Raw genomic sequence first — 55,290 nt, forward strand, 5'->3', positions numbered from 1 at the left:
GCGCGAGGACGACATGGCCGCCGGTCTGTACCGCCCGATGTACGTGCACGCCGTCAGGGCCGGCCTCGATGCGCAGGGCCAGATCGCCGGCTGGCAGCACACCGTCGTCGGCCAGTCGATCATGGCCGGCACCGCGATGGAGATGATGGTCAAGGACGGCATCGACCCCACGTCGGTCGAGGGCGTCTCGCCGTCGATCTATGCGTTGCCGATGCTGAGTGCGGACCTGCACACCACCACCGCGGCGCCGAAGCCGTTGTGGTGGCGCTCGGTCGGCAACACCCACACCGCGTACGTGATGGAAACGATGATGGACGAGCTGGCGCGCGCCGCGGGCCGGGACCCGCTCGCGTTCCGCCTCGCGCTGCTCGGCAAGAGCGACCGCGCCGCCGGTGTCCTCAAGCTCGCGGCAGACAAGGCCGGCTGGGGCAAGCCGACGCGCGCCGGCATGGCGCAAGGCCTGGCGGTGCACGAGTCGTTCGGTTCGTTCGTCGCGCAGGTGGCCGATGTGTCGATGAAGGACGGCAAGGTGAAGGTCGAGCGCGTGGTCTGCGCGGTCGACTGCGGCATCGCCGTCAACCCGGACGTGATCAAGGCCCAGATGGAAGGCTGCATCGGCTTCGCGCTCGGCGCGCTCTACTACGGCGAGGTCGAGGTCAAGAACGGCCGCGCCGCGCAACGCAACTTCGACACCTACAAATCGCTTCGCATCCACGAGATGCCGAAGGTCGAGGTCTACATCGTGCCGAGCACGGTGGCGCCCAGCGGCGTCGGCGAGCCGGGCGTTCCGCCGCTCGCGCCAGCGGTGGCGAACGCGGTCGCGCGCCTGGGCGGGCCGATGGTTCGGCGGTTGCCGTTTGCTCGGGCGGGGTTGGTGGAGGCTTGATCTCTCCGATCACGGCTGCAACCGTGGAAGCTTTTCCGCCGACGTGCTCAGGTGCCGCCTGCCGCGACGCGCTCGACCGAGACCCGCGACCTGCGCGACCAGCGCAGGCCTCCCCACCTACACACGCGCGGCAGTTCGGCCGATTCGGCCGGCTGATCGACGCGGGCATTCTCCGGATCACCGAGGCGCAGCCACCGAGCCACGCGCCCGCCACTTCAGGAGAACGCCATGCTCTACACCATCGTCGTCGTGCTTCTCGCCCTCTGGGTGCTCGGCCTGGTGACCTCGTTCACCGCGGGCGGCCTGCTGCACATCCTGCTGGTCGTCGCGGTCATCGTGCTGGTCTACCAGCTCGTGACCGGCCGGCGCGGCGTCTAGCTACTCCAGCTTGCCGATGCGGCGCACCGCCTGCGTCATCGCGGCGGCGTCGCTGTCCCAGTAGCGCTGGAACTCGGGCGCATCGAGGTATTCGATCGGGCTGCCCGCCTTGGCGACAACCTGACGCACAGCCGGGTCCGCCGCCACCTTGGCGGCCGCCGCGCGCAGGCGCTGCACGATCGCGTCGGGCGTCTTCGCCGGCACGAACAGCGCCGACCACTGCGCGAAGCGCACGGCGTGACCGGTCTGCGTCAGGCTCGGCACGCCGGGCAGCGCAGCCAGCGGTTGCTCGCCCCAGTGCGCGAGCGCGCGCAGCTTGCCGCCCTGGATCTGCTGCACCACGGTCGACGGGCCGCTGGCGATCGCGTCCACCTGGCCGCCCAGCAACGCAACGATCGCCGGCCCGGCACCGGTGTACGGGATGTGCGTCATCTTCAGGCCGGCATCGGCGCTGAGCATTTCCATCGGCACGTGCATCGTGCCGTAGTTGCCCGAGCTGCCGTAGTTGATCGCCCCGGGCCGCGCCTTCGCATCGGCGATGAAATCGGCCAGCGTTCGCCACGGCGCATCGGCGCGCACCACCAGCACGGTCGGGTCCGCGGTGAAGCGCGCGATCGGCTTGAAGTCGTCGAGCCTGAATGCCGGCTTGCGTTCGAGCACGCGGTCCGCTTCGGGCAGGATCGAGATCGACGACAGGCTCAGCAGCACGGTGTAGCCATCGGGTGCCGCGCGCGCCGCCTGGCCGATGCCGAGCGCACCGCCGGCGCCCGCGCGGTTCTCGACGACCACGGTCTGCCTGAGCTCGCGCGCCAGCGCCTCGGCGACCGGGCGTGCCACCGTGTCGGCCACGCCGCCGGGCGGGAACGGAACGATCATCGTGATCGGCTTGTCGGGCCAGGCCGGGGCTTGCGCGGCGGCCGGCGCCAGCACACTGCACAGCACGGCGCCGAGGAGGTACGTGCGACGCATGTTTCGCTGGGTCATCGGTTCGTCTCCAGAAGGGGTGGGGCGGCGGTCAGACACAGCGGTTCTCGATCCGGCCGATGCCGTCGATCTCGATCCGCACCACGTCGCCGCGGCGCAGGAAGCTCGGCGGTGTCAGCCCCATGCCGACGCCAGCCGGCGTGCCGGTGGCGATCACGTCGCCGGGGTAGAGCGTGATGCCGCGCGAGCAGGTCTCGATCAGCGTCGGGATGTCGAAGATCAGGTCGGTCGTCAGCCCGTCCTGCCGCAGCGTGCCGTTGACCCAGCAGCGCACGCGGGTCGCGGTGCCGTCGAGTTCGTCGGCGGTGACGATCCACGGGCCCATCGGGCAGAAGGTGTCGAAGCTCTTGCCGAGGTCCCACTGCTGGTGGCGCATCTGCACGTCGCGCGCGGTCACGTCGATCGTGTAGCCGAAAACGTGGCCGAGCGCATCGGCACGCGAGATGTTGCGTCCCTCGCGCCCGATCACGACGGCGAGTTCCGCCTCGTAGTCGATCTGTGCGGAGACCGCGTCGCCCGGCAGCCGCACCTCGTCGTGCGGGCCGATCACGCATTCGGGCACCTTCGTGAACACGATCGGCCAGCCGTCCGCGTCGGGCGTGCTGGCCTTGAACACCGAGCCCTGCAGCTCCTTCGCATGCGCGCGGTAGTTGCGGCCGACGCAGAACAGGTTGCGGCGCGGGCGCGGCAGCGGGGCTTCGAGGGCGACGTTGGCCAGCGGCACGGCCGCGCCGGTCGCGGGCAGCGCTTCGCCGCGCGCGAGCGCCTCGATCAGCGGCAGCGCGCCGCGCTCCGCCTGCGCGGCATCGAGCGCGAACGGCAGCAGCGCAACACCGTCCTCGGTCACGCGGCCGACTTCGCGGCGGCCGTCTCGGCGGTAAGTGGCGATGCGCAAGGGGGTCTCCAGCAGTTCGGCCCAAATGCTACCAATTGGCCACCAATCGACCATGCGCGTCAACCCGAACGGCACGACGCGCTCACCGCTTGATACGATGCGGGCACGATGGACAGCGCCGTGGCCCTGCGGGAAGCGATTCTCGAGAACCTGCGATCCCGCCAGTGGCGGGCCGGCCACCGCATCCCCACCGAACGCGAGCTGAGCGGCCAGTTCGGCCTGAGCCGATCGGCGGTGCGGCGCGTGCTCGCCGACATGAAGGACAAGCGCCTGATCGTCCAGACAGTGGGCAGCGGCACCTATGTGAGCGACGAGGTCAACGAGGCGCTGGCCGCTGCCGCGAGCAGCGTCGGCCAGCTGCCCACCAGCCCGGCCGAACTGATGAGCGCGCGCGCCGTGCTCGAGCCGGCGATCGTCGCGATGGTCGTCGGCAATGCGACGTCGCTCGACTTCGCCCGCATGAACGAGTGCTGCGACAAGGGTGAGGCCGCGAAGACGCTCGAGCAGTTCGAGCACTGGGACGCGCAGCTGCACGAGGCGATCGCCGATGCCGCGCACAACAGCTTCATCTCGAAGGTGTTCCGGCTGATGAACCAGGTGCGCGAGCAGGGCGAGTGGGGCGCGCTGAAGCGCCGCAGCGCCACGCCGGAGCGGCGCCGCGAGTACCAGTCGGAGCACCGCGCGCTGGTCGCCGCACTGCAGGACCGCGATGGCGCGCGCGCGACGGCGCTGTGCCTCGCGCACCTCGACCACGTGCGGCGCAACCTGCTCGGGTTCTGAGCGCGCGTGATCGCGGCAGGGCAAACCCGCTGTCGCATTGACCGCACCCGGGGCGCTCGCTATATTGGGCCGGCTGCGGCGACCTCCGCAACCAATTCATACCAATCGACGGTGCGAACGCGCCGGCTCCCGGAGACAACGAATGACCGCAGCCCGTGTCCACGGCGTCCCGCGTCGCGCCTTCCTGGCCGCTGTCGGCGCAGCAGCGCTCGCGCTCGGCGCACCGTTCGCGGCGTCGGCGCAGGAGTACCCGGCGCACCCGGTGCGCGTGATCGTGCCGTTCGCGCCCGGCGGGCCGGCCGACGTCTATGCGCGCTTCATCGCGAATCGGCTGCAGGAGTCGCTCGGCCAGACCTTCGTCGTCGACAACCGGCCCGGCGCCGGCTCGATCATCGGCACCGACGCGGTCGCGAAGAGCGCGCCCGACGGCTACACGCTGCTGCTGATGTCGAACACGCACACGGTGAACGAATCGCTGATCCCGACCAAGCCGTTCCAGCTCATGCGGGACTTCGTGCCGGTCGCGCCGATCAATTACTCCGACCTGGTGCTGGTGGCGCGCAGCGGCCTGCCGGTGGCCAACCTGGGCGAGCTGCTGAAGCTCGCGAAAGCCAAGCCAGGTGGCCTGTCGTACGCCTCTTCGGGGCCCGGCACGCCGTACCACATGGCCGGCGAGTTGTTCAAGGCGATGGCCGGGGTCTCGATCCTGCACATCCCGTACAAGGGCAGTTCCGGCGCCCGCACCGACGTGCTCGGCGGCCAGGTCGACCTGATGTTCGACGCGGTGCCGACAATGAGCGAGCACGTGCGCGCCGGCAAGGTCAAGGCGCTCGGCACGACCGGGCTGACCCGCTCGGCCGTGATGCCCGAGGTGCCGACCGTCGACGAAGCCGGTGTGCCGAAGTACGAGGCGACGATCTGGCTCGGGCTGATGGCACCGAAGGGCACGCCGCCCGCGGTCGTCGCGCGGCTGAATGCCGAGGTCGGCAAGATCGTCGGTGCGCCCGACACCGCGAAGGCGTGGAAGGCGCAGGGCGCGACGCCGATGGTGATGACGACCGCGGAGTTCGGCCGCTATCTGAACGAGGACATCGCGAAGTGGGCCCACATCGTGAAGGTCTCCGGCGCGAAGCCGGAGTGAGTGCCGGATGACGAATGCCACGTTGAACATCCTCTGCGCCGGTGCGGTGCAGGGCGTCGTCAAGGCGCTGCAGGCGCGCTTCGAGCAGGACGCCGGCGCGACGCTGCAGGCGCGCTTCGGCGCCGTCGGTGCGATGAAGGAGGCACTGCTGGCCGGCGAGCCGTGTGACGTGATGATCGTCACCGACGCGATGGTGGTGGCGCTGCAGGCCGATGGCCAGCTGTCGAGCGCGGCACGCGCGCCGCTCGGCCGCGTGCGCACGGGGGTTGCGGTGCGCGCCGGATCGAACGTGCCGGACGTCACCACGCCCGACGCGTTGAAGGCGGCGCTGCTGGCGGCGAGCGCGGTGTACTTTCCCGATCCGCAGCGCGCGACGGCAGGCATCCACTTCGCATCCGTCCTCTCACAACTCGGCATCGACGACGAACTCGCCGGGCGCGTGCGCAACTTTCCGAACGGCGCGACCTCGATGCGCGAGCTCGCCGCCGACACGGGCGCCGCGCCGATCGGCTGCACGCAGATCACCGAGATCCTCTACACGCCCGGCATCGCGCTGGCCGGCCCGTTGCCGGCCGCGTTCGAGCTCGCGACCGTCTACACCGCCGCGGTCGCCGCAGGCGCCGCGCAGCCCGCGCTCGCGCAACGCTTCGTCGATCTGCTGGCCGGGCCGCAGAGCCGCGAACTGCGCCGCGCCGGCGGCTTCGAGTTCGACTGACCGACACCCGCCATCGCCACCAGGAGTTCCGATGACCCTCACCCATTCGTTCGCCCGCGGCCTCGCCGCCGCCGCGCTGGCGCTGATCGCGGCCGGCACTGCCCACGCGCAAGCGTCGGCACCCGCGGCCGCCGCCGTCGCGCCAGCCCCCGCCGCCGGCAAGGTCGGCGTGCTGTGGCTCGGCCAGTCGGCGTTCAAGATCACCACGCCGACCGGCAAGGTGATCGTGATCGACCCGTACCTGACCGCGAACCCGAAGACTCCCGAGGCCTACAAGAAGCTCGAGGCGCTCGGCAAGGTCGACCTGATCCTCGTGACCCACGGCCACCTCGACCACTACCTCGACGCGCCCGCGCTTGCCAAGCTGAACAACGCGCCACTGTGGGCGCCGGCCGGGCTGTCGCAATCGATGCAGACGCTGGGCGTGCTGCCGGTCGCGCAGGCCAACCGCATGAACAAGGGCGGCAGCATCCGCCCGTTCGGCCCGGCCGGCGTGCGCATCACGATGACCCGTGCCGAGCACAGCTCGGAGCTGGTCTGGCGCAACCCGGCGACCGACAAGGACGAGACCCATGTCGGCGGCGAGCCGTGCGGTTTCGTCATCGAGTTCGAGAACGGCTTCAAGCTCTGGCACCTGGGCGACACCGGCGTGTTCGGCGACATGAAGCTGCTCGGCGAGATGCTCAAGCCCGACCTGCTGCTGATCCCGATCGGCGGCGGCCAGTTCGTGATGAACCCGGCCGACGCCGCCTACGCGACCCGCGAACTGATCAAGCCGAAGATGGCGCTGCCGATGCATTACGGCACCAACGCCGCGCTGGTCGGCACGCCGGAGGAATACAGCAAGGCACTGGGCAATGCGTCGGTGAAGGTGCTGGCGATCAAGCCGGGCGACGCGCTCGAATTCTGACCAGGAGACATGACGATGGACCGCCGTTCGATTCTCAGGACCAGCACCGCCGCACTCGGCGGCGCCCTCGCCGCCGGTTGCGCCTCGGTGGCTGCCGATGGCGGCAGCCCGCGCAGCCCGTTCAAGGTGGCGGCCGTCACGCTGCCGATCGTCGGCTCGGCCGAGGTGTTCCCGGTGCGCCGCATCTATTGCATCGGCCGCAACTACGCGGCCCATGCGCGCGAGATGGGCTCGGACCCGACGCGCGAGCCGCCGTTCTTCTTCCAGAAGCCGACAGACGCGGTGCAATACGTCGCGATCGGCACGACTGCCGACCACCCGTACCCGTCGCTGACCAAGAACTACCACTACGAGCTCGAACTCGTCGCGGCGCTGAAGAGCGGCGGCAAGAACATCCCGATCGAGCAGGCGCTGCAGCACGTCTACGGCTACGCGATCGGGCTGGACATGACGCGCCGCGACCTGCAGCGCGGCATGGGCGACCAGAAGAAGCCGTGGGAGATCGGCAAGAGCTTCGACATGTCGGCGCCGATCGGGCCGATCCACCCGGTCGCTGTTCTTGGCAATGGCGCGCAGCACATCACCAAGGGCAAGATCGAGCTGAAGGTCAACGGCCAGACCAAGCAGCTCGCCGACCTGAGCTACATGATCTGGAGCGTGGCCGAGCAGATCGCGCAGCTGAGCCAGGCCTTCGAGCTGAAGGCCGGCGACATCATCTACTCCGGCACGCCGGAAAACGTCGGCCCGGTCGTCAAGGGCGACGTGTTGGTCGGCCACATCGACGGGCTGCCCGAGCTGTCGGTGAGGATCGTCTGACGCTAGACTGCGGCTGATGGACCGCACGCTTCACACCGCTTTCGCCGCCACGGCGGCGGGCGCGTGCGCGTCCTGCAAATCCAAGAAACAGCGGCTCGTCTGACCGGAGCTCGCCGTTCCGTCAGATGTGTGACGGAACCGCAGCAGAGCTTCTTCTCCCCCTCGATTCGATCGACCTCCTGCCCGCGCACCGCTGACGGTTTCCACCGTTCGGTCGTTCAGGAGTGGAAGCGATGACGATGAATTTCTCTGGCATCTGGGTGCCGCTGGTGACGCCGTTCGCGCGCGACGGCGCGGTTGATCACGCGGCCTTGCGCGGACTGGCGAAGCGCTGTGCCGACGCGGGTGTCGGCGGCTTCGTCGCGCTGGGCACGACCGGCGAGCCGTCGTCGTTGACCGAGGCCGAGCAGGACGCGGTGCTCGCGACGATCCTCGATACAGCGGGCGGACACCTGCCCGTCATCGTCGGCCTCGCCGGCAACCATGCGCCGGCCTTGCTGGCCCGCGCGAAGCACCTCGGCACGCTGCCGATCGCCGGGCTGCTGGTGCCGGCGCCGTACTACGTGCGGCCGGCGCAGGACGGCATCCGCGATCACTTCAGGCGCCTGGCCGACGCGAGCGCGGTGCCGCTGGTGCTCTACGACATCCCCTACCGCACCGGCGTGACGATCGCGCTCGACACGCTGCTCGCGCTCGCGGCGCACCCGAACATCGTCGCGATCAAGGACTGCGCCGGTTCGGTCGACACGACCCTGGCGTTGATCCGCGATGGCCGGCTGCAGGTGCTCGCCGGCAACGACATCGAGATCTTCGGCACCCTGTGCGCCGGCGGCGCCGGCGCGATCGCCGCATCGGCCCACCTGCGGCCGCGCGCGTTCGTCGACGTGGCGCGCGCACTCGCGCAGGGCCGGCTCGCCGACGCCCGCGCCGCCTGGCACGCCCTGGCGCCGCTGATCGCGACGCTGACCAGCGAGCCGAACCCCGCGCCGGTCAAGGCCGCCCTGGCGCAACTCGGTCTGCTGCACGACGCCTTGCGCCCGCCCATGACGACGGCCAGCGCCGCGTTGCGCGAGCGGCTCGCGGCGCTGCCGCTGGCCTGAGGCCTATGCTGTGGGTGTCGGCCGACAGGGCGTCGCGTCCCTGTCCGGGGCCGGCGGCCCGCTCGACCGTCGACGATGTCGAAGCCCAGAACTCCGAAGGACCAGCCCATGGCCACGCACACCCCGCACAAGCCGCACCGCACGAACGCCGAAAAGGCCGAGGACGATCCCGAACCCGGCATGTTGCCGGTCGAGCCCGACCAGGGCCCCGTGCCGCCGGCCATCCCGGAGGATCCGGAGCACGACCGCACGGTCGATCCGGAGGCGTGAATTCCTGGCTGGGGCCGCGCTCCGCCGAACTCGATGCGTTGCTCACCGACTCGCATCGGTCTTCCGAGCAGGACTTGACCCGTTAACCGAGGGCCGCCGCCCGCGCGAGCAGCAACTCGCGTTCGCGCGCATTGCGCGTCATCGCCGCGGCGCGTTCGAACTCGGCGCGTGCATCGGCAGCGCGGCCGAGCTTGGCGAGCAGGTCGGCGTGCACGCTGGGCAGCCAGTGGTAGCTCGCCAGCCGCGGCTCGCCGATCAACGCCTCGACCAGCGGCAAGGCCTCGGCCGGACCGTACGCCATGCCGATCGCGACCGCGCGGTTCAGCTCGACCACCGGCGACGGCGCGACCTGCGCGAGCGCGTCGTACAGCGCGACGATCTGCGCCCAGTCGGTCGCCTCGGCGGTGCGTGCCCGCGCGTGGCAGGCCGCGAGCGCGCCCTGCAGCGCATACGGCCCGCGCGCGCCGCCCAGCGCTTCCGAGCGGCCCAGCGCGGCGAGGCCGCGGCGGATCAGCAGCGGATCCCAGCGGCTGCGGTCCTGCTCCATCAGCAGCACCGGGCGGCCCTCGGCGTCGGTGCGCGCGGCGGTGCGCGAGGCCTGGATCTCCATCAGCGCGACCAGGCCGTGCACCTCCGGTTCGTCGGGCACCAGGCCGGCGAGGATCCGCCCGAGGCGCAGCGCCTCTTCGCACAGCGCCGGGCGCATCCAGTCGTCGCCGGCGGTCGCGGAATAGCCTTCGTTGAAAATGAGGTAGATGACTTCGAGGACCGAGCCGAGCCGCTCCGGCAGCGCCGCGGCGCGCGGCACCTCGAACGGCACCTTGGCCGCGGCGAGCGTCCGCTTGGCGCGCACGATGCGCTGCGCGATCGTCGGTTCGGGCACCAGGAACGCGCGGGCGATCTCCTCGGTCGCGAGGCCGCCGAGCAGGCGCAGCGTCAACGCGACCCGCGCGTCGGTGGACAGCACCGGGTGGCAGGCGGTGAACACCAGTCGCAGCAGGTCGTCGCCGATGTCGTCCTGGCGCGCGGCGTCGAGCGCGTCGACGAAGTCGGGTGTGACGTGGGCCTGCAGCGCGTCCAGGTCGGCGCCGAGCTCGTCGTGCTTGCGGGCGTGCAGTGCCTCGGCGCGCAGCCGGTCGAGCGCGCGGTTCTTCGCGGCGGTCATCAGCCAGGCGCCGGGGTTGTCGGGCAGGCCGTCGGCGGGCCAGCGTTCGAGCGCGGTGACGAGCGCGTCCTGCGCCAGCTCCTCGGCCACGCCCACGTCACGCACCAGCCGCGCGACGTGCGCGATGACCTTGGCCGATTCGATCCGCCAGACGGCCTCGATCGCACGGTGCGTGGCGGTGCTCACTGGCTGATGCGATCGAGCTCCCGCAACCGCGCGATCGACTCGGTCTGCGGGAAGTCGTCGATCTCGTACAGCGGCCGGACCTCGATCGTCGCCTCGACACCGCGTCCCATCGGCGCCGGGAAGCGCCGCGCCCACTCCATCGCCTCCTCAATCGAGCGCACCTGGATCACGGTGTAGCCGGCGACCAGCTCCTTGGTCTCGGTGAACGGGCCGTCGACGACGCGGCGGCTGCCGTCGCGGCCGTAATGGATGCGCCAGCCCAGCGCGCTGGGCTTCAGGCCGCTGCCGTCGAGCAGCACGCCGGCCTTCTGCAGTTCCTCGTGGTAGCCGGTCATCTCGGCCATCAACGTGTCGTCTTCGGGAAAGATGCCGGCCTCGCTCTCGGCGGTGGCCTTGACGATGATGATGAAGCGCATGGGGAATCTCCGTGTCGATGCGGTTGCCGTCTCCCGTACGACGCGCCGGCCGCGGGCGGATCGACACGCAGGCGCCGCCGTTACATGCGCGCGGTCACGCCCAGCACGGTCCCAGGCCGCGGACCTCGACCGTGCACCACGCCGCCGCCGGGCACTCGGCCGCGATCGCGACGGCCTCGTCGCGCGTCTTGCAGTTCAGCAGGAAGAAGCCGCCGACCATCTCCTTGGCCTCGGCGAAGGGCCCGTCGACCAGGCTGGTGCGGCCGCCGCGCACCTGCACCCGGGTGGCGTTCCTGTCGTGGGCCAGCGACTCGACCCCGAGCAGCACGCCGCGCTGCTTGAGCGCCTCGGCGAACGCAAGCATCTGCGCATAGACCTGCTGGCCCGCTTCGAGCCCGCGCTCCTCGCGCTGGCCGCGCGGCTCCACGATCAACAGCATGTAGGACATCGGTGTCTCCGGAGTTCAAGGCGGCATTCTGCCGCGCGCCGGCCGGCTCGTTACAGCGGTTCGCATCTGATAGGGGTACGCCGCGCAGACGCAACTGATCACAATTCGCCGCATGCGCGCGATCTTCATCAGCTACCGCCGCGACGACACCGAGGGCCACGCCGGACGACTGTTCGAAGACCTGTGCGATCGCTTCGGCAAGGGCTCGGTGTTCATGGACGTGGCCGGGATCGAGCCGGGGCGCGACTTCCGGCGCGTGATCGAGCAGCAGGTCTCGTCCTGCGGCGTGCTGCTGGCGGTGATCGGCAAGAACTGGCTGACCGTCGCCGACAAGCACGGCCAGCGCCGCCTCGACGACCCATACGACTTCGTGCGCCTGGAAACCGCGAGCGCGTTGAAGCGCGACATCCCGGTCATCCCGGTGCTGGTGCACGACGCCGAGATGCCGCGCGCCGAGCAGCTGCCCGACGACCTCAGGGAACTGGCGTTCCGCAACAGCGTCGAGCTGAACCATGCGCGCTGGTCGTCCGACGTGCAACTGCTGATCCAGGCGCTGCTGCCTCATGTCGACGCGGAGCGAGCCGATCCGGCGGTGCGCTTCCCGGGTTGGGCGGCCGCCTCGATCGCGGTGCTGGTGGCCGGCGGTGTGGGCTACGCGGCGTGGGACCACTTTGCGCCGGCGCCGCCGGCGGGCGGCGAGCCGCCGGTCGCGTCGCCGGCCTCGTCCCCGAACTTGTCCGTAAGCGCGTCGGCCGTGGCGGCGGCGTCGGCCACGCGGGGGGTCGCGCAGCCCGCGTCCGCGTCGTCGCTGGCGCGCGCCGCGTCGACGCCACCGCTTGTCGCGAGCGCCCCGGCGGTCATGGCGCCGGTCGGGGCAGCCTCCGCCTCCCGGCCCGCGCCGGCGCCCGCGCCGCCGCCGGCCGCGAGCCGCTCGCCGGCGCCGAAGCCGCCGCCGCCGCGCCCGCCGGCACCGGCCCCGGCTGCGGCTCCGGCTCCGGCTCCGACACCGGCTCCCACGGCTGCGCCGGCAGCGCAGCCGTACCCCCGACCGGCGGACGCCGGGTCGGGCTACGCGCCGGCGCCGGCGCTTGCGGCAGCGCCGTCACCGTTACCGTCACCGTCACCGATCTCCGCCGCGCCGCGGCCGGCACCGGCGCCGCCGGCGGCCGCCGCACCACCTTCGGGCCCGCAGGTGCTCGCGGCGCGCAGCGATCCGTCGCTGGAATTGTTCGGCAGCCCGGCGCCGGTCTCGCTGGTGACGCGGACGATCGCAATCGGGCCGGGCACGAGCTACGTCAACGTCACCGGCGGCGAGGTGATCCGCTTCGATGTCGGCGACAAGAGCTTCGTCTGGAACTTCAATGGCCAGCGCAGCAGCTTCGACCTCGCCAAGGTGGCGCCGCCGGGGGTGCTCGCCCGCAAGGTCACGGCCTACGTGGCGCCGAACCCGATGCAGCCGCGGCGCAGCTGAGTCACTCGTACGGGCGTTCCTGCCACCACGGGAAGAACGCCGGCATGTCGGTCGAGACCTTGCTGCTGAACTGCGCGGGGCGCTTCTCGAGGAACGACATCACGCCTTCCTTCGCGTCGGGCGACGCGCCGCGCGCGTAGATCGAACGGCTGTCGATCTTGTGCGCCTCCATCGGGTGGTCGGCGCCGAGCATGCGCCACATCATCTGGCGCGTCAGCGCGACCGAGACCGGCGCCGCGTGGTCGACGATCTCGCGCGCCAGCGCACGCGCCGCCGGCAGCAGCGCGTCCGGCGCGTGCACCGCGCTGACGAAGCCGCCTGCGAGCGCCTCGGCGGCCGGGAAGATGCGGCCCGAGTACGTCCACTCCAGCGCCCGGCTGATGCCCACCAGACGCGGCAGGAACCAGCTCGAACACGCCTCCGGCGTGATGCCGCGGCGCGCGAACACGAAGCCGATGCGCGCCGTCTCGGAGGCGAGCCGGATGTCCATCGGCAGCAGCATCGTCGCGCCGATGCCGACCGCCGGGCCGTTGATCGCCGCGATCACCGGCTTCAGGCATTCGTAGATCCGCAGCGTGACCCGACCGCCGCCGTCGCGCACCGACTCGTGGCCCCAGACCGGCTGCCCGGCCGCGTCGAGCGGCGTGCCGGCCTTGTCGGGCTTGTCCTCGCGCTTCGCGTAGTCGAAGGTCTTGGCGCCCTGCGACAGGTCGGCCCCGGCGCAGAACGCGCGGCCGGCGCCGGTGACGATGATCGCGCGCACGTCGTCGTCGGCATCGGCGGCGTCGAACGCCTTGATCAGCTCGTTCATCATCGGGCCGTTGAACGCGTTGAGCTGCTCGGGGCGGTTCAGCGTCAGGGTCAGGATCTGGTCCTCGACCTCGTAGCGCAGGGTCTCGAAATTCATCGTCGGTGTCTCCGTTAGGGCGCGCCGACGGCGCGGCGCAGTGCCCGCATCGTGCACCGATTCAGCCGGCGTCGCTGTCGCCTGGTTGACCGGCCGGCAGGCGCTGCACGAACGCGTCGACCTCGGGCGCATCGGTGCGCGGCGCCAGGTCGCCGTCGAGCGCGCGCTGCACCAGGCGCGCGAGCGTGGCCGGCTGCGGCGTGATCGTGCCGAAGAACAGCGTGTGGGCACCGCGCGCGATCAGCAGCGTCGGGAAGTTCTCGACATCCACGTCGTCGAGCAGCGCCGCGTCGTCCTCGATGTCGAACCACGCGAACGCGGTTCCCGCGTCGAACGAGGTCGCCGCGGCGTCGAAGGTCGCGCGGTAGTCGCGGCACACGCCGCACCAGCCGGCGCACAGGCAGATCACGCGCAGGGCGGTGTCGTCGTTCATCCGCGCAGTGTGCCGCGGCCGCGGGCGCCTTGCAGCCGCGGGCTTTAGCTGAAAAGCTGCAATCGAATCCTTGAAGAACACCGCGGACAGCGGGATCAGCGCGGGTTCGGGGCGCGGTCTGACGCGCATCGCCGTCCGGCGCGGCCATTGCCTGCGCGGCTACGCCTACCGCTTCCTCGAGGAATGCGCGCCGACCCTGACCCAGGCGGTCGTGAAAGGCGCGCTCGACGCGGAGTAAGCTCGCGGCCGATGGCGACCGCGCTGCTCGACAACATCTTCTGGCATGCCTTGAACGGCCCGCAAGCACGCTGGGCGGCGGGCGGCGGCGGTGTGCGGCGCTACGCCACCGGCTTCTCGCCGATCGTCGCGTTCGAGGACGCATCGAACGCCGACTTCGATGCGCTCGCGGCGTGCACCACCGACGGCGAGTCGCTCTATGTCTCCGGCTGGTCCGGCGCGGTGCCGCCGGGCTGGCGGCTCGATGCCGACGCGACGCTGCTGCAGATGGTCTGGGACGCGCCGGCGCCCGAGGTCGGGCCCTTGCCCGGCCTGCGCCCGCTCGGTGCCGCCGACGTGGTCGAGGTCCTGGCACTGACGGCGCTGACCCACCCGGGCCCGTTCGGCCCGCGCACGATCGAGCTCGGCGAGTACCTCGGCTGCTTCGACGGCGAGCGCTTGATCGCGATGGCCGGTGAGCGTTCGCAGGCCGGCCGCTGGCACGAGATCAGCGGCGTCTGCACCCACCCCGATGCGCAGGGCCGCGGCCTGGCGGCCGGGCTGATGAACCGGTTGATCCGGCGCCAGCTGGCCGAGGGCGAGGTGCCGTTCCTGCACGTGATGCGCAGCAACGCCAACGCCGTGCGGCTCTATGGGCGCATGGGATTCCGCGAGCGCATGGAGACCCCGGTGCGGGTCGTCACGCGGGGGCCGGCGTAGCCGCCTCCGCGGCGCGCGGCTTCATCAGCGGCAGCACCGCCAGCACGATCATGCCGACCGCGGCGTCGACCGCCAGCGTCACCGGGTAGCCCCAGCGCGTGATCGCCCAGCCTTGCCACCAGGCGGTGTAGCTGATCACCAGATTGGACATCGCCATGTACGCGGTGAACTGGGTGGCCGCCACGGCCTTGGTCGTCACGTCCATGAACAGCGCGGTGCGCACGCCGTAGTACAGGCCCTGGAAGATCGCGAACGACAGGCTCGCGATCCAGAACGCCGCAAGCAACGCGGCCGACGGCTGCGGCCGGTTCGCGGCCTTCAGCTCGACCGGCATGATCCAGTGCGCCTGCGCCATCGTCCATGCCAGGTACAGCGTCGGCAGCGCGGTCAGGAAGATGAACAGCGCCAGCATGCGGCGCCGGCCGTAGCGGTCGGACAGCCAGCCGCCGGCGATGCACGCGAACGCGAAGATCACCGTCGAGGCCAGGTTCAGCTGCGCGATCTGGTTGTCCGACAGGCCGAGCTCGACCGCGAGATTCGACTGCAGCGCCAGGCTCAGCGCGTACGCGCCGGCCGGCAGCAAGGCCACGACGACGCCGACCAGCGCCGCGCGCGAGCCGGTGAACGCACGCCACGAGTCGCGCACGAACGCGGCCAGCTCGCGGCCGATCGCGGCGGCCGCGCTGCCCGGCTGCGGTGGCTGCGGCCCGCGCTTCGGCTCGTTCAGCGGCAGCACGACGAACACCGTGACCGCGAGGATTGCCGCCATCACGAACACGTAGGTCGAGCTGAACGGCAGCACGTCGGACAGGAACAGCACGCCGGCGCCGCCGATCGCCTGGCCGATCGAGGCGCCGGCGAACATGAAGCCGTTGGCGGTGCCGCGCTCGGGCTCGGGCAGCACGCCGACCGCGAGCGCGTCGATGGCCACGTCCATCGTCGCGGCGAACGCGTTGTGCAGGAAGATGATCGCGGTGAACAGGCCGAGCTGGGTCACGAAGTTCACCGGCATCGCGAGCACCAGCGTGCCGACCATGCCGAGCTGCATCATCAGGATCCACAGGCGGCGCCGGCCGAAGCGGTCGGTGCTCAGCGTGTCGACGAACGGGCCCATCACCCACTTGAACGCCCACGGCAGATACAGCGAGCCGACGAAGGCGCCGATCTCGGCCGGGCCGAGCTCCTGGCGTCGCATCTGCGTGGCGATCGCAACGGCCGTGAAGCCGAGCGGAATGCCCTCGGTCACGTAAAGCAGGAAGAACGCCGCGAGGCGGCCGATGCGGGTCGAGAGGAGGTCGGGCAGGGGCAGGCGCATCGGCCGGATCCTACCGAACCCGACCCGCTCAGGACAGCAGCTGCTTGCGCGCGCGGTGGATGCGCACGAACAGGTTCTCCTCGCTGATGCCGAGTGCGCGGCACACCTCCTCGGTGCTCTGCTCCTCCAGCACGCGCAGGCGCATCGCGTCGCGCAGGCCGGGCGGGAGCGCCTCGATCCGTTGGAGCGCGAGCATCAGCAACTGGTGCTGCTCGGCGACCTGGTCGGGGCGCGGTTGCGGGCACTCGATGTCGCAGACGCCGGATTCGTCGTCGTCGTGGCCGAACGCGTCGTCCAGCGAGTCGGTGCCGGCATTGCGACGCACCGCGTCGACGATCTTGTGCTTGAGCACCGCCGTCAGCCACGAGCGCAGCGCAGCCCGGCCGGCGAACACGGCGCGGCCCGAGAGCACGGCCTCGAACACGTCGTGCACCGCGTCCTCGGCCAGCAGCGGGTCGCGCAGCTTGCGCTGGGCGAAGCGCACCAGGTAGCCGCGGTGCGCGACCATCTCGGTCCACGAGACGCTGGGGACGAAGGCGGCGGGGTGGGCGGCAGCGGCGGTGTTCATGGGGCGGTGTCCATCGGGTGGCGATGGAATGAACTGTCGGCGGCGCACCTCGCGCCCACCTCACCGAACCTCACGGGAAGATCACAATCTCGTCAAGGCGCCGGCGTAAGAGCCGGCGGTTCCGTCCGACCTACGTTGCCCATGCCGCCTGCCCACATCCTCGTTGCCGAAGACCAGACCGACATCCGCGACCTGCTGGTGATGAACCTGCGCAACGCCGGCTACGAGGTCTCGGCGGTGGGCGATGGCGAGGCGGCGCTGGCGCAGCAGCTGGCCGCGCCGGCCGACCTGCTGGTGCTCGACCTGATGATGCCGCGAATGGATGGCCTGGAGGTCTGCAAGGCACTGCGCGCCAAGGGCAGCGCGGCACCGATCCTGATGCTGACCGCCAAGTCGACCGAGCTCGACCGCGTGCTCGGCCTCGAACTCGGCGCCGACGACTACCTGACCAAGCCGTTCTCGCTGGCCGAGCTGCTGGCGCGGGTGAAGGCGCTGCTGCGGCGCGCGCAGCTGCTCGCGGCCGCGCAGGCCGCTGGCGCGGCGGGCGCCAAGGCGGCCGCGAGCATCCGCAACGGCGAACTCGAGATCCTGCCGGCCAAGCGCCAGGTGCGCTGCCGCGGCGAGTCGATCGAGTTCACCGCGCTCGAATTCGACCTGCTGCTGCACTTCGCGACACACCCCGGCCACGTGTTCTCGCGCTCGCAGCTGCTGAACGCGGTCTGGGGCTACACCCACGACGGCTACGAGCACACGGTCACGACCCACATCAACCGCCTGCGGGCCAAGCTCGAGGCCGACCCGATGCGGCCGCAGATCATCCTGACCGCGCGCGGCGCCGGCTACAAGATGCGCGATCTCGCGCCATGACCGTCCGGCTCAAGCTGGCGCTGGCGATCTTCGCGACCGGCCTGGTCACCGTGCTGCTGGTGGTCGCCACCGTGATCCACGCGTTCCAGCGCTTCGAGCACGAGACCACCTACCGCCGCGGCACCGCGTTCCTCGGCCGCGTGGTCGCGAACAACGACTACCTGTTCGAGACCTACGAAGGCGAGCCGGACAAGTTCCGCGGCTGGCTGCGCAACATGGTGCTGTTCGAGCCGGACACGCAGCTCTACCTCTTGGCGCTCGACGGCGCGGTGCTCGCGAGCAGCGGCAACGCGAAGATCCCGCCCGGCTTCAAGGTGGCGCTCATGCCGGTGCTGCAGGCGGTCGGCCACCCCGACGCGGCCTACGTGATGGGCGACGACCCGGAGCGCATGGACGCCAACGCCGTCGTCGCGGTCCAACCGGTGCGTCGCGCGACGATGAGCGCCGGCGACGCGGTGGTCGGCTACCTGTACCTCGTGCTGCACACCGGTCCGCCGCCCGGCGCCGACGCGCCCGGGCGCTGGAGCGACCTGCGCATGAGCTTCGGCCGGCCGGCGCTCGGGCTGATCGTCGCGGTGGTCGCGTTCACGACGCTGCTGTCGGTCCTGATCATCGTCTCGGTCACGCGGCCGCTGCGGCGCCTGACCGACGCCGTCTCGACGATCTCCCAGCGCGGCCTCGACGCCGGCCTGGCCGGCGCGCCGACCGCGCTGCCCGCCGTCACGCGCGACGAATTCGGCCAGCTGACGCGCGCGTTCGAGATGATGCTGGCGACGCTGCGCCGGCAGTGGACCGAATTGCGCCGGCTCGATCACTTCCGCCGGGAGGGCGTCAGCAACCTGTCGCACGACCTGCGCTCGCCGCTGACCGCGACGGTTGCGTGCCTGGAGACGCTCGACGAGCGCTGGGCCGGCGATGCCGCGCGCGGCGAGGACCGCCGCCTGGTCGAGGTCGCGCTGCGCAACACCCGCAACGCCGCGCGGCTGGTGCAGTCGCTGGGCGACCTGGCCAAGCTCGACGAGCCGCAGTTCGCGCTGCACGCCGAGGTCGTCGACCTGGGCGAGTTGCTCGACGACATCGCGCTGCGCTTCGCCGAGCGCGCCGCGCAGCAGGGCATCACGCTGGAAGCCGCGCGCCCCGCCGACGAGATGCGCGCGCTGCCGATCGCCCGCGTCGACATCGAACTCTTCGAGCGCGCGATCGCCAACCTGGTCGACAACGCGCTGAAGTTCTGCCCGCCCGGCGCGCGGATCACGCTGGGCGCCATGGCGGTCGACGGCCGCGTCGAGGTCAGCGTCTCGGACACCGGCCCCGGCATCGCCGCGGCCGACCTGCCGCACCTGTTCGACCGCTTCTACCAGAGCCGCCACAGCGTCGCCCCCGCCACCGGCGAGGGCGGCAAAGGCCTGGGCCTGGCGATCGTCAAACGGATCGCTGAGCTCCATGATGGTGCGGTGGCGGTGACCAGCGCGCCCGGTGCCGGCACCACCGTGCGCCTGACCCTGCCAGCCGCCGCGACGCCCGGTTGACGATTCCTCAGAATCCCGGCCGGGAAACCCCTAGTGCACCGGTTCCGGGACACGCCTACAGTCCGGGTTCTCGCGGCAGGCACCTTCGTGGTGCCGCGCAGGGCGGGGCTGAGGAGACAGAGACAACGCACCCAGGCGACACGCCCGCGGTCGCGAACGATACGCAGGCCGCCATGCGCGCCGATGCAAAATGCGAAGGGCGTCAGTTGATCCTGACGCCCTTTTCCATTTCTCCGGACCGTTTCCTTTGCTTGAGACCGCCATCGTCACGCTGGCTGCCCTGTTCGCCGGCTGTGTCGATGCGATCGTCGGGGGCGGCGGGCTGATCCTCGTTCCCGCGCTGTTCAGCGTCTTTCCGAACGCGCCCCCCGCCACGCTGCTGGGCACCAACAAGGCGACCGGCGTCTGGGGCACGGCCTGGGCGACGCGGCAGTTCGCGCGCCGGGTGCAGATCCCGTGGAGCGCGATGGTGCCGGCCGCGCTGGTCGCCGCGCTCGGCAGCCTGGCCGGCGCCTGGACCCTGACGCTGGTCAGCGCCGACGGCCTGCGCAAGGCGCTGCCGATCGTGCTCGTCGCGGTGCTGGCGTACACGCTGGTCCGCAAGGACCTGGGCATCACGCACGCGCCGGCGCTGCGCGGTCGGCACCAGGCGGCGGCCGCGGCGGCGATCGGCGGCGTGATCGGCTTCTACGACGGCTTCTTCGGCCCGGGGGCCGGCAGCTTTTTCGTGTTCGCGCTGGTGCGGTTGCTCGGCTTCGACTTCCTGAACGCCAGCGCCAGCGCGAAGCTGATGAACACCGCGACCAACCTCGCGGCGCTCGCGCTGCTGGCCCTGAAAGGCCATGTGTGGTGGCACGTGGCCGCGGTGATGGCCGTCGCCAACGTCACCGGCAGCCTGATCGGCACGAGGCTCGCGCTGAAACACGGCGCCGGCTTCGTGCGCGTGGTGTTCATCGGCGTGGTCGCGGCGCTGATCCTGAAGACCGGCTGGGACGCCTTCGGCCGCTGAACTGCGGGGCGAGCACCCCGCTTTTCGGGCGACGGGGCGCGGCGCGAGTGCCTAGGATGCAAGCTGTCCTCGCTTCGCTGCCGAAAGCCGCCCATGCCCGTCGACCCCGCCCTGCGCTCGCTGAACATCGACATCCCGTCGCAGCCGGAGTCGCTCGTCACGCTGTCGACGATGCTGGCGGACGAGAACATCAACCTGCAGGCCGTCAGCGCGCTGATCTCGGGCGACATGGCGCTGGCCTCGGCCGTGCTGAAGGCGGTCAACTCGTCGCTGTACGGGTTGCGCGGGCGCGTGCAGTCGGTTCAGCAGGCCATCACCCACCTCGGCACGCGCGAAGTCGCGTCGGTCACCTTCGCGATGGGGCTCAAGGCCGTGTTCCCGGCCGGCCCGGAACTCACGCCGATCTGGGAGCGCGCCAGCGTGCGCGGGCTGCTGATGGGCCGCATCGGGCAGGCGATCGGTGTCGACCCGTGGGCCGCGCACTCGGCCGGCCTGTTCGAGGAATGCGGCAAGGCCGTGCTGCTGCGGCATGCGACGACGCGCTACCGCGAGCTGCTGGCGCAGGCCGCCGACGACGAGGAGCTGCTGATGCTCGAGCACCAGGAGTTCGGCGTCAGCCACGACGCGCTCGGCGCCGCGCTGTGCGAGAGCTGGGGCCTCGCGCCCGCGGCGGTCGCGAGCGTGCGCTTCCACGTGCTGGTGATCTCGACGCGCGAACTGCCGATGCAGCTGCCGCGGCGCGGCATCTGTGCGTTGTCGGCGCTGGCCCATGCGCTGATGACCGACCCGGATTCGCTCGACGAGGTCGCGCAGGCGGTCGCGCCTCAGGCCGGCCTGGACCCGACCCTGGTGCTGCGCGGCGCGCGCAAGATCCAGGAGCAGATCGAGGCGGCGGTCGCTCGCGAAGCTGCGGACTGACGCGCCGCGCGGGCCTCGGGAATATCCCTGACTCGGCGCGGTTCTCGCGCCGCGCAACCTGCGGGGGCGCGCATTCGGCCCTACAGTTCCGGCTCGGCGCGATGGCCGCGCAAGGAATCCACTTCATGCAAACCCGACGAGAGATGATGAGCCGCAGCGCCGCGGTGGCCATGCTGCTGGCCGGCGCCGGCGTGCTGCCCGCGCACGCCCAGAGCGCGTGGAACAAGGCGGCGTTCGAAGGCAAGTCCATCGACGACGTGATCAAGGGCCTCGGCATCGCCAAGCCGGTCGAGAGCAAGGACATCGTCTTCACCGCGCCCGACATCGCCGAGAACGGCGCGGTCGTGCCGATCGGCGCCGCCACCTCGCTGCCCGGCGTCAAGCGCATCGCCTTCCTGGTCGAGAAGAACCCGACCACGCTGGCCGGCGTGTTCGAGTTCACCGACGCGGTCGAGGCCAGCGTCAAGACGCGCATCAAGATGGGCCAGACCTCCAACGTGCTCGCGGTCGCGATCACCGGCGACGGCAAGGTCCTGTACGCGCAAAAAGAGGTCAAGGTCACTTTGGGCGGCTGCGGCGGCTAACAGGAGTACAGAACATGTCCGACCCGATGCGCATCCGCGCGCAAGTGCAAGGCAGCGGCGCCGTCGTGCGCGTGCTGATGAGCCACGAGATGGAGACCGGCCAGCGCAAGGACGCCGCCGGCAAGACGATCCCCGCCTGGCACATCACGGAGGTCACCGCCGCGCTGAACGGCAAGACCGTGATGACCGCGCAGTGGGGCACCGCGATCGCGAAGAACCCGTTCACCGAGTTCGTCGTCAAGGGGGCGAAGGCCGGCGACAAGATCACCGTGACCTGGGTCGACAACCGCGGCGACAAACGCAGCGACGAGGCCGTCGTCGCATGAAGGCGCTGCGCATGGCGGCGCTGGCCGCGGTCGCGCTCGCCAGCGCCGGCGCACAGGCGCAGACGAGCGCCGCGGACGGCATCGCGCAGTACCGCGCGCTGCTGGCCGACGGCAACCCCGCCGAACTGTGGGAGGCCAAGGGCGAGGCGCTGTGGAAGAGCCGGCGCGGCCCGAAGAACGCCTCGCTCGAAGCGTGCGACCTGGGCAAGGGCCCCGGCGTCGTGAAGGGCGCGTTCGTCGAGCTGCCGCGCTACTTCGTCGACACCCAGCGGGTGCAGGACCTGGAGTCGCGCCTGCTCAGCTGCATGGAGACGCAGCAGGGCTTCAAGGCCAGCGAGATCGCGGCGACACCGTTCGGCCGCGGCGAACAGGCCAACATCGAGGCGCTGGTGGCCTACATCTCGGCCGAGTCGCGCGGGCTGAAGTTCAACCTGCCGCAGGCGCATGCCGCCGAGCGCCAGATGTACGAGGTCGGCAAGCGGGTGTTCTTCTTCCGCGGCGGGCCGTACGACTTCGCGTGCGCGTCCTGCCACGGCGAGGCCGGCAAGCGCATCCGCCTGCAGGACCTGCCGAACCTGACGGTGAACCCCGGCGACGGCGTCGGTTTCGCGGCCTGGCCGGCGTACCGCGTGTCGAGCGGCGAGCTGTGGGGCATGCAGCGGCGGCTGAACGACTGCTACCGCCAGCAGCGCTTCCCGTACCCGGGCTATGCGTCGGACGCGACCATCGCGCTCGGCGTCTACATGGGCGTGCAGGCCAAGGGCGCGGCGTCGACCGCGCCGGCGATCAAGCGGTGAACGACATGAGCATCCCCACCCGAACCTTCGCACTCGCGGCCGTGGCGCTCGTCGCCGGCTGCAGCAGCGCGCCGAATCCGCAGGAGACCCAGCGCGTCACGCAAGGCGTCATCCAGTCGTCGTTCCGCGAGCAGGGCATCGCCAAGCTCGACCGGTTGACGCAGGACGAGGTCCAGCAGGCCTGCTCGGCCGAGCAGCCGCCGCCGCCCGACGTGATCAAGCGCCTCGAAGCCGCCCAGCTGGCGACCGTGAAGTGGCCGACCGACGGGGTCTACCTCGGCGACTGGAAGGTCGGCGAGGCACTGGCGCAGAACGGCCGCGGCATGACCTGGACCGACCCGGCCGGCGTGCCCGCCGGCGGCAACTGCTACAACTGCCACCAGATCAGCAAGGCCGAGATCTCGTACGGCACGATCGGCCCGAGCCTGTACCACTACGGCAAGCTGCGCGGCGTGACCGACCCGGCCGATCCGAGATCGGCCGCGATCGTCCAGTACACCTGGGGCAAGCTGTGGAACGCCAAGGCCTACAACGCCTGCTCCGGCATGCCGCGCTTCGGCCACGCCGGCGTGCTGACGCAGGCGCAGATCAAGGATCTGATGGCGCTGCTGCTGGACCCGAAATCGCCGGTGAACGCGCAGTAGCGGCCACGGGCGGCGCGCCTTCGCCGCGCCGCCGCCAGAACGGCGCGATGAAACGGCCGCGGCGCCCGGCGATCACCAGCAGCACGACGCCGGCGGCGCTGGCGAGCCCGAATGCGACTGCCGAGGCCTCGACGCCGAACGCGCCGCCGGTCAGCCACTCCGGCCCGGCCACGCTGCTGACGAAGATGCCGTTCATCGGGATGCCCGAGGTCGGCAGGCCGTAGATGCCGCTCTGCGTGAAGTTCCACGCCGCGTGGATGCCGATCGCGAACCAGAGCCGCCGCGTCAGCAGGTAGGCCGCGGCCAGCAGCACGCCGGCCTCGATCGCGATCGCCACCGCCGCGAGCGCGCTCGCGTTCGGGTTGGCCAGGTGGCCGGCGCCGAAGATCGCGGCCGAGATCGCCATCGCGATCCAGGTGCCGAGCGACGCTTCGAGCAGGCGGAACACCACGCCACGCATCAGGATCTCCTCGATCGCCGCGGCCGCGAGCGAGACGCAGAGCGGGATCACCATCACGGAGAGGTCGCTGCGCAGCCCGGTGATCCGGTACACGCCGAGCAGCGCCAGCACCGCGATCACGCTGCTGAACAGCACCGCGCCGAAGGCGAGCCCGGCGCCCAGTTCCTTCAGCGCGCCCGGGCCGCGCAGTTCGTCGGCCGGGCGCTTCTCGACCCAGCGCGTGTACAGCGCGTAGGCGGCCCAGCCGAGCAGGCAGGCGATCGCGACCGACAGCAGCGCGACCGGCACCTTGCCGAAACGCTTCGCGAGCCCCCAGACCGCGGCCTGGCCGATGAACACCGGCACGATGAACAGCAGGGCGAGGGGCAGACGCAGCAGCGGAAATCTCATCGCGCGATCATCGCCGCAAACCCGCGGGCGCGTCCGGGGCGGCGGCGCACGCGGACTCGGTAGTCCCTCTCTTGGCGCCGCGTGCGCCTTGCCCTATGTTCGGCGGCGCGCACCGGGCCTGTTGCCCGCCGCGGCCGAGGAACGCCCCGATGCCGACCCCCTCCACCGTCTCGCCCGATGCCCTGGCGCTGCAGCGCCTGCACCACTGGGAGCGCACCGCCCCGGACCGCGTCATCCTGACCCAGCCGCTCGGCGGCGGCGCAGTGCGCGACTACACCTGGGCGCAGGTGATGGACGAGTCGCGCCGGATGGCCGCGCACCTGCAGGCGCTCGGGTTCGCGCCGGGCAGCCGGATCGCGATCCTGTCGAAGAACTGCGCGCACTGGCTGATGTGCGACTTCGCGATCTGGCTCGCCGGGCACGTGTCGGTGCCGCTGTATCCGACGCTCGCGGCCGGCACGATCCGCCAGATCCTCGCGCACAGCGAGGCGAGGCTGCTGTTCGTCGGCAAGCTCGACGGCTGGGACGCGATGCAGCCCGGCGTGCCCGACGGCCTGCCGTGCATCGCCACGCCGCTCGCCCCGCGCACGCACTATCCGCAGTGGGAAGCGATCGTCGCGGAAACGCCGCCATTGAGAGGCGAACCGCTGCGGGACGGGGGCGAACTCGCGACCATCATGTACACCTCGGGCACGACCGGCATGCCCAAGGGCGTGATGCACAGCTTCGAGACCTTCGCGTGGTCGCTGTCGACGGCGCTGAAGCGCGTGCCGCTGCAGGGCGACGCGCGCATGCTCTCGTACCTGCCGCTCGCGCACGTGGCCGAGCGCACGCTGGTCGAACACGGGCTGCTGGCCACCTCGATGCACGTGTACTTCGCCGAGAGCCTCGAGACCTTCGGCGCCGACATGCAACGCGCCCGCCCGACCTGCTTCTTCTCGGTGCCGCGGCTGTGGGTCAAGTTCCAGCAGGGCGTGCACGCGAAGATGCCGCCCGACAAGCTGGCGCGGCTGCTGAAGCTGCCGATCGTGCGCCGCATCGTCGCGAAGAAGGTGCTGACCGCGCTCGGCCTCGACCAGTGCACCATCGCCGCCGGCGGCGCTGCGCCGATGCCGCCGGAACTTCTGCGCTGGTACGAGCGCCTGGGGCTGCCGATCATCGAGGTCTACGGCATGACCGAGAACTGCGGCGTCTCGCACGCCACGCTGCCCGGCGTTCAGCGGCCCGGCACAGTCGGCCTCGCGTACGACGGCGTGCAGAGCCGGCTCGATCCGCAGACCGGCGAGATCCAGGTCAAGAGCCCCGGCCTGATGCTCGGCTACTACAAGGAGTCCGAGCTGACCCGCGACGCGTTCACCGCCGACGGCTGGCTGCACACCGGCGACAAGGGCCAGCTCGACGCCGAGGGCAACCTGCGCATCACCGGCCGCGTGAAGGACCTGTTCAAGACCAGCAAGGGCAAGTACGTGGCGCCCGCGCCGATCGAGGACAAGCTCGTGATGAACGGCGTGGTCGAGGCCTGCGTCGTCACCGGCGCCAACCTCGGCCAGCCGCTCGGCATCGTGATGCTCAACGCCGAGTCGGCCAAGCGCGCCGAAGACTCGACGCAGCGCCAGGCGATGGCGGTGTCGCTGTCGGCCCACCTCGACGCCGTCAACGCCCAGCTCGATCCGCACGAGCAGCTCGACTGCCTGGTCGTGGTCAGCGAACCGTGGACGGTCGACAACGGCTTCATCACGCCGACCTTCAAGGTCAAGCGCAATCGGATCGAGGAGGTCTATGCGCCGCTGTACGAGCGCTGGACCGGCACGCATCAGCGTGTGGTGTGGCACCACGGCTGACGCGTCGGGCCGATCTACCCGGTCACGACGCCCTTGATCGCGTTGGCGCGGGCTTCGCAGGTGATGCGGCCGCGCGCGTCCGGCGCCAATCGTTCGCGCAGGCGTGCCCGGAGCGTCGCCACGTCGGCCGTCGGCATCGCGGCAAGCCGGGGCGCCAGGCGCGGGCCGGATTGCGCGATGCGCCAGAAGGTCTCGAGGTCGTCGAACTCGCGGTGCACGGTGATCACGCGCGTCTCGACCTCCACCAGCCCGGCGTCGCGCCACAGCGCGCGCAGCGCGTCGAGCCGCGACGCCTCGACGCTCGGCGGCCACAGTGGCGGCACGCCGAGCGCGGCCATCTCTTCCTGCAACACCGCGAACGGGAAGCCGCCGCCGAGGATGTCCCACGCGTAGGCCGAGACGCTGCCGCCCGGCCGCACGACGCGGGCCATCTCGGCCACGCCGCGCGCCGGGTCGGGCACGAAGAAGATCACCAGCGCCATCACCGCGGCGTCGAACGCGCCATCGGCATACGGCAGCGCCTGGGCATCGCCGACGCCGAAGCGGGCGACCGCGCCGTCCAGCCGCGCACGTGCATACGCGATCTGCTCGGGCGAGGGATCGATGCCCTGCAGCGAAAGGGGCGCGCAGCGCGTCGCCAGCATCTCGGTGAACGCGCCGTTGCCGCAGCCCACGTCGACCCAGCGCCGCCCCGTCGGCGGCGCGAGCCAGGGCAGGAAGACCTCGCCCGCGAGGCGGCTCCACGTGCCCATGAATTCCTCGTACGCGGCGCCGTCGTCGAAGCGGATCTGCGGGTCGTTCATTCGGACTCTCCGGTTACTTTCCCTGCTCCATCAGCAGGTAGGTGTTGTACGCGTTCATGCGGTTCGCCGCCTTGAACAGCGGCAGCGTCTCGGGCGGGCGGAAAGTCGGCGGATTGCAACGATGGCATGTTGCCACCGACACGCGTCGCGCGCGGCGGGCCGGCGGCCAGCTTACAGTCGCATCCGCGCTCCGACGATCCATGACCCCCACCACACCCCGCCCCGCCCGCCCCGCCATCAGCTGCGTCGTGCCCGCGTACAACGAGGCCGAGAACCTCGGTCCGTTGCTGGCCGGCCTGACGGTGCAGCTGGCCGACCTGACCGATCGCTGGGAGGTGCTGGTCATCGACGACGGCAGCCGCGACGCCACGCCGGCCGCAGTCGCCCCGTGGCTGCTGGCGCCGGGCGTGCGCTACCTGCGCCTGTCGCGCAACTTCGGCAAGGAGGCGGCGCTGACCGCGGGCATCGACCACGCCGCCGGTGACGTGGTGCTGCTGATGGACGCCGACCTCCAGCACCCCGCCTCGCTCGTGCCCGAGATGGTCCAGGCCTGGCAGGCCGGGGCCGACATGGTCTGCGCCGCGCGCGCGTCGCGCGCCGACGAGAGCTGGCCCAAGCGGATCGGCACCGCGCTGTTCTACCGGCTGGTCAACCACAACGCCGCGGTGCCGATCCCGGTCGATGCCGGCGACTTCCGGCTGATGGACCGCCGCGTCGTCGACGCGCTCAAGGCGCTGCCCGAGCGCAACCGCTTCATGAAGGGGCTGTATGCCTGGGTCGGCTTCCACAACGTGATCATCCCGTACGTGCCGGCCGAGCGCCTGTCGGGCACCAGCAGTTTCTCGCTGCGCAGCCTGTCGAAGCTCGCGTTCACCGGCGTCACCGCGTTCACCAACGCGCCGCTGCGGTTGTGGAGCGCGCTCGGCGTCGTGGTCGCGCTGTTCGCGCTCGCGTTCGGCATGTGGATCGTCATCGAGCACTTCATCTACGGCAGCGACGTGCCCGGCTGGGCCACGCTGGTGTGCGGGATGATGTTCTTCAGCGGCATCCAGCTGCTGTCGATCGGCATCCTCGGCGAATACGTCGGGCGGATCTTCGACGAGGTCAAGCAGCGGCCGGTCTACCTGATCGGCAGCCAGGCCGGGCGCGGCGCGATCGCCGCCGCCTCGGACGACGCCGGCGCATGAGCGCCGCGACGGGCCGCGGCGGGCAGCGATTGCTCGCCCTGTGTGCGGACGATTTCGGGCTGGCGCCCGGCATCTCCGCCGGCATCGCCCGGCTGGCGCACGCGCAGCGCCTGACCGCGATCTCGTGCATCACCAACAGCCCGCATTGGCCGAAGACGGCCGGGCTGCTGAACGGCCTGCCGGACACGGTCGACGTCGGCCTGCACCTGAACTTCACCGAAGGCCGGCCGCTGAGCACGCGCCTCGCACGGCACTGGCCGACACTCCCGCCGCTGCCGCGCCTGATCGCACAGGCGCACCTGCGGCTGCTGCCGATCTCGCAGGTGCGCAACGAGGTGCATGCACAGCTCGCCGCCTTCAACCATGTGCTCGGCCGTCCGCCGGCGTTCATCGACGGCCACCAGCACGTTCACCATCTGCCGGGCGTGCGCCGCGTGATCCTCGACATGGTCGAGCACGTGCAGCCGCTGCCCGCGCTGCGCAATACCGGCCGGCTGCTCGGGCCCGGCGCCGGCTTCAAGCGCTGGGTGATCGAGCGCACCGGCGGGCGCACGCTGGAGCGGGAACTGACCCAGCGCGTGATCCCGCACAACGCGGTGCTGCTCGGCGCCTACGACTTCGTCGATCCCGACTATCAGGGGTGCATGCGGCGCTGGCTCGCCGAGCTCCCCGCCGAGGGCGGCCTGCTGTTCTGCCACCCCGGTGAGCACCTGCCCGGCGATCCGCCCGATGCGATCCAGGCGGCGCGCAAGCGCGAGCTCGCCTACCTGGGCAGCGTGGCGTTCGACGACGACCTGGCGGCGGCCGGCGTGCGCCTCGGGCGCGTCTGGCGGACCGTCACCGAAACGTCCAGGCCCGGTTGATCGCGAACGTCAGCAGCAGGCTGGTCAGCGTCGCGATGACCTGCGCGATCAGGTAGTGCAACCCGAGCCGCACGCCGAGCGCGACGATCGCCATCCCGAGTACCGCGCCGAACAGCGCCGTCAGCATGAAGCGCGGCCACGACGCACCGATGCCGCCGCGGTGCGCGAACGTGAACCAGCGGTTGCCCGCATACGCCAGCTGCGCGCCGACCACCGCCCCCGTGCCGGACGCCAGCCAGGCCGCCCAGCCCGCGCCCTCGACAAGGGCCGCAAGCACCCCGTAGTGAAGCGCGGTCGCCACCGCGCCGACCAGCGTGTAGCGCGAGAAATGGCGGGCCGTGCTCAAGGGCACACCCGCCCCGGCACGCGCCAGAGCTCGGTGCGCTTGTCGGCGAACGCACGCGAGGCGCCGGGCAGGCCCGAGACGCGGTCGGCGTGTCCGGCCGACACGATGAACCAGGTCGCGCTCGTGCCGCAGGCCATGCGGTCCAGCTCGGTCAGCGGCCGCAGCAGCTGGCGCGCGAGCGGCGGGTCGAAGCGCGCCGCATCGAACACCTCCTTGCGCCAGTTGTCGCGGCGCGGAATCTCCGGATCGGCCCAGTCCGCGGCGATCACCACCGGCCGCGCCAGCCGGGCATAGAACGGCACGTCGTAGAAGTATTCGTCGACCATCACGACCCGGTCGGCGGGCTGCATCGCCGTGCGCAGCACCTGCGCCAGCGCCTGGTTCGACTGCGGCGCCTTCCAGGCCGCGAAGCCGACGATCGCCACGCACGCGAGCGCCGCCACGCCCATCACCACCCGCCAGGCGCGCCCCGTGCCCGCCGCGACGGCCAGCGCCAGCAGCGCACACCACGGCGCGAGCGCCGGCAGCGCGTAGCCGACCAGCTTGGAGCTCGGGATCGAGAAGAAGCCCACGATCGCGACGACCCACCACGCGTACAGCAACGTGGTCGGGCTGCGATCCGCCCACGCGCGCTTGAGCGCCACCGGCGTCCACGCGCTCCACGGCAGCGTCGCGAGCGGCAGCACGGCGAGGAAGAACCACGGACCGTGCACGTTGTTGAAGGTCGACTGCGCGAAGCGGCGGAAGTGCTGCTCCATCACGAAGTAGTCGAAGAAGCCGGGATAGCGCTGCTGCATCACGATGAACCAAGGCAGCCCGACGACGGCGAACACGAGCAGGCCGAGCGGGTGCAGCAGCCCCAGCACCTGCCGCCAGCGCCCCTGCGCGAGCAGCCACGGGCCGATCACCAGCGCCGGCAGCACGATGCCGATCAGGCCCTTGGCCAGCACCGCGAACGCGCACAACAGCCAGCCGGCCACGAGCCAGCGCAGATCGACCCGGGGCGGTTCGTCGACCGCCCGCGCCATCGCCAGCACGGCGGCGGTGATCAGCCCGCCGACCAGCATGTCGTGGTTCGCGTACTGGCTGCCGACGAAGAAGAACGGCGTCGTCGCCAGCACCCCGAGCGCGAGCGCGGCGGTGCGCGCGCCGTGCCAGCGGCGCATCGCGAGGAACAGCGCCGCGCCCATCAGCCAGGCCCCCACGGCCGAGCCGAAGCGACCGGCGAACTCGTGCACGCCGAGCAGCTGCAGCGCGGCGATGTCGAGCCAGTAGAACAGCGGCGGCTTGTGGAAGAACGGCAGTCCGTTGAGCGTCGGCACCAGCCAGTCGCCGTGCCACATCGCGCGCGCCACCTCGGCATAGCGGCCCTCGTCCGGCAGCAGCAGCGGACGCAGACCGAGGGTGGCGAGCAGCCAGAGCGCCAGCGCGCCGAGCAGCACCGGCGCCGAAGCCGGGGCGGCGGCGGCACGGGAGTCAGGGGCGGGAGCGGGCATTGGCGCGGCGGGGTCGGCGTGGCGCGCCATTAGACCATCGGCTCACCCCTGCCCAGCACGTCGCGCAGGCGATCGGGACGCGGCGGGCCGCGGGCCGGTGCGACTCAATCCACCTTCGCGCCGGAGACCTTCACGACTTGCGCCCACTTCTTCGTCTCGGCCGCGATGAAGGCCGCGAACTCGGCCGGCGGCTGGCCACCGGGGATCGCGCCCTGCGACTGCAGCCGCTCCTTGAACGCGGGCGACTGGAACGACTTGGCGGTTTCCTGGTTGATGCGGTTGACGATGTCCATCGGCGTGCCGGCCGGCGCGAACAGGCCGAACCAGGAGCTCGCGTCGAAGCCCTTCATCACGCCGCCGGTTTCGGCGATGGTGGGCAGGTCGGGCAGCGCGGCGCTGCGCTGGATCGACGTCACCGCGAGCGCCTTCAGCTTGCCCGACTTGATGTGCGGCAGCGCCGACGGCAGGTTGTCGAACATCAGGTCCATCGTGCCGCCGATCAGGTCGAGCAGCGCCGGGCCGGAGCCACGGTAAGGGAAATGGACCATGTAGGTGCCGGTGACGCTCTTGAACAGCTCGCCGGTCAGGTGGATCGAGGTGCCGTTGCCGCTCGACGCCATGTTCAGCTTGCCGGTGTTCGCCTTCGCGAACCGCACCAGGTCGGCGACGTTGTGAATCCCGGCCGATTCGGCCTTCGCCGGGTTCATCACCAGCACGTTCGGCACGCCCGCGACCAGCACGACGGGGACGAAATCCTTGACCGGGTCGAACGGCATCTTCGGGTACAGCGCCGCATTGATCGCGTGCGTGCCGACCGTGCCCATCAGCAGGTTGTAGCCGTCCGGTGCCGACTTGGCGATCGCGTCGGCACCGAGGTTGCCGCCGGCGCCGGGCTTGTTGTCGATGATGAAGGTCTGGCCGAAGGCCCTCGTCAGCTCGGGGGTCAGCGCACGGGCGAGGATGTCGGTGGTGCCGGCGGGCGCGAACGGCACGACGATGCGCACCGGCTTGTTCGGCCACGCGGACTGGGCGCGCACCGCGGCGGGTGCGAGCAGGGAGCCGGCGCTGGCAAGCAGCAGGCGGCGGCGATCGATCGTCGGCATGGGGAACCCCTTCGTGGACTGCATGGTGCGCGAGAGTGTCGCGCGCCGCAGGCTCGGGGGTCAGAGGGCTTGCCCGCAGAAAAAAGAAGGGAAGCGGGACAGTGATCGCGGGGGCTCGCTCTCGACTCCGCCCCAGCCTGCCCGCTTCCCTCAGGACGTCAGGACCGTCCGCAAAAAGGGTAGATGCCGCGTGGTCAGCGCAAGTTCAGTTCGGCGCGCAGCCACAACGACAGCTGGGCCGGCGCGCGGCTGGTCTGCAGCACGCGGAACGGCTGGCGCGGTGCGCTGGGTTGCAGCACCGGGTCGCGGCGCTGCGGCAATACGCGGCTGGCGGCGGCGACAGGTCGCTTGACGATGGGCGACGTGGCGTTCTGTTTCATCTCAGGCCCCCGTCCCGCGGGCGGGCACGTCGAAGTGCGGGCCGGTGACCGGCAGCAGCACGCTGGCGGCGCGGCTCATCCAGTCGGACAGGTCCAGCGTGTTCGGCAGGCGCTGGGCGCCGGGCTGGGTCAGCCGCAGCACCGAGGAGGCGCCGCCGCGGCAGCGGGGGGTCGCCGGCCGCAGGCGGCGCGGCGTGGAGGAGGCGGTCCGGGCAGAGCGGTTCAGCGGCATGGCAACGACGTCCTTGGAGTCCTTGACCCGTCGCGGCCGGCGGCTGCGCGGGTGCTGTGAGCCCACAGGCGCAACCTCCATGCCAGCGCCCGCGGACCCCGCCAACGGGGGCGCCGACGGGCCGGGTGACGCCAATTCGAACAAGCGCGAACGAAAACCGGCGTACCCGTAAGCGGAGCGTTACAGGTTCGACCGGATTCGTCGCGAGTTTGCCGGCTTGCGTGCGGTCACGCGGCCGCGCGGTACCCGCGCGGGATGGCCCCCAGCAGCCGCCGCGTGTACTCCTGCTGCGGCGCGTCCAGGATCTGCGCCACGCTGGCCTGCTCGACGACCTCGCCGTCCTTCATCACCAGCACCTCGTCGGCCATGAAGCGCACCACCGCCAGGTCGTGGCTGATGAAGATGTAGGCCAGGCCGAATTCGTCCTGCAGGTCCTTCAGCAGGTTCAGCACCTGGGCCTGCACCGACACGTCGAGCGCGCTGACCGCTTCGTCCAGCACCAGCACCTCGGGGTCCAGCGTCAGGCAGCGTGCGATCGCGACGCGCTGGCGCTGCCCGCCGGAGAACTCGTGCGGGTACTTGTCCATCGCCGCGTCGTCGAGGCCGACCTTGCGCAGCAGCGCACGGGCGCGCTCCTCGCGATCGTCCTGATCGCGGCCGATGCCGTGGATCGTCATCGGCTCGACCAGCGTCTGGCCGACCGTGAAGCGCGGGTTCAGGCTCGCGTACGGGTTCTGGAACACCACCTGGATGCGCTTGCGCATCGGCAGCATCTCCCCCTTGCTCAGCGCCAGCAGGTCGATGCCGTCGAACGTCACCTTCCCGCTGACCGGCCCGCCGCTCGGCTCGTGCAGGCGCAGCAGCGCCAGCCCCATCGTCGTCTTGCCCGAGCCCGATTCGCCCACGACGCCCAGCGTGTGGCCCTGGCGCAGCTTGAAGGTCGCACCCTTGACGGCCTTGAACTCCTTGCGCCCGAACACGCCGCTGCGCAGCCAGAAGCTCTTGGTCAGCGCGCTGGCCTCGATGATCACGCGCGCGTTCGGGTCCTTGGCCTTGCCCACGGCCTCGCGGGCGTGGCCCGCGATGTGGTCGTCGATCACCATCAGCCGCGGGGCGCGCTGCTCCAGCGTCGGCCGGCAGGCCAGCAGCGCGCGGGTGTACGCGTCCTGCGGGTCGGCGAAGATCCGTGCCACCGGTCCCTGCTCACGGACCGTGCCGTGGCGCATCACGACCACGTGGTCGGCGATCTCGCCGACGACACCCAGGTCGTGGCTGATGAACAGCATGCTCATCCGGTACTTGGCCTTCAGGCCGGCCAGCAGCTCCATGATCTGGCGCTGGATCGTCACGTCGAGCGCGGTGGTCGGCTCGTCGGCGATCAGCAGCTTCGGTTCGCAGGCCAGCGCCATCGCGATCATCACGCGCTGCTGCTGGCCGCCCGACAGCTGGTGCGGGTAGACGCCCAGCCGGCGCTTCGGCTCCGGCATGCCGACTTCCGTCAGCAACGCCTCGGCGCGGCGCATGCTGTCGCGCGCGTTCAGGCCCAGGTGTTTCATCAGCGGCTCGCAGATCTGCTGGCCGACCGTGAACACCGGGTTCAGCGAGGTCATCGGGTCTTGGAAGACGCAGGCGATCTCCTTGCCGCGCAGCTTCTGCAGCTCGCTCATCGGCGTGGCCAGCATGTCGCGGCCCTGGAACGTGATAGCCCCGCTGCGCTCGACGTTGTCGGGCAGCAGGTTCAGGATCGACATCGCGGTCACGCTCTTGCCCGAGCCCGATTCGCCGACCAGCGCGACCGTGGTGTTCTCGGGCACGTCGAAACTGACGCCCTTGACCGCCTCGAAGCGCTTGACGACGCCGTTCTCCTTGCCGAGCCGAAAGGCGACCCGCAGGTTGTCGATGCTCAGTAGCGTGCTCATTCCAGACCCCGCAGCTTCGGATCGAGCGCATCGCGCAGCGCATCGGTCATCAGCGAGAACGCGGTGACGAACACCGCCATGAAGATCGTCGCGGCAGCGAGCTGCCACCAGTGGCCGAGGATCAGCTCGCTCTGCGCCTCGCTGAGCATCGTGCCCCACGAGACCTGGTCGACGCCGACGCCGAGGCCGAGGTACGACAGGATCACCTCGCTCTTGATGAAGCCGACGACGTGGATCGACAGCTGCACCAGCACCACGTGGCTGACGTTCGGCAGGATGTGGCGGAACATGCGCGACGCATTGCTCGCGCCGATCGCCTCGGCCGAACGCACGTAGTCGCGGTTGGCGTGCTTGATGAACTCGGCCCGCACCAGCCGGTAGATGCCGGTCCACCCCGCCAGGCCCAGGATCAGCACGACCGAGCCGATGCCGCGCCCGAACACCGCCGCGAACGCGAAGATCAGCAGGATGCCGGGGATCGCGGTGAAGACGTTGTAGACCCACTCGAGCAGGTCGCCGACCTTGCCGCCGAAGAAGCCGGCGACGGCGCCGAGCAGCGTGCCGATCACGGTGGCCAGCACCGCGGACGAGACGCCGACCAGGATCGACACCTGCGCGCCCTTGATCGCCTTGGCCAGCACGTCGCGGCCGAGCCGGTCGCCGCCGAACGGCAGCGTGTCGGCGCGCACGGCGTCCTTGGTCTGGTACTTCTTCGCGGCCTCCGCCCACTCGGCATAACGCGGCGCGAGCGGGTCGACCGCCGAGATGTCGACGTTCGGGCCGCTCGGCGCGGCGATCGCGACGCTCTCGGTCTTGGCCGCCGGGCCGATGAAGGTAGGCGGCGCATCCGGCACGCCGCGCTCCGTCTGCCAGTCCTTCGCGACCAGGCCGAGCCCGGAGGCGAGCACCAGCAGCAGGAACAGCACCACGATCACCAGCGAGGTCAGGCCGACGTGGTCGGTCTTGAAGCGCGTGGCCGCCGCGGCCCACACGCCCTTGCCGCGCGTCATGCTCGGCGTCAGTTGGGGACTCACCAAGGTACTCATTTGAGGACCACCCGCGGGTCGACCAGCTTGTAGAGGATGTCGGTCAGCAGGTTCACGACCATCGTGATCACCGCGATGTAGATCGCGAACGCCTGGATCACCGGGTAGTCGCTGCGGTTCACCGCCAGCAGGATCTCGCGGCCGAGACCCGGGATCGAGAAGAACACCTCGATCAGGAACGAGCCGACGAAGATGCCCGGCAGGCTCACCGCCACGTTCGTCAGGATCGGGATCATCGCGTTGCGCAGCACGTGCTTCATCAGGATGACCGGCTCGGTCAGGCCCTTGGCGCGCGCGGTGCGCACGTAGTCGTGGCCGATCTCGTCGAGGAAGAAGGTGCGGTACAGCCGCGTCGTCGGCGCCAGCGAGACCGCCACGGCCAGCAGCACCGGCAGCGGCGCGTAGGTGGTCAGGTTGGTCCAGACGCTGTCGCTCCAGCCCTGCACGGGGAAGAGCCCGAGCTGGAACGCGAACACGTACTGGCCGACGATCACGTAGACCAGGAACGAGATCGACAGCGCCACCGTCGTGAGCACCATGATCGTCCGGTCGGTCAGCGAGCCGCGCACGTAGGCCACGCCCATCGCGAACGGGATCGCCAGCAGCGTGTCGAGGATCAGGATCGGCACCATCACCGTCAACGTCGCCGGCAGGCGGGTGGCGAACAGGTTGGAGACCGCCTCGTTGGTCGCCCAGCTCTTGCCCCAGTCGAACGTGACGATCTGCTTGAGGAAGATGCCGAACTGCGTCCACAGCGGCTCGTTCAGCCCGAGCTGCTGGCGGATCGCGTCGACCTGCTGTTGGGTGGCGTTCAGGCCGCCGAGGATTTCAGCGGGATCGCCGCCAAAGGCTTTGAATAGCAGGAACACCAGCAGAACGACGCCGAACAATGTCGGGATCATTTGCCACAGGCGTCGGATCAGATAGGCCGCCATGGCTCAACACACTCCTCATCCAGTCAAATCGGGGCACCCCGCGCGCCGCCCGTGCTCGTGGCGGGGCGGGCGGCGCAGGGTGCGAGCGGACGGGAGTCTAGGGCCTGCGCGGGGCGGCCCTCCCCCGCGTTTGCCCTCTTTCCCCGCCGCGCGGCTGGCGCGCCGGCACGCAATTCGCGTGCCCCGGGTCGGCCGCGCCGGAACCTTGGTGCTTGCACCGTGTCCGACCGCGCAGCGCTGCCCCTAGACTCCCGCCTTCGATTCACCGGCCCCACCCGGGCCCCTGTCGTGATCCCACAAGGAACGCCGTCCATGCCCTCTCGCGCCGCCGCGCCGCGCCGCGCTTTCGTCCTTCGCGGCCTCGCGGCGCTCGTCGGCGGCTGGTTCGCGCCGCGGGCCGGGGCGCAACCCGCGCCGGCCACGGCGCCCGGCGGCAAGAAGGTCCTGCGCTACGCGATGCGCGTCGCGGAGACCGGCTTCGACCCGGCGCAGATCTCGGACCTCTATTCGAGCCTGATCGCCTCGAACATCTTCGATTCGCTGTTTGCCTACGAATTCCTCGCGCGCCCGGTGCGGTTGCGGCCGAGCACCGCCGCGGCGTTCCCCGAGGCGTCGGCCGACTTCAAGCGCTTCACGGTCCGCATCAAGCCCGGCATCTTCTTCGCCGACGATCCGGCGTTCAAGGGCGTGAAGCGCGAACTCGTCGCGGCCGACTACGTCTACAGCATCAAGCGCCACTTCGACCCGCGCTGGAAGAGCCCGACGTACCAGACCCTCGCGAACAACGCGATCGTCGGCCTGGACGACCTGCGCCAGGCCGCGATCAGGAACAAGACGCCGTTCGACTACGACACCCCGGTCGAAGGCCTGCGCGCGACCGACCGCTACACGATCCATTTCATCCTCGGCACGCCGAACCCGCGCTTCACCGATGCGCTGAGCGATCCCTCCAAGCTCGGGGCGGTCGCACGCGAGGTGGTCGAGTTCTACGGCGACAAGATCATGGATCACCCGGTCGGCACCGGCCCGTTCCGGCTCGCCGAGTGGCGACGCAGCTCGCTGGTCGCGCTCGAGAAGAACCCGAGCTACCGCGACGAGTTCTACGACGAGGAGGCCCCCGCCGGCGACCCGCTCGCGCAGGCCGCCGCCGCCAAGCTGAAGGGCCGCAAGCTGCCGATGGTCGACCGGGTCGAGCTCAGCGTGATCGAGCAGCCGCAGCCGCGCTGGCTGGCCTTCATCAACCGCGAAATGGACGTCGTCTGGCAGGTGCCCGAGGACTTCACCAACATCGCGATCCCGAACAACCAGGTCGCGCCCAACCTGGCCAAGCAGGGCGTCTACCAGGTCCGCTACCAGCGCAACGACGCGTCGATGTCGTACTTCGGCATGGAGAACCCGGTGGTCGGCGGCTACACGCCCGAGAAGGTCGCGCTGCGCCGCGCGCTCGCACTGGCGGTCAACGTGGACGAAGAGATCCGCGTGGTGCGGCGAGGCCAGGCGATCGTCGCGCAGTCGATCGTGCCGCCGGGCCTGTACGGCTACGACCCGGCGTTCAAGAGCGAGATGGGCGAGTTCAACCGCGGCAAGGCACAGGCGCTGCTCGACCTGTACGGCTACACGGACCGCGACGGCGACGGCTGGCGCGAGCAGCCCGACGGCTCGCCGCTGACGATCGAGTACGCGACCCAGCCGAACGACCTCGATCGCCAGCTGATCACCCAGTGGAAGAAGAACATGGATGCGATCGGCATCCGCATGGTTTTCAAGACCGCGCAGTGGCCCGAGAACCTGAAGGCCTCGCGCGCCGGCAAGCTGATGATGTGGGGCGTGGCCTGGACCGGGGGGCCCGACGGCGAGGAGTTCCTCGTTCTCGGCGACGGCCCCGAGAAGGGCCAGGCCAACCACGCCCGCTTCGACCATCCCGAATACAACCGCCTGTTCCAGCAGATGCGCGTGATGCCCGACGGCCCCGAACGGCTGAAGGTGATGACCCGCATGAAGGAGATCCTGGTCGCGTTCATGCCCTACAAGGCGCACGTGCACCGCATCTGGACCGACCTGGCGCAGCCCTGGGTCGTGGGCTACCACCGCAACCTGTTCGTCGCCGAGTTCTGGCGCTACGTCGACATCGATCTGGCCGAGAAGGCAAGGCGCCTGGGATGAGCGGCGCCGAATTCACCCGCCGCAGCGTGCTCGCGGCCGGCGCCGGGGCGGCGTTGGGTCTGCCGGCGGCCGCGCGTGCCGAGCCGGGAAAGAAGGTGCTGCGCTATGCGTTCGAGGTCGCGGAGACGAGTCTCGATCCGGCCAAGATCAACGACCTCTATTCGCGCATCCTGACGCCGCACATCTTCGAAGGGCTATACCACTACGACCACCTGGCGCGGCCGATCAAGATCAAGCCGCTCACCGCCGACGGCATGCCGCAGGCGTCGAGCGATTTCCGCACGTGGACGGTCAAGATCAGGCCCGGCATTTACTTTGCAGACGACCCCGCCTTCAGAGGCAAGCGACGCGAACTCGTCGCGCAAGACTACGTCTACAGCTTCAAGCGCTTCGCCGACCCGGCCAACAAGAGCCCGGTCTGGTCGGGCCTCGAGACCGAACGGCTGCTCGGCCTCAACGAGTTGCGCCAGGCCGGACTCGATGCGCGCAAGCCGTTCGACTACGACCGCGAGATCGAAGGACTGCGCGCGCTCGACCGCTACACCTTGCAGTTCAAGGTGGCCGAGCCGCGCCCTCGTTTCCATGAGAACCTGGCGTCCGGTGACCTGTTCGGGGCGGTGGCTCGCGAGGTGATCGAGTTCTACGGCGAGGAGGCCGAGTCCCATCCCGTTGGCACCGGCCCGTTCCGCCTCGTGCAGTGGCGACGCAGCTCGTTCATCGCATTCGAGCGCAACCCCGGCTTCCGCGAGATGTTCTACGACGCCGAGCCCGCCGCCGACGATGCGGAGGGGCAGGCCTGGGCGGCGCGACTCAAGGGACGCCGCCTGCCGATGGTCGATCGGGTCGAGATCTCGATCATCGAGGAGGAGCAGCCGCGCTGGCTGGCGTTCCTGAACAACCAGGCCGACCTGCAGTTCGAGATGGGCTTCCAGTTCATCCCGCAGGCGATGCCGAACGGCAAGGTCGCGCCGAACCTCGCGAAGCGCGGCATCAAGGGCTACCGCTACCTCGAGCCGACCGTCTATTGCGCCTTCTTCAACATGGAGGACGCGGTGATCGGAGGCTACGAGCCGGCGCGCATCGCGCTGCGTCGCGCGATCGGACTGGGCATGGACGCGCGAACGCTGGTGGCCTACGCCTACAACGGCCAGGGTGCCGCCGCGCAGACGCCGCTGCTGCCGCACACCAGCAACTACGACCCTCACTACCGCAGCGAATTCGGCGAGTACGACCCGGCGCGCGCGCAGGCGCTGCTGGACTTGTACGGCTACGTCGACAAGGATGGCGATGGCTGGCGCGAGCAGCCCGACGGTTCGCCACTGGTGCTGCGCATCAACACCCAGTCCGACCAGCGCTCGCGCAAGATCGCCGAGGTGATGGACCGCAACCTGCGCGCGCTGCGCATCCGCAGCGAGTCGGTCGTGGCGCAGTGGCCCGAGAACCTGAAGGCGGCGCGCGCGGGCAAGCTGCAGGTGTGGACAGTCGGTTCGCAGGCCGACGCGCCCGATTCGATCGGCGCCCTCGCGCGCTACGACAGCCGCCAGATCGGCGGGCAAAACATGGCCCGCTTCCGCATGCCTGCGTTCGACGCACTCTACGATCGCGCGCAGGCGCTGCCCGACGGGCCGGAACGCGCCGCACTGTTCGACCAGGCTCAGAAGCTCGCATTGGCCTACATGCCGTACAAGTACACGATCCACCGCATCTCCACCGACATGGCTCAGCCGTGGTTGATCGGCTACCGCCACCCGGTCTTCTGGACCGACTGGTGGCAGTACGTGGACATCGACGATTCGCTGCGCAATCCGACCCGATGATGACGCTCCGCCCACTCTTGATCGCCGCCACGCTGGCCGCCGTCGCCCACGTCCACGCCTACGCCCAGGCGCCCACGCCGCCGGCGGCACCGCAAAAGGTACTGCGCTACGCCTTCGAGGTCGCCGAGACCAGCCTCGACCCGGTCAAGATCAACGACCTCTATTCGCGCACGCTGACGCCACACATCTTCGAGGGCCTGTACACCTACGACCACCTCGCGCGGCCGGTGAAGATCAAGCCGCTGACGGCCGACGGCATGCCGCAGAACTCGGCCGACTTCCGCACCTGGACCGTCAAGATCAAGCCCGGCATCTACTTCGCCGACGACCCGGCGTTCAAGGGTGCGAAGCGCGAGCTGGTGGCGCAGGACTACGTCTACGCGATGAAGCGCTTCGCCGACCCGGCCAACAAGAGCCCGGTCTGGAGCGGGCTTGAGAACGAGAAGCTGCTGGGCCTGGCGGAGTTGCGTCAGCGCGCCATCGACAGCAAGAAGCCCTTCGACTACGACACCGAGATCGAAGGCGTGCGCGCCCTCGATCGCTACACCGTGCAGTTCCGCATCGCCGATCCGCGCCCGCGCTTCATCGAGGCGCTCGCCGGCGGCGATCTGTTCGGCGCAGTGCCGCGCGAGGCCGTCGAGTTCTATGGCGAGCAGTTCCAGGCGCACCCGGTCGGCACCGGGCCGTTTCGCCTCGTGCAGTGGCGGCGCAGCTCGTTCATCGCGCTGGAGCGCAACCCGGGCTACCGCGAGCGCTATTACGACGCCGAACCGGCCGCCGACGATGCCGAGGGCCAGGCCATCCTGGCGCGACTCAAAGGTCGGCGCCTGCCGATGGTCGACCGGGTCGAGATCTCGATCATCGAGGAGGAGCAGCCGCGCTGGCTGTCGTTCGTCAACGGCGAGGCCGATCTGGCCTACCGCGTCGGCTACCAGTTCGTGAACCAGGCGATGCCGGGCGGCAAGGTCGCACCCCACCTCGCGAAGCGCGGCGTGCAGGGCTTCCGCTATGTCGAGGCGGCGGCGAACTACTACCTGTTCAACCTCGACGACCCGGTGGTGGGCGGCTACACGCCCGAGCAGGTGGCGCTGCGCCGTGCGTTCGGGCTCGGTCTGAACACGCAGAACATCATCGACTACGCCTACAGCGGCATGGGCACGATCGCGCAAGGGCCGACGCTGGCGCACACCAGCGCCTACGACCCGAAGCTCAAGACCGAGGTGGGCGACTACGACCCGGCGCGTGCCAACGCGCTGCTCGATCTGTACGGCTACAAGGACCGCGACGGCGACGGCTGGCGCGAGCGCCCCGACGGCTCGCCGCTGGTGCTGGACGTCAACACCCAGTCGCAGCTGCGCGACCGGCGCATCGCCGAGGTGATGACCAAGAACATGAAGGCGCTCGGGATCCGGGTGCGGATGAAGGTCGCGCAGTGGCCCGAGAACCTGAAGTCGGCGCGTGCCGGCAAGTACCAGATGTGGGCGCTGGGCGGTTCGTCCGCCTCGCCGGATTCGGCCGGCGCATTCCAGCGCATGGACAGCCGCCAGATCGGCGGCCAGAACATGGCGCGCGTGCGCCTGCCCGAGCTCGACGCCGCCTACGCCAAGCTGCAGGAACTGCCCGACGGGCCGGAGCGCCTGGCGGTGTTCCGCCAGGCCGAACAGATCGCGCTCGCGTACATGCCCTACAAGTTCACGCTGAACCGCGTCTCGATCGACATGGCGCAGCCGCAGGTGATCGGCTACCGCCATCCGGTCTTCTGGCAGGACTGGTGGCAGTACGTCGACATCGACGACTCCCTGCGCCCGAAGCGCTGACAGCATGAGGCTGCGCCGGTTCCTCTGCATCGTCGCCGTGCTGGTCGGTGCGGCGGGCGCGCGCGCCGAGCCGCTCAAGGTGCTGCGCTACGCGTTCGAAGTCGCCGAGTCGAGCCTGGATCCGGCCAAGACCAACGATTTCTATTCCAAGCAGCTGATCGGCAACGTCTACGACGGCTTGTTCGCCTACGACCACCTCGCGCGGCCGGTGAAGATCAAGCCGTGGACCGCGCGCGCGCTGCCCGAGGTCAGCGACGATTTCAAGGTCTGGACGATCAGGCTGCGCCCCGACATCTACTTCGCCGACGATCCTGCGTTCAAGGGTCGGAAGCGCGAGCTGGTCGCGCAGGACTACGTCTACTCGATCAAGCGCTTCGCCGATCCGGCCAGCAAGAGCCCGAGCTGGGGCGGCGTCGAGGCCGACGGCATCGTCGGATTGGCCGAGCTCCGCGCGCAGTCGCTGAAGAACAAGACGCCGTTCGACTACGACCGCGAGATCGAGGGCCTGCGCGCGCTCGACCGCTACACGCTGCGCATCACGCTGAAGGAGCCGCGCCCGCGCTACAACGAGAGCCTGGCCGGTGGCGACCTGTTCGGCGCCGTCGCGCGCGAGGTGGTCGAGTTCTATGGCGATCGGTTCGATGCGCACCCGGTCGGTACCGGGCCGTTCAAGCTCGCCCAGTGGCGGCGCAGCTCGTTCATCGCGTTCGAGCGCAACCCCGATTTTCGCGAGGTGCTGTACGACGCGGCGCCCGCGGCCGACGATGCAGAAGGCCAGGCGTTGCTTGCCAGGTACAAGGGCCGGCGCCTGCCGCTGGTCGACCGGGTCGAGATCTCGATCGTCGAGGAAGAGCAGCCGCGCTGGCTCGCCTTCGTCAACGGCGAGGCCGACCTCGCGTACCGCGTGGGCTACCAGTTCGCACCGCAGGCGATGCCGAACGGCAAGGTCGCGCCGAACCTCGCGAAGCGCGGCATCCGCGGGTTTCCGATCGTCGAGTCGGCCGGCAACTACTACTACTTCAACATGGAGGACGCGACCGTCGGCGGCTACACGCCGGAGAAGGTCGCGCTGCGCCGCGCGATCGCGCTCGGCATCGACGCGAGGAACGTGATCGACTACGCCTTCAATGGCCTGGGGACCTACTCGCAAGGCCCGACCCTGCCGTTCACCAGCGCCTACGACCCGGCGCTGAAGACCGAGTTCAGCGACTACGACCCGGCGCGCGCTCGAGCGCTGCTCGACCTGTACGGCTACACGGACCGCGACGGCGACGGCTGGCGCGAGCTGCCCGACGGCGCGCCGCTGCTGTTGCGCGTCTCGACCACGCCGGTGCAGCGCGACCGCAAGATCGCCGAGGTGATGAACAAGAACATGAAGGCGCTGGGCATCCGCTTGCAGCTGCTGACGGCGCAGTGGCCCGAGAACCTGAAGGCGGCGCGCGCCGGCAAGCTCCAGATGTGGTTCCTCGGCTCGATCTCGACCGCGCCGGATGCGGGCGGCTCGTTCGCCCGCTACGACGGTCGCCAGGCCGGCGGCCAGAACCTTGCGCGTTTCAAGCTGCCCGAGGCCGATGTGCTCTACGACCGGCTGCAGACGCTGCCCGACGGCCCCGAGCGCAGCGCCACCTTCCGCGAGATCGAGCGCCTGGCGATCGCCTACATGCCGTACAAGTTCACGTTGACCCGGGTGTCGCTCGACATGGCGCAGCCGCAGCTGATCGGCTATCGCCGGCCGGTGTTCTGGAAGGATTGGTGGCAGTACGTGGACATCGACAACACGAAGCGGGTGGCCCGGTGATCGACCGCCGCAGCTGGTCGGCGGCGATGCTCGGCGGGCTGGCGCTGCCGTCGTGGGCGAACGCGGCCGAACCCGACACCATCGGCGCGAACATCCTGCGCGTACCGTTCGAGTCGGCCGAGACGGGCTTCGATCCGGCGCAGATTGCGGACCTCTATTCGGCTCGGGTCACCGCGCACATCTTCGAGTCGCTCTACCGCTACGACTGGCTCGCGATGCCGGTCAAGGTCAAGCCGCTCACCGCGGCCGCACTGCCCGAGGTGACCGACGACTACCGCGTCTGGACGATCCGGCTCAAGCCCGGCATCTTCTTCGCCGACGACCCGGCGTTCAAGGGCCGGCGGCGCGAGCTCGTCGCCGAGGATTACGTCTACTCGATCAAGCGCATGTACGACCCGGCGACGAAGAGCCCCAGCCTGTCGACGTTGGAAGAGGACGCGCCGCTCGGGCTGGCGGAACTGCGCGAGGCCGCGCTGCGCCAGAAGAAGCCGTTCGACTACGACACGCCGGTGCTGGGCCTGCGCGCACTCGACCGCTACACGCTGCAGTTCCGCCTCCCGGAGTCGCGGCCACGCTTCGTCGCCGGGCTGTGCGCGTCGTCGATCATGGGCGCGGTGGCGCGCGAGGTCGTCGAGCATTACGGCGACGAGATCATGGCGCACCCGGTCGGCACCGGGCCGTACCGGTTGAAAAGCTGGCGGCGCAGCTCGCGCATCGTGCTCGAACGCAACCCGACCTTCCGTGAAGTGCTGTACGACGGCGAGCCGGCCGCGGACGACGTCCAGGGACAGGCCTGGCTGGCGCGTTTCAAGGGTCGCCGCCTGCCGCTGAACGACGGCGTCGAAATCTCGGTGCTCGAAGAGGGCCAGGCGCGCTGGCTGTCGTTCCTGCAAGGGCGCGTCGACTACGTGCGCGTGCCGCCCGAGTTCACCAACTTCGCGGCGCCCGCCGGCACGCTGGCGCCCAACCTCGTGAAGCGCGGCATCCAGGCGCGCAAATACGTGAATCCCGATTTCACGGTCTCCTGGTTCAACATGGAGGACCCGGTCGTCGGCGGCTACACGCCCGACAAGGTCGCGCTGCGGCGGGCGATCGGCCTGTCGTACAACATCGATCGCGAGATCCGGATCGTGCGACGCGGCAGCGCGATCGCGGCGCAGGCGCCGATGCCGCCCGGGACCTACGGCTACGACGCCGCGTTCCGTACCGAGCAGAGCCAGCACGACCCGGCGCGCGCCAAGGCACTGCTCGATCTGTACGGCTACGTCGACCGCAACGGCGATGGCTGGCGCGAGCAGCCGGACGGCTCGCCGCTGGTGCTGCACATGGCGACGCAGACCTCGAACATCGAGCGGCAGCTCGACGAGAACTGGCAGAAGAGCATGGCGTCGGTCGGCGTGCGGATCGTGTTCGACACCGCGCAGTGGCCCGAGAACTTCAAGGCCGCGCGCGCGGGCAAGCTGCAGATGTGGGGCCTCGGCTCCACGCTCGGCGAGGACGCGCAGGCCGGCCTCGAATACATGTATGGCCCGTCGATCGGCAGCGGCAACCTGGCGCGCTTCAAGCTGCCCGCGTTCGATGCGATCTACCGGCGCATGCTGGTGCTGCCCGACGGCCCCGAGCGCGCCGCGCTGTTCCTCGAGGCGGCCAAGCTCGTCACCGCCTACATGCCCTACAAGATGCACGTGCACCGCGTCTACACCGACCTGACCCAACCGTGGATCACTGGGTGGCGCGAGGGGCTTTTCCGCCGCGAGTCGTGGATGTTCGCGGAGGTCGACGGCCCGCTGCGTGAGCGTTTGTCTCGTTGACGACCGGTCGGCGGCTTGCACAATGGCCGCATGACCTCGCCCCGCATTCACCACATCACCCGCTACATCGACTGGCTCGCGCGCGAGCGCGGCCTGCATTTCGACCCGACGACGACCGAAGGCTACGACGCGCTGTGGCGCTGGTCGGTCACCGACCTGCGCGCGTTCTGGGGTTCGATCTGGGACCACTTCGGCATGCAGTCGCCGACGCCGTACAGCACCGTGCTCGAGGCCGAGGTGATGCCCGGCGCGCGCTGGTTCGTCGGCGCGCAGGTCAACTACGCGCAGCACCTGTTCTCGCATGCCGATGCGGCGCATGCGGCCGGGCACCCGGCGATCGTGTTCCAGAACGAGGCCATGCGAGGTTTAGGCGCGCGCGGCGAGATGCAGCAGATCGCCTGGCCCGAGCTGCGCCGCCAGGTCGCGTCGCTCGCGGCCACGCTGCAGGCGCTCGGCGTGCAGCGCGGCGACCGGGTCGGCGCGTTCATGCCGAACATCCCGCAGACCATCGTCGCGTTCCTCGCCTGCGCCAGCCTCGGCGCGATCTGGTCGGTCTGCTCGCCGGACATGGGACCGGTCGCGGTGCTCGACCGCTTCCGCCAGATCGAACCGAAGGTGCTGATCGCGGTCGACGGCTACACCTACGGCGGCGTCGCGCACGACCGCCTCGCCGTGCTGCGCGGGCTGCTCGACGAACTGCCCAGCGTGCATCACGTGCTGCTGCTGAAATACCAGAACGAAGCCGCCGACGTGGCCGCGCTCGCCGGCCCGCGGCGCGCGGTGCACGACTTCGCCGCAGCCTGCGCCGCCGACGTGCCGTTCGCGCCCGTCTGGCTGCCGTTCGACCACCCGCTGTGGGTCGTCTACTCGAGCGGCACCACCGGCCTGCCCAAGCCGATCGTCCACGGCCACGGCGGCGTGATGATCGAGGCGCTGAAGGCCGGCGCGCTGCACAACGATGTCGGCCCGAGCGCGCTCGGCGGCGACCGCTACCACTGGTACAGCGCGACCGGCTGGATCATGTGGAACTCGCAGGTCGGCGCACTGCTCGGCGGCACCACGATCTGCGTCTACGACGGCAACCCGGGCGGCGCGATCAAGGCACCCGACCTGAACACGCTGTGGCGCTTCGCGGCCGACGCGGGCGTGACCTTCTTCGGCGCCGGCGCCGCGTTCTACGCCAACTGCCTGAAGGCCGGCATCGAGCCGGCGAAGGTCGCCGACCTGTCTCGGCTGCGCGCGATCGGCTCGACCGGCTCGCCGCTGTCGGTCGATTCTTACCAGTGGGTCTACGACCAGATGCCGAAGGTCGACGGCCACCCCATCTGGCTGACTCCGATCTCCGGCGGCACCGATTTCGCCGGCGCGTTCGTCGCCGGGCTGCCGACCCTGCCGACCGTGATCGGCGAGATGCAGTGCCGCTGCCTCGGCGCGGCCGTGCACGCCTGGGACGAGCAGGGCCGCGACCTGATCGACGAAGTCGGCGAGCTGGTGTGTGCCAAGCCGATGCCGTCGATGCCGCTGTACTTCTGGGGCGATGCCGACGGCAAGCGCTACCGTGACAGCTACTTCGACATGTACCCCGGCGTCTGGCGCCACGGCGACTGGATCCGGATCACGCCGCGCGGCGGCGCGATCATCTACGGCCGCAGCGACGCCACGATCAACCGCCACGGCATCCGCATGGGCACGGCCGAGCTGTACCGCGCGGTCGAGGCGCTGCCGGAGGTGCTGGACAGCCTGGTCGTTGACCTGGAGTACCTGGGCCGCGAGAGTTACATGCCGCTGTTCGTCGTGCTGCGCGACGGGCTGGTGCTGGACGCGACGCTGACGAAGCAGCTGAAGGACGCGATCAAGACCGCGCTGTCGGCGCGCCACGTCCCGAACGAGATCTTCCAGGTCGAGGCGGTACCGCGCACGCTGTCCGGCAAGAAGATGGAGCTGCCGGTCAAGAAGCTGCTGATGGGCACACCCGCCGAGCAGGTGTTCAAGCTCGATGCGATGGCGAACGCCGGCTGCGTCGCCTGGTTCGTCGCGTTCGCGCAGCGGCGCGCGGACGCCTGACGCGACCTGGCGCGACGGCGGGCAGGTGCTGTCCTACGCCGGCTGCCCGCGGCTTCCGACGTTGCGGCGCGGGCGCGCTCATTACAGTCCTGCGACAGGCTGGATGCGGGATCGCGCCGCATCGGTCCAACCGGGGACAACGTGCGCACCAAGTCGAGCTCTCGCCGCGGCATCCTGCCGGTGCCTCCTGATCCGGCGGGCCCGGCCGAGCCGTTCGAGGACAGCGCGATCGGCGGCCTCGCCGACGCGTGGCGCGCACTCGACGCGGGCGACGCGCAGAAGGCGCGCAATATCGGCCAGTCGGCGCTGATCGCCGCGAAGGCGCGGGCCGACCTGCACGGCGAGGCGATGGCCTTGACCTGCCTGGCCCATGCGGACCGGATCGACTCGCGCTTGCGCCGCGCCGGCGAGACCAGCCGGCGCGCCGCGCAGGTGTTCCAGCGCCTCGGCGATGTGGAAGGCGAAGCCGGCGCGTTAACCACGCTCGCGCACGTGGCGGTGCTGCTGGGCCGCAACGACGAAGCCGTCGAAGCCGCCATCCTGTGCGTTCGCCTGTGCGACCCGGACACGCCGACGCCGCAGGCCGTGCTGGCCTACAACGGGCTGGGCATCGCCTACGGCTGGAGCGGCAACTTCGAGCGGGCAAACGCGGCACTGGCGCTCGCGATCGAGATCGCCGGCCTGTGCGACCCGCCGGTCAGCGCCTACCAGCCGCTGCTGAACCAGGCCTGGATCGAGGCATCGCGGCTGGCGGAGGAGCGCTACGAGAAGGGCGAGATCGGCAGCCTGGAACCGCTGGCGCGCCTGATCGACGATTGCCGTGCGCTCGAGGGCGAAGGTGCCGGCGCGACCGTGATGCCGGGCCTGATGCCGGCCGCGCTAACCGTGTCGCTCGCGCTCGGCGCCCTGCTCGCCGCCTGGCGGCGTGACACGGCAGAGGCGCGCCGCGAGGCCGAACTCGCGGTGCGCTCGCTCGGCGGCATCGTCACCTGGCTGGACGCGGTGGTGCACTGGGTGCTGGCCGAACTGGCGTGGCTGCAGTCGGACTGGAAGAGCGCCGAGATCGCGCTGCGCGAGATGAAGGAGCTCGGTCTGGCAGTCGAACACGAGCAGCTCGCCTGCATGGCCCACCTGCTGCTGATCCAGGTGTTCGAGCAGCAGGGCAAGTTCCCCGCCGCGCAGCAGGAGCAGCGCGCGCTGCGCTCGCGCGAGCGGCGCATGCGCAGCGACAGTGTCAGCAGCCGCGAGGCGGTGGTGAAGTGGCAGCTCGGCGCGCGCCAGAGCGAGGCCCACCTGCAGCGCGCGCTGGTCGAGTCCAAGCAGTTCGAGCGCTGGTCGTTCGAGGACCCGCTGACCGGCATCGCGAACCGGCGCTACTTCGAGCAGGAATTGAGCGAGCGCCTCGCCCGGTCCGCCAGCGACGGCCGGCCGCTGACCGTGGCGATGATCGACCTCGATCACTTCAAGGCCGTCAACGACACCTACACCCACCAGGTCGGCGACAGCGTGCTGAGTGCGCTCGCCGGCGTGATGGCCCGGACCGTGCGACAGGGCGACCTCCCGGCCCGCCTGGCCGGTGACGAGTTCGTGGTGCTGTTCCACGACGCCGACACCGAGGTCGCGGCCGAGATCTGCGAGCGCATCCGCGCCGCGATCGCGGCGTTCGACTGGAGCGCCATCGCGCCCGGGCTCCAGGCCTCGGTGAGCATCGGCATCGCGACCGCGATCGAGGGCGACACCGTCGGCACGCTGCTGCATCGCAGCGACCAGTCGATGTACACGGTCAAGGCCAGCGCATTCAGGAGCAGCTACTGACCCACCCCGGAAACTCCCCCGGGGTGCGCGCGCTCGTTACATACCCTTTCGGCATGGGCCGCCGCGGGGCCGGTCCACCGCAGTTAAAGTCCGCACCCAAGGGATTGGTTGTCGGCCGTCGCGCCGCGGGCGCGCAAGAGAAACCCGCCAGGGTTCGCCCGGACATTCGAGGAAAGTTCTTGGAAAGCGACACGATCATCGGGGTGCTGCATGAGGCGCACCTGCCGCTGCGCTCGATGCTGCAGAGCGATTTCGGCCCGGAAGCCGGCAGCGAAGACGAAGTCAGCCGGCTCTTCAAGATCCGCAGCGCCGACTCGTTCGGCCAGCGCAGTTCCGCGTCGGTGCTGATCAACCGCATGTATTCGGCGCGCGGCTACCGCACCACGCCGCTGCCGACGAGCCAGCAGCCGACCCGCATCACGTTCACCGCGACCGAGCACGACGAGACCATCGGCACCATCACGGTCGGGTTCGATTCCGCCAACGGGCTGCATGTGGACGAGTTGTTCGAGGTCGAGACCGAGCAGATCCGCGCCCAGGGTCGGAGGCTGTGCGAGTTCACGAAGCTGGCGATGGACAGCGTCGTCAAGTCCAAGCGCGTGCTCGCGTCGCTGTTCCACGTCGCCTACATCTTCGCCCACCGCATCATGGGCATCGACGACCTGGTGATCGAGGTCAACCCGCGCCACGTGCGCTACTACGAGCGGATGCTGGGGTTCGAGGCGATCGGCGAGCCGCGCCACAACGGGCGCGTCAACGCGCCGGCGGTGCTGATGCGCCTGCGCTTCTCGCACGCGCACGAGCAGATCGACCGCTTCGGCGGGCGGCCGGAACTCGGAGCGAGCGAACGTTCGCTGTACCCGTATTTCTTCTCGGTGAAGGAGGAGGCCTCGATCGTCGGTCGCCTGCGGCGCACCCAGCCGGACTGGGCGCTGCTGGACGATCAACCGGCGCCTTCGTTCTTCACGCGGCCGGTGCAGGCGCGCGCACCGCACCACTGAGCGCGGAACTCAGGCGTCGCAGAGCGACGATTCGTATTCGAGTTCGGCGGCCATCACGGGGTCGAAGTGCCCCAGGTCGCCCCACAGGTCGCACGCCAGCCGGCGCGTACGCTGTTGCCCCAGATGAGGTCGGAGGTCCATCAGCGTGCTCGAAAACGCCTCGACCCACTGAGCGCGCGGCGAGCGCAGCGCGGCCAGCGGGACGGCGGTGCCGCGCTTGAAGTTGCCTTGTGCTTGCATCGTGGTGGGTGGAGTGGTCCAGAACCCGATGTTCGCTGAAGACGACGGGTCGCGCGTGTAGGAGAAACCGCGTGCGACCCGTCGGATCAGACCGTCAGCTGCGCTGGCGGCGACGTGCGACGAAGCCGACGGCACCGAGGCCTGCCAGCATCAGCGCATACGTCTCGGGCTCGGGGACGGCCGACACCTGCTGGAAGCTGATCTTGCCGCCGCCTTGCGTGATGTAGAACCCGCCTTCGAACGGCGTGACGGTGTCCGGCGTGTTCGCGAACGTGGTCAGCGCGATGTCGTAGAACGGGTTCGGCGCGGCGAAGAAGCCGGCGTTGGTCGCGTCGATGTCGAAGTTCAGCGAGGCGCCGGCGAACGCGTAGAACTTGCCGGTCGTCGGGTCGGGCAGGGTCGAGCCGCCACCCGAGATCAGCGAGCCGGTCGCGAGAACCTTCTCGCCAGCCGCGGTTTCCACCGCGTTGCCGCCGGCATCGAAGCCGAAAGTCGCGGTGCCGACGTCGTTGTAGCCGTACAGCGTGTAGGTCAGCGAGTTGAACGTCGCAACGGTGCCGGCGGCGGTCGGGTCGGTCCCGACGGTGGTGCCGCTGGCGGTGAACATCACGTACATCCCCAGACCCGGGACGGTGATCTTGGGATCCGTGGCCGACTGGAAGCCGGTCATGACCAGGTAGCCGGTCTCGGTGAAGGTGGTCGCGCTCGTGAACGTGACCTTCGAATAGTCGGAGATCAGGATGTTGTTCGCGGTGACGCTGTCGCCGGTCAGGCCCGCAGCGGCCGGATCGAACGTGAAGGACGGCGGGTCTGCCGCCATCGCCGCCGAGCCGGCAGCGGCGATTGCCAGTGCCACGGCGGTGCGTAGCAGCGGCAAACGGGTCGAAGAAATTTTCATGGACATGGCGCTCTCCTGAGAAGGTGTGTGATGGGCCCGCTTTTGTCGCGGACAGCACATTTCAACCAGAGACGCTCGAAGTGTTTGTAGGACGACGCCGCACCCCGCCGGCTGTCCCCCGCGAACGCGGGGGCCTTCGTTACACCGCAAGCAAATGCAACATGTTTTCCGACCGGTGAGCGGGGCGAATTCCTACGTGCGCGAGGCGTGGTGTGGAGGAAGCTGACCGTCCCCAAAGTGCCCCGGACCGCCGACTGATCATGCGCCTGTCGCCATCGCGTTTCCTCCGCCCGCAGCGCAGCCGCGCGGCCGCGGCATGAACGCACGGGACGCGGGTTCGGCGGCGTCGTTCGACTACGACGAGGCGTTCTCGCGCAACCTCGGCTGGGTCACCGAAGCCGAGCAGGCGAAATTGCGCCAGAGCCGCGTCTGCATCGCCGGCATGGGCGGGGTCGGCGGCATCTACCTGCTGACGCTCGCGCGGCTCGGTGTCGGTGCCTTCAGCATCGCCGACTTCGACACCTTTGCGCCCGCGAACATGAACCGCCAGGCCGGCGCCACCGTGTCGTCGATGGGCCGGCCCAAGGTCGACGTGATGCTCGAGATGGCGCGCGACATCAACCCCGACCTCGACGTGCGGGTGTTCGACCAGGGCCTCGACGCGTCCAACCTCGACGCGTTCCTCGCCGACGGCGACGCCTACCTCGACGGGCTGGACTTCTTCGCGCTCGACATCCGGCGCCAGGTCTTCGCGCGCTGCGCGGCGATGGGCATGCCGGCGACCACGGTAGCGCCGCTCGGCATGGGTGCGGCGCTGCTGAACTTCGTGCCCGGCGGCATGAGCTTCGACGACTACTTCCGGCTCGAGGACCAGACCGACGACGAGCAGGCGCTGCGCTTCCTGGTCGGCCTGTCGCCGGCAATGCTGCAGCTGCGCTACCTGGTCGACCCGTCCCGTGTCGACCTCGCACGCCGCCGCGGCCCGTCGACCGTCATCGCGGTGCAGTTGTGCAGTGGCCTGGCCGCGGCGCAGGTGATCAAGCTCGTGCTGGGCCGCGGCCCGGTCGTCGCCGCGCCGCGCGGCCTGCATTTCGACGCCTACCGCAACCGGCTCAAGCACACCTGGCGGCCGGGCGGCAACGGCAACCCCATGCAGCGCTTGCTGATGAACGTGGCGCGGCGCCGCCTGAGCGCGCGATGAGGCCCGCGGACAAGACGCTGCGCGACCTCCTCGCGGCCGGCCTGCTGGCGCCATCCGCGGAGAACAGGCACGACCTGCGGTTCGTCGTCGAGCACGACCGGGTCGCCCTGGTGCCGACCGAGCGCGCGAGCTGGGCGGCGGCGCCGCACCGCGAGCTGCTCACGCTGATGTCGTTCGGTGCGATCGTCGAGAACATCGCGTTGGTGTCCGCGCGGCACGGACTGCTGCTCGAGCCCGCGCTGTCGCTGCAGGCGCGCGACGGCGCCGCCGTGCTGCTGCGCTGGCGCGAGCGGCCGGCGTCGATCGGGGCGCTCGATCCGCTGGCCGACGCAGTCGCGCTGCGCCACACCAACCGCCGGTTCTACGCGCGTGCGCCGGTCGAGTCGGCCACGCTCGCGGCGCTGTCCCAGGCGGCGGGTGGCGTGGACGGCGCGCGTGTCCACTGGCTGGTCGCACCGGACGAACGCCGCCGCGCATTGCGCGCGATCCGCCTCGCCGAGACCGAGCGCTTCAAGCGCCGCGCGCTGCACGCCGAACTGTTCGGCGCGGTGCGCTTCGAGGCCGGCTGGCAGGGCACGCTGCCGGAGTGGCTGGCACCGGCGACGCTCGAAGTGGAGCCGCCGGCCCGGCCGATGTTCGGCGCGATGCGCCACTGGCGCGCGATGCGCGCCGCCGCGTGGGTCGGCGCGCCGGCGATGCTCGGGCTGCGCGCCGGCTACCTGCCCGCGGCGCTGTCGCCGCACCTGGGCATCGTGCTCGCGCGCGGCGGCGACGACGCGACCACGGCGTTCAGCGCCGGCCGCGCATTCCAGCGGCTGTGGCTCGCCGCGGCAGCCGCCGGCCTGGCACTGCAGCCGATGGCCGCCGCGACGGCATTGGCACGCCAGCATGCCGGCGGCGACTGGGTCTCGGCACCGGTGCAGCAGGAGCTGAAGCGACTGCTGGCCACGCTCGGCCCGGCGGCGGGCGAGCAGCCGCAGATGCTGTTCCGGCTCGGTCGGGCGCGCGCGCCGTCGGCCGTGGCCGGGCGTCGGCCGCTCGACGACTACCTCGAAGGCGAGGTCGTGTCGTCCCCGTCGCCGCCCTGAATCGGCAGCTCGGTGAAGTAGCGGCCGCCGTGGAAGATCAGCGGCTGCGCGTCGGCCCGGTGCGCGCAGCGCTCGACCTCGCCGACGAAGATGACGTGGTCGCCCTCTTCGTAGCGGCTGCGGTTGAAGCACTCGAACACCGCCGCCGAGCCGGCGAGGATCGGCGCGCCGCCCGCCCCCTCGCTGAACGCCACGCCCTCGAAGCGCCTCGCCGACTTGCTGGCGAAGCGCTCGGCCAGCGCGTGCTGGTCCGCCGCGAGGATGTTGATCGCGTAATGCGAGCCGCGCTCGAAGTGCGGCATCGAGCCGGCGCTGCGGGCGAGGCTCCACAACACCAGCGGCGGCGCGAGCGAGACAGAGTTGAACGAGTTCGCGGTCAGCCCGACCGGCGCGCCGTCGGCGCCGCGCGCGGTGACGATCGTCACGCCGGTCGCGAACATGCCGAGCGCGGCGCGGAAGTCGCGGGCCGAGAAGCTGGGCGCCACGGCGCGGAGCGGGGGAGTCATGCATCGCATTGTCCGGGATTCGCCGCCGTCCGGCCGGCCTACACTTTGGCGCATGGACCCCCTGGCGCCCCCCCTGCCGACCGCGGCCTCCGGCAACGACCGCGCCTTCCGCGCGCAGGCCGTCGGCGAAGGCTCGATCCGGCCGACGGAATAAGCCACCGCCGCCGCGCGTACACCGATCGTGGACGCCCCCGCCGCCTTTCGCCAGCAGCTGCTCGGAGCGATCCCGCGCCTGCGGCGCTACGCGCGCTCACTGGTGTTCGACACCCACGCCGCCGACGACCTGGTGCAGACCGCGCTGGAGCGCGCGCTCGCCCACTGGCACCAGTTCGACCAGCAGCGCGACATCCTGGTCTGGACCCTCAGCATCGCGCACAACGCCTACATGGACGACCGCCGCCGCCACGCGCGCCTGCCGATCGCCGAGCCGCACGATGCAAGCGCCGCCGGGCTGGACGAGCGCCATGCCGCCGAGACGCCGGACATCGGCTTGCGGCTCGACCTGATCGCCGCGCTGAAGCAATTGCCGGTCGAGCAGCGTGAGCCGCTGCTGCTGGTCACGCTCGAACAACTCTCCTACGCCGAATGCGCCGAGCTGCTGCGCATCCCGATCGGCACCGTGATGTCGCGCATCTCGCGCGGGCGGGTCGCGCTGCGCGCGTTGCTCGACGGGCGT

At 70.5% G+C, this 55,290-nt stretch carries 57 protein-coding genes (2 of these 57 running past the window's edge); 34 read left to right on the top strand and 23 right to left on the bottom strand.

Annotation, left to right across the window (positions count from 1 at the left end; translation table 11 throughout):
- On the top strand, nt 1-886 hold the 3' portion of the coding sequence (locus ASC76_RS21775; protein WP_082549376.1) for a xanthine dehydrogenase family protein molybdopterin-binding subunit. The gene continues 1,373 nt to the left of window position 1, outside the view; the window shows 886 of its 2,259 coding nt (coding positions 1,374-2,259); its start codon lies off the left edge, out of view; the stop codon is at nt 884-886.
- Between the two features lie 228 nt (nt 887-1,114).
- Complete coding sequence (locus ASC76_RS25595; RefSeq protein ID WP_157615959.1) at nt 1,115-1,264, top strand: lmo0937 family membrane protein; 150 nt, start codon at nt 1,115-1,117, stop codon at nt 1,262-1,264.
- Here ASC76_RS25595 and ASC76_RS21780 read toward each other — a convergent pair whose 3' ends face one another.
- Both ASC76_RS21780 and ASC76_RS21785 read right to left on the bottom strand, forming a co-directional pair.
- Entirely contained in the window at nt 1,265-2,248 is a 984-nt protein-coding gene (locus ASC76_RS21780) for a tripartite tricarboxylate transporter substrate binding protein (RefSeq protein WP_235580553.1), read from the bottom strand.
- 31 nt (nt 2,249-2,279) lie between these two features.
- On the bottom strand, nt 2,280-3,143 hold the full coding sequence (locus ASC76_RS21785) for a fumarylacetoacetate hydrolase family protein (RefSeq protein ID WP_056471812.1): 864 nt from the start codon (nt 3,141-3,143) through the stop codon (nt 2,280-2,282).
- A 108-nt stretch (nt 3,144-3,251) separates the two neighbouring features.
- On the opposite strand from ASC76_RS21785, the gene ASC76_RS21790 reads away from it, so the two are divergent.
- From ASC76_RS21790 to ASC76_RS25600, 7 genes are all read left to right on the top strand, one after another.
- Nucleotides 3,252-3,923 carry a FadR/GntR family transcriptional regulator gene (locus ASC76_RS21790; RefSeq protein ID WP_056471815.1) on the top strand — a complete coding sequence of 224 codons (672 nt, stop codon included), beginning with the start codon at nt 3,252-3,254 and terminating at the stop codon, nt 3,921-3,923.
- Nucleotides 3,924-4,065: 142 nt separating this feature from the next.
- Nucleotides 4,066-5,064: a tripartite tricarboxylate transporter substrate binding protein gene (locus tag ASC76_RS21795; RefSeq protein WP_056471819.1), complete on the top strand. Its 999-nt coding sequence runs from the start codon at nt 4,066-4,068 to the stop codon at nt 5,062-5,064.
- A 7-nt stretch (nt 5,065-5,071) separates the two neighbouring features.
- On the top strand, nt 5,072-5,779 hold the full coding sequence (locus ASC76_RS21800) for a substrate-binding domain-containing protein (RefSeq protein ID WP_056471822.1): 708 nt from the start codon (nt 5,072-5,074) through the stop codon (nt 5,777-5,779).
- 31 nt (nt 5,780-5,810) lie between these two features.
- The gene (locus ASC76_RS21805) at nt 5,811-6,689 is read left to right on the top strand and encodes a metal-dependent hydrolase (protein ID WP_056471826.1); all 879 of its coding nucleotides are present in this window, start codon (nt 5,811-5,813) and stop codon (nt 6,687-6,689) included.
- A gap of 9 nt (nt 6,690-6,698) precedes the next feature.
- Nucleotides 6,699-7,505: a fumarylacetoacetate hydrolase family protein gene (locus ASC76_RS21810; RefSeq protein ID WP_056471827.1), complete on the top strand. Its 807-nt coding sequence runs from the start codon at nt 6,699-6,701 to the stop codon at nt 7,503-7,505.
- Between the two features lie 233 nt (nt 7,506-7,738).
- Nucleotides 7,739-8,605, top strand: a complete 867-nt coding sequence (gene dapA / locus ASC76_RS21815) for a 4-hydroxy-tetrahydrodipicolinate synthase (protein ID WP_056472172.1) — start codon at nt 7,739-7,741, stop codon at nt 8,603-8,605.
- A 108-nt stretch (nt 8,606-8,713) separates the two neighbouring features.
- Entirely contained in the window at nt 8,714-8,875 is a 162-nt protein-coding gene (locus ASC76_RS25600; protein ID WP_157615961.1) for a hypothetical protein, read from the top strand.
- Between the two features lie 82 nt (nt 8,876-8,957).
- Here ASC76_RS25600 and ASC76_RS21820 read toward each other — a convergent pair whose 3' ends face one another.
- The 3 genes from ASC76_RS21820 to ASC76_RS21830 form a co-directional block, all read right to left on the bottom strand.
- Complete coding sequence (locus ASC76_RS21820) at nt 8,958-10,226, bottom strand: RNA polymerase sigma factor (protein WP_056471831.1); 1,269 nt, start codon at nt 10,224-10,226, stop codon at nt 8,958-8,960.
- Nucleotides 10,223-10,642, bottom strand: a complete 420-nt coding sequence (locus ASC76_RS21825) for a YciI family protein (protein WP_056471834.1) — start codon at nt 10,640-10,642, stop codon at nt 10,223-10,225. Before ASC76_RS21825 ends, ASC76_RS21820 begins: the two co-directional genes overlap by 4 nt.
- 94 nt (nt 10,643-10,736) lie before the next feature.
- Complete coding sequence (locus ASC76_RS21830; RefSeq protein WP_056471837.1) at nt 10,737-11,090, bottom strand: YciI family protein; 354 nt, start codon at nt 11,088-11,090, stop codon at nt 10,737-10,739.
- A gap of 112 nt (nt 11,091-11,202) precedes the next feature.
- On the opposite strand from ASC76_RS21830, the gene ASC76_RS26290 reads away from it, so the two are divergent.
- Nucleotides 11,203-12,561, top strand: a complete 1,359-nt coding sequence (locus ASC76_RS26290) for a CzcE family metal-binding protein (RefSeq protein ID WP_056471839.1) — start codon at nt 11,203-11,205, stop codon at nt 12,559-12,561.
- A gap of 1 nt (nt 12,562) precedes the next feature.
- Here the strand turns inward: ASC76_RS26290 and ASC76_RS21840 are convergent, their stop codons facing one another.
- The gene (locus ASC76_RS21840; protein WP_056471843.1) at nt 12,563-13,468 is read right to left on the bottom strand and encodes a crotonase/enoyl-CoA hydratase family protein; all 906 of its coding nucleotides are present in this window, start codon (nt 13,466-13,468) and stop codon (nt 12,563-12,565) included.
- Nucleotides 13,469-13,529: 61 nt separating this feature from the next.
- Entirely contained in the window at nt 13,530-13,901 is a 372-nt protein-coding gene (locus tag ASC76_RS21845; protein ID WP_056471844.1) for a thioredoxin domain-containing protein, read from the bottom strand.
- A gap of 70 nt (nt 13,902-13,971) precedes the next feature.
- Between ASC76_RS21845 and ASC76_RS25610 the strand changes: the two genes are divergently transcribed.
- Both ASC76_RS25610 and ASC76_RS21850 read left to right on the top strand, forming a co-directional pair.
- Nucleotides 13,972-14,139: a hypothetical protein gene (locus ASC76_RS25610; RefSeq protein WP_200947198.1), complete on the top strand. Its 168-nt coding sequence runs from the start codon at nt 13,972-13,974 to the stop codon at nt 14,137-14,139.
- A gap of 11 nt (nt 14,140-14,150) precedes the next feature.
- Nucleotides 14,151-14,837, top strand: a complete 687-nt coding sequence (locus ASC76_RS21850; RefSeq protein WP_056471847.1) for a GNAT family N-acetyltransferase — start codon at nt 14,151-14,153, stop codon at nt 14,835-14,837.
- On the opposite strand, the gene ASC76_RS21855 is transcribed toward ASC76_RS21850, so the two are convergent.
- Together ASC76_RS21855 and ASC76_RS21860 are read right to left on the bottom strand one after the other, a co-directional pair.
- Nucleotides 14,818-16,152: an MFS transporter gene (locus ASC76_RS21855; protein ID WP_056471850.1), complete on the bottom strand. Its 1,335-nt coding sequence runs from the start codon at nt 16,150-16,152 to the stop codon at nt 14,818-14,820. The two genes, ASC76_RS21850 and ASC76_RS21855, sit on opposite strands and share 20 nt — an antisense overlap.
- A 28-nt stretch (nt 16,153-16,180) precedes the next feature.
- Entirely contained in the window at nt 16,181-16,720 is a 540-nt protein-coding gene (locus ASC76_RS21860; protein WP_056471851.1) for a sigma-70 family RNA polymerase sigma factor, read from the bottom strand.
- A gap of 141 nt (nt 16,721-16,861) precedes the next feature.
- Between ASC76_RS21860 and ASC76_RS21865 the strand changes: the two genes are divergently transcribed.
- From ASC76_RS21865 to soxX, 8 genes are all read left to right on the top strand, one after another.
- Nucleotides 16,862-17,587 carry a response regulator transcription factor gene (locus ASC76_RS21865; protein ID WP_056471855.1) on the top strand — a complete coding sequence of 242 codons (726 nt, stop codon included), beginning with the start codon at nt 16,862-16,864 and terminating at the stop codon, nt 17,585-17,587.
- Nucleotides 17,584-19,116 carry a cell wall metabolism sensor histidine kinase WalK gene (locus ASC76_RS21870; RefSeq protein WP_056471858.1) on the top strand — a complete coding sequence of 511 codons (1,533 nt, stop codon included), beginning with the start codon at nt 17,584-17,586 and terminating at the stop codon, nt 19,114-19,116. The genes ASC76_RS21865 and ASC76_RS21870 overlap by 4 nt, the downstream gene beginning before the upstream one ends.
- Before the next feature lie 190 nt (nt 19,117-19,306).
- Complete coding sequence (locus tag ASC76_RS21875; RefSeq protein ID WP_056471860.1) at nt 19,307-20,125, top strand: TSUP family transporter; 819 nt, start codon at nt 19,307-19,309, stop codon at nt 20,123-20,125.
- A gap of 93 nt (nt 20,126-20,218) precedes the next feature.
- A complete protein-coding gene (locus tag ASC76_RS21880; protein WP_056471862.1) occupies nt 20,219-21,043 on the top strand; it encodes an HDOD domain-containing protein in 825 nt (274 codons plus the stop codon).
- A 125-nt stretch (nt 21,044-21,168) separates the two neighbouring features.
- Nucleotides 21,169-21,627 (top strand): thiosulfate oxidation carrier protein SoxY, encoded by a 459-nt coding sequence (soxY, locus tag ASC76_RS21885; RefSeq protein ID WP_056472176.1) that lies wholly within the window; start codon nt 21,169-21,171, stop codon nt 21,625-21,627.
- A gap of 14 nt (nt 21,628-21,641) precedes the next feature.
- Nucleotides 21,642-21,953 (top strand): thiosulfate oxidation carrier complex protein SoxZ, encoded by a 312-nt coding sequence (soxZ, locus tag ASC76_RS21890; RefSeq protein ID WP_056471863.1) that lies wholly within the window; start codon nt 21,642-21,644, stop codon nt 21,951-21,953.
- Nucleotides 21,950-22,750, top strand: coding sequence for a sulfur oxidation c-type cytochrome SoxA (gene soxA / locus ASC76_RS21895; protein ID WP_056471866.1), 801 nt, complete (start codon nt 21,950-21,952; stop codon nt 22,748-22,750). Before soxZ ends, soxA begins: the two co-directional genes overlap by 4 nt.
- A 5-nt stretch (nt 22,751-22,755) precedes the next feature.
- Nucleotides 22,756-23,394: a sulfur oxidation c-type cytochrome SoxX gene (soxX, locus tag ASC76_RS21900; RefSeq protein ID WP_056472178.1), complete on the top strand. Its 639-nt coding sequence runs from the start codon at nt 22,756-22,758 to the stop codon at nt 23,392-23,394.
- Here the strand turns inward: soxX and ASC76_RS21905 are convergent.
- Entirely contained in the window at nt 23,339-24,244 is a 906-nt protein-coding gene (locus tag ASC76_RS21905; protein ID WP_056471869.1) for a CPBP family intramembrane glutamic endopeptidase, read from the bottom strand. The genes soxX and ASC76_RS21905 overlap by 56 nt on opposite strands.
- 149 nt (nt 24,245-24,393) lie before the next feature.
- Between ASC76_RS21905 and ASC76_RS21910 the strand changes: the two genes are divergently transcribed.
- Complete coding sequence (locus tag ASC76_RS21910; RefSeq protein WP_056471872.1) at nt 24,394-26,085, top strand: AMP-binding protein; 1,692 nt, start codon at nt 24,394-24,396, stop codon at nt 26,083-26,085.
- Nucleotides 26,086-26,099: 14 nt separating this feature from the next.
- Here ASC76_RS21910 and ASC76_RS21915 read toward each other — a convergent pair whose 3' ends face one another.
- Both ASC76_RS21915 and ASC76_RS26395 read right to left on the bottom strand, forming a co-directional pair.
- Nucleotides 26,100-26,888, bottom strand: coding sequence for a class I SAM-dependent methyltransferase (locus tag ASC76_RS21915; protein WP_056471876.1), 789 nt, complete (start codon nt 26,886-26,888; stop codon nt 26,100-26,102).
- 13 nt (nt 26,889-26,901) lie between these two features.
- Nucleotides 26,902-27,024 (bottom strand): hypothetical protein, encoded by a 123-nt coding sequence (locus tag ASC76_RS26395; protein ID WP_256364467.1) that lies wholly within the window; start codon nt 27,022-27,024, stop codon nt 26,902-26,904.
- A 64-nt stretch (nt 27,025-27,088) separates the two neighbouring features.
- On the opposite strand from ASC76_RS26395, the gene ASC76_RS21920 reads away from it, so the two are divergent.
- Both ASC76_RS21920 and ASC76_RS21925 read left to right on the top strand, forming a co-directional pair.
- The gene (locus tag ASC76_RS21920) at nt 27,089-28,075 is read left to right on the top strand and encodes a glycosyltransferase family 2 protein (protein ID WP_056471879.1); all 987 of its coding nucleotides are present in this window, start codon (nt 27,089-27,091) and stop codon (nt 28,073-28,075) included.
- Nucleotides 28,072-28,938 carry a ChbG/HpnK family deacetylase gene (locus tag ASC76_RS21925; RefSeq protein WP_056471882.1) on the top strand — a complete coding sequence of 289 codons (867 nt, stop codon included), beginning with the start codon at nt 28,072-28,074 and terminating at the stop codon, nt 28,936-28,938. The genes ASC76_RS21920 and ASC76_RS21925 overlap by 4 nt, the downstream gene beginning before the upstream one ends.
- Here the strand turns inward: ASC76_RS21925 and ASC76_RS25795 are convergent.
- The 8 genes from ASC76_RS25795 to ASC76_RS21965 form a co-directional block, all read right to left on the bottom strand.
- Nucleotides 28,913-29,284, bottom strand: coding sequence for a GtrA family protein (locus ASC76_RS25795; protein WP_056471886.1), 372 nt, complete (start codon nt 29,282-29,284; stop codon nt 28,913-28,915). The genes ASC76_RS21925 and ASC76_RS25795 overlap by 26 nt on opposite strands.
- Nucleotides 29,281-30,780 (bottom strand): glycosyltransferase family 39 protein, encoded by a 1,500-nt coding sequence (locus tag ASC76_RS21935; protein WP_162247153.1) that lies wholly within the window; start codon nt 30,778-30,780, stop codon nt 29,281-29,283. Before ASC76_RS21935 ends, ASC76_RS25795 begins: the two co-directional genes overlap by 4 nt.
- A 104-nt stretch (nt 30,781-30,884) precedes the next feature.
- Nucleotides 30,885-31,883: a tripartite tricarboxylate transporter substrate binding protein gene (locus ASC76_RS21940; protein WP_056471891.1), complete on the bottom strand. Its 999-nt coding sequence runs from the start codon at nt 31,881-31,883 to the stop codon at nt 30,885-30,887.
- Nucleotides 31,884-32,077: 194 nt separating this feature from the next.
- A complete protein-coding gene (locus ASC76_RS21945) occupies nt 32,078-32,263 on the bottom strand; it encodes a hypothetical protein (RefSeq protein WP_056471894.1) in 186 nt (61 codons plus the stop codon).
- A 1-nt stretch (nt 32,264) separates the two neighbouring features.
- Entirely contained in the window at nt 32,265-32,495 is a 231-nt protein-coding gene (locus ASC76_RS21950; protein WP_056471897.1) for a hypothetical protein, read from the bottom strand.
- A gap of 227 nt (nt 32,496-32,722) precedes the next feature.
- Nucleotides 32,723-34,414, bottom strand: a complete 1,692-nt coding sequence (locus ASC76_RS21955) for an ABC transporter ATP-binding protein (protein WP_056471902.1) — start codon at nt 34,412-34,414, stop codon at nt 32,723-32,725.
- Entirely contained in the window at nt 34,411-35,460 is a 1,050-nt protein-coding gene (locus tag ASC76_RS21960) for an ABC transporter permease (protein ID WP_056471904.1), read from the bottom strand. The genes ASC76_RS21955 and ASC76_RS21960 overlap by 4 nt, the downstream gene beginning before the upstream one ends.
- Nucleotides 35,457-36,395 carry an ABC transporter permease gene (locus ASC76_RS21965; RefSeq protein WP_056471908.1) on the bottom strand — a complete coding sequence of 313 codons (939 nt, stop codon included), beginning with the start codon at nt 36,393-36,395 and terminating at the stop codon, nt 35,457-35,459. The genes ASC76_RS21960 and ASC76_RS21965 overlap by 4 nt, the downstream gene beginning before the upstream one ends.
- A gap of 312 nt (nt 36,396-36,707) precedes the next feature.
- On the opposite strand from ASC76_RS21965, the gene ASC76_RS21970 reads away from it, so the two are divergent.
- The 8 genes from ASC76_RS21970 to ASC76_RS25955 all read left to right on the top strand — a co-directional run bounded on the left by ASC76_RS21970 (nt 36,708) and on the right by ASC76_RS25955 (nt 50,681).
- Nucleotides 36,708-38,558 carry an ABC transporter substrate-binding protein gene (locus ASC76_RS21970; protein WP_082549378.1) on the top strand — a complete coding sequence of 617 codons (1,851 nt, stop codon included), beginning with the start codon at nt 36,708-36,710 and terminating at the stop codon, nt 38,556-38,558.
- The gene (locus tag ASC76_RS21975; protein WP_056471910.1) at nt 38,555-40,375 is read left to right on the top strand and encodes an ABC transporter substrate-binding protein; all 1,821 of its coding nucleotides are present in this window, start codon (nt 38,555-38,557) and stop codon (nt 40,373-40,375) included. The genes ASC76_RS21970 and ASC76_RS21975 overlap by 4 nt, the downstream gene beginning before the upstream one ends.
- Nucleotides 40,375-42,192, top strand: coding sequence for an ABC transporter substrate-binding protein (locus ASC76_RS21980; RefSeq protein ID WP_056472181.1), 1,818 nt, complete (start codon nt 40,375-40,377; stop codon nt 42,190-42,192). Before ASC76_RS21975 ends, ASC76_RS21980 begins: the two co-directional genes overlap by 1 nt.
- A 4-nt stretch (nt 42,193-42,196) precedes the next feature.
- Entirely contained in the window at nt 42,197-43,990 is a 1,794-nt protein-coding gene (locus ASC76_RS21985; protein ID WP_056471912.1) for an ABC transporter substrate-binding protein, read from the top strand.
- Entirely contained in the window at nt 43,987-45,801 is a 1,815-nt protein-coding gene (locus tag ASC76_RS21990) for an ABC transporter substrate-binding protein (protein WP_235580554.1), read from the top strand. The genes ASC76_RS21985 and ASC76_RS21990 overlap by 4 nt, the downstream gene beginning before the upstream one ends.
- Before the next feature lie 30 nt (nt 45,802-45,831).
- A complete protein-coding gene (locus tag ASC76_RS21995; RefSeq protein ID WP_056471915.1) occupies nt 45,832-47,865 on the top strand; it encodes an acetoacetate--CoA ligase in 2,034 nt (677 codons plus the stop codon).
- Between the two features lie 141 nt (nt 47,866-48,006).
- A complete protein-coding gene (locus tag ASC76_RS22000; RefSeq protein ID WP_056471917.1) occupies nt 48,007-49,680 on the top strand; it encodes a GGDEF domain-containing protein in 1,674 nt (557 codons plus the stop codon).
- Between the two features lie 179 nt (nt 49,681-49,859).
- A complete protein-coding gene (locus tag ASC76_RS25955; protein ID WP_200947199.1) occupies nt 49,860-50,681 on the top strand; it encodes a long-chain N-acyl amino acid synthase in 822 nt (273 codons plus the stop codon).
- A gap of 9 nt (nt 50,682-50,690) precedes the next feature.
- Here ASC76_RS25955 and ASC76_RS22010 read toward each other — a convergent pair whose 3' ends face one another.
- Both ASC76_RS22010 and pepA read right to left on the bottom strand, forming a co-directional pair.
- On the bottom strand, nt 50,691-50,921 hold the full coding sequence (locus ASC76_RS22010; RefSeq protein ID WP_056471921.1) for a hypothetical protein: 231 nt from the start codon (nt 50,919-50,921) through the stop codon (nt 50,691-50,693).
- A gap of 94 nt (nt 50,922-51,015) precedes the next feature.
- On the bottom strand, nt 51,016-51,825 hold the full coding sequence (pepA, locus tag ASC76_RS25615) for a flocculation-associated PEP-CTERM protein PepA (protein WP_162247154.1): 810 nt from the start codon (nt 51,823-51,825) through the stop codon (nt 51,016-51,018).
- A gap of 310 nt (nt 51,826-52,135) precedes the next feature.
- Between pepA and ASC76_RS22020 the strand changes: the two genes are divergently transcribed.
- Together ASC76_RS22020 and ASC76_RS22025 are read left to right on the top strand one after the other, a co-directional pair.
- Nucleotides 52,136-53,020, top strand: coding sequence for a ThiF family adenylyltransferase (locus ASC76_RS22020; RefSeq protein WP_056471928.1), 885 nt, complete (start codon nt 52,136-52,138; stop codon nt 53,018-53,020).
- The gene (locus ASC76_RS22025) at nt 53,017-54,108 is read left to right on the top strand and encodes a hypothetical protein (protein WP_056471931.1); all 1,092 of its coding nucleotides are present in this window, start codon (nt 53,017-53,019) and stop codon (nt 54,106-54,108) included. The genes ASC76_RS22020 and ASC76_RS22025 overlap by 4 nt, the downstream gene beginning before the upstream one ends.
- Here the strand turns inward: ASC76_RS22025 and ASC76_RS22030 are convergent.
- Nucleotides 54,066-54,614, bottom strand: a complete 549-nt coding sequence (locus ASC76_RS22030; protein ID WP_056471934.1) for a flavin reductase family protein — start codon at nt 54,612-54,614, stop codon at nt 54,066-54,068. The genes ASC76_RS22025 and ASC76_RS22030 overlap by 43 nt on opposite strands.
- Before the next feature lie 181 nt (nt 54,615-54,795).
- Between ASC76_RS22030 and ASC76_RS22035 the strand changes: the two genes are divergently transcribed.
- Nucleotides 54,796-55,290: the 5' portion of a sigma-70 family RNA polymerase sigma factor gene (locus ASC76_RS22035; protein ID WP_082549379.1), read on the top strand. The gene runs 42 nt beyond the window's last position; 495 of the gene's 537 nt are visible here — the first part of the coding sequence; the start codon lies at nt 54,796-54,798; its stop codon lies off the right edge, out of view.

Source organism: Rhizobacter sp. Root404, from assembly GCF_001425865.1.
Taxonomy (GTDB): domain Bacteria; phylum Pseudomonadota; class Gammaproteobacteria; order Burkholderiales; family Burkholderiaceae_C; genus LMDS01.

Bases quoted from the DNA above. Each gene is read 5' to 3' on its own strand.
- ASC76_RS21940 (WP_056471891.1), bottom strand. From the start codon at position 31,883: ATGCCGACGATCGATCGCCGCCGCCTGCTGCTTGCCAGCGCCGGCTCC.
- ASC76_RS25600 (WP_157615961.1), top strand. From the start codon at position 8,714: ATGGCCACGCACACCCCGCACAAGCCGCACCGCACGAACGCCGAAAAG.
- ASC76_RS21795 (WP_056471819.1), top strand. From the start codon at position 4,066: ATGACCGCAGCCCGTGTCCACGGCGTCCCGCGTCGCGCCTTCCTGGCC.
- ASC76_RS21965 (WP_056471908.1), bottom strand. From the start codon at position 36,395: ATGGCGGCCTATCTGATCCGACGCCTGTGGCAAATGATCCCGACATTG.
- ASC76_RS22025 (WP_056471931.1), top strand. From the start codon at position 53,017: ATGAGGCCCGCGGACAAGACGCTGCGCGACCTCCTCGCGGCCGGCCTG.
- ASC76_RS21845 (WP_056471844.1), bottom strand. From the start codon at position 13,901: ATGAACGACGACACCGCCCTGCGCGTGATCTGCCTGTGCGCCGGCTGG.
- ASC76_RS21935 (WP_162247153.1), bottom strand. From the start codon at position 30,780: ATGCCCGCTCCCGCCCCTGACTCCCGTGCCGCCGCCGCCCCGGCTTCG.
- ASC76_RS21915 (WP_056471876.1), bottom strand. From the start codon at position 26,888: ATGAACGACCCGCAGATCCGCTTCGACGACGGCGCCGCGTACGAGGAA.
- dapA (WP_056472172.1), top strand. From the start codon at position 7,739: ATGACGATGAATTTCTCTGGCATCTGGGTGCCGCTGGTGACGCCGTTC.
- ASC76_RS21905 (WP_056471869.1), bottom strand. From the start codon at position 24,244: ATGAGATTTCCGCTGCTGCGTCTGCCCCTCGCCCTGCTGTTCATCGTG.
- soxY (WP_056472176.1), top strand. From the start codon at position 21,169: ATGCAAACCCGACGAGAGATGATGAGCCGCAGCGCCGCGGTGGCCATG.
- ASC76_RS21985 (WP_056471912.1), top strand. From the start codon at position 42,197: ATGAGGCTGCGCCGGTTCCTCTGCATCGTCGCCGTGCTGGTCGGTGCG.
- ASC76_RS21865 (WP_056471855.1), top strand. From the start codon at position 16,862: ATGCCGCCTGCCCACATCCTCGTTGCCGAAGACCAGACCGACATCCGC.
- ASC76_RS21875 (WP_056471860.1), top strand. From the start codon at position 19,307: ATGCGAAGGGCGTCAGTTGATCCTGACGCCCTTTTCCATTTCTCCGGA.
- ASC76_RS22010 (WP_056471921.1), bottom strand. From the start codon at position 50,921: ATGCAAGCACAAGGCAACTTCAAGCGCGGCACCGCCGTCCCGCTGGCC.
- soxZ (WP_056471863.1), top strand. From the start codon at position 21,642: ATGTCCGACCCGATGCGCATCCGCGCGCAAGTGCAAGGCAGCGGCGCC.
- ASC76_RS21910 (WP_056471872.1), top strand. From the start codon at position 24,394: ATGCCGACCCCCTCCACCGTCTCGCCCGATGCCCTGGCGCTGCAGCGC.
- ASC76_RS21955 (WP_056471902.1), bottom strand. From the start codon at position 34,414: ATGAGCACGCTACTGAGCATCGACAACCTGCGGGTCGCCTTTCGGCTC.
- ASC76_RS22030 (WP_056471934.1), bottom strand. From the start codon at position 54,614: ATGACTCCCCCGCTCCGCGCCGTGGCGCCCAGCTTCTCGGCCCGCGAC.
- ASC76_RS21995 (WP_056471915.1), top strand. From the start codon at position 45,832: ATGACCTCGCCCCGCATTCACCACATCACCCGCTACATCGACTGGCTC.
- ASC76_RS26290 (WP_056471839.1), top strand. From the start codon at position 11,203: ATGCGCGCGATCTTCATCAGCTACCGCCGCGACGACACCGAGGGCCAC.
- soxA (WP_056471866.1), top strand. From the start codon at position 21,950: ATGAAGGCGCTGCGCATGGCGGCGCTGGCCGCGGTCGCGCTCGCCAGC.
- ASC76_RS21980 (WP_056472181.1), top strand. From the start codon at position 40,375: ATGACGCTCCGCCCACTCTTGATCGCCGCCACGCTGGCCGCCGTCGCC.
- soxX (WP_056472178.1), top strand. From the start codon at position 22,756: ATGAGCATCCCCACCCGAACCTTCGCACTCGCGGCCGTGGCGCTCGTC.
- ASC76_RS21880 (WP_056471862.1), top strand. From the start codon at position 20,219: ATGCCCGTCGACCCCGCCCTGCGCTCGCTGAACATCGACATCCCGTCG.
- ASC76_RS21855 (WP_056471850.1), bottom strand. From the start codon at position 16,152: ATGCGCCTGCCCCTGCCCGACCTCCTCTCGACCCGCATCGGCCGCCTC.
- ASC76_RS21860 (WP_056471851.1), bottom strand. From the start codon at position 16,720: ATGAACACCGCCGCTGCCGCCCACCCCGCCGCCTTCGTCCCCAGCGTC.
- ASC76_RS22020 (WP_056471928.1), top strand. From the start codon at position 52,136: ATGAACGCACGGGACGCGGGTTCGGCGGCGTCGTTCGACTACGACGAG.
- pepA (WP_162247154.1), bottom strand. From the start codon at position 51,825: ATGTCCATGAAAATTTCTTCGACCCGTTTGCCGCTGCTACGCACCGCC.
- ASC76_RS21790 (WP_056471815.1), top strand. From the start codon at position 3,252: ATGGACAGCGCCGTGGCCCTGCGGGAAGCGATTCTCGAGAACCTGCGA.
- ASC76_RS21800 (WP_056471822.1), top strand. From the start codon at position 5,072: ATGACGAATGCCACGTTGAACATCCTCTGCGCCGGTGCGGTGCAGGGC.
- ASC76_RS21850 (WP_056471847.1), top strand. From the start codon at position 14,151: ATGGCGACCGCGCTGCTCGACAACATCTTCTGGCATGCCTTGAACGGC.
- ASC76_RS21925 (WP_056471882.1), top strand. From the start codon at position 28,072: ATGAGCGCCGCGACGGGCCGCGGCGGGCAGCGATTGCTCGCCCTGTGT.
- ASC76_RS21920 (WP_056471879.1), top strand. From the start codon at position 27,089: ATGACCCCCACCACACCCCGCCCCGCCCGCCCCGCCATCAGCTGCGTC.
- ASC76_RS21960 (WP_056471904.1), bottom strand. From the start codon at position 35,460: ATGAGTACCTTGGTGAGTCCCCAACTGACGCCGAGCATGACGCGCGGC.
- ASC76_RS21830 (WP_056471837.1), bottom strand. From the start codon at position 11,090: ATGTCCTACATGCTGTTGATCGTGGAGCCGCGCGGCCAGCGCGAGGAG.
- ASC76_RS21970 (WP_082549378.1), top strand. From the start codon at position 36,708: ATGCCCTCTCGCGCCGCCGCGCCGCGCCGCGCTTTCGTCCTTCGCGGC.
- ASC76_RS21780 (WP_235580553.1), bottom strand. From the start codon at position 2,248: ATGACCCAGCGAAACATGCGTCGCACGTACCTCCTCGGCGCCGTGCTG.
- ASC76_RS21950 (WP_056471897.1), bottom strand. From the start codon at position 32,495: ATGCCGCTGAACCGCTCTGCCCGGACCGCCTCCTCCACGCCGCGCCGC.
- ASC76_RS21810 (WP_056471827.1), top strand. From the start codon at position 6,699: ATGACGATGGACCGCCGTTCGATTCTCAGGACCAGCACCGCCGCACTC.
- ASC76_RS21840 (WP_056471843.1), bottom strand. From the start codon at position 13,468: ATGAATTTCGAGACCCTGCGCTACGAGGTCGAGGACCAGATCCTGACC.
- ASC76_RS21975 (WP_056471910.1), top strand. From the start codon at position 38,555: ATGAGCGGCGCCGAATTCACCCGCCGCAGCGTGCTCGCGGCCGGCGCC.
- ASC76_RS21805 (WP_056471826.1), top strand. From the start codon at position 5,811: ATGACCCTCACCCATTCGTTCGCCCGCGGCCTCGCCGCCGCCGCGCTG.
- ASC76_RS25595 (WP_157615959.1), top strand. From the start codon at position 1,115: ATGCTCTACACCATCGTCGTCGTGCTTCTCGCCCTCTGGGTGCTCGGC.
- ASC76_RS21825 (WP_056471834.1), bottom strand. From the start codon at position 10,642: ATGCGCTTCATCATCATCGTCAAGGCCACCGCCGAGAGCGAGGCCGGC.
- ASC76_RS21945 (WP_056471894.1), bottom strand. From the start codon at position 32,263: ATGAAACAGAACGCCACGTCGCCCATCGTCAAGCGACCTGTCGCCGCC.
- ASC76_RS21870 (WP_056471858.1), top strand. From the start codon at position 17,584: ATGACCGTCCGGCTCAAGCTGGCGCTGGCGATCTTCGCGACCGGCCTG.